The organism is Listeria cossartiae subsp. cayugensis, from assembly GCF_014229095.1.
GTDB lineage: Bacteria > Bacillota > Bacilli > Lactobacillales > Listeriaceae > Listeria > Listeria cayugensis.
Map to the genome: position 1 here is coordinate 1 of NZ_JAARZC010000004.1, position 57,671 is coordinate 57,671.

The 57,671-nt window shown below is 39.7% G+C and carries 52 protein-coding genes, 1 tRNA gene, 3 pseudogenes and 1 other annotated feature; of the genes and pseudogenes, 51 read left to right on the forward strand and 5 right to left on the reverse strand.

Features of this window, described 5'->3' with window-relative positions:
* The first annotated feature begins 97 nt into the window (after nucleotides 1–97).
* From HCB49_RS12115 to mdrT, 4 genes and pseudogenes are all read left to right on the forward strand, one after another.
* Nucleotides 98–170: transfer RNA gene (locus HCB49_RS12115), tRNA-Thr, on the forward strand.
* Between the two features lie 227 nt (nucleotides 171–397).
* Nucleotides 398–670: pseudogene (locus HCB49_RS12120) on the forward strand (hypothetical protein); the annotation flags it as partial.
* A gap of 103 nt (nucleotides 671–773) precedes the next feature.
* Complete coding sequence (brtA, locus tag HCB49_RS12125) at nucleotides 774–1,661, forward strand: bile-regulated transcriptional regulator BrtA (RefSeq protein WP_185481175.1); 888 nt, start codon at nucleotides 774–776, stop codon at nucleotides 1,659–1,661.
* A gap of 100 nt (nucleotides 1,662–1,761) precedes the next feature.
* Nucleotides 1,762–3,243, forward strand: coding sequence for a cholic acid efflux MFS transporter MdrT (gene mdrT, locus HCB49_RS12130; protein WP_185605093.1), 1,482 nt, complete (start codon nucleotides 1,762–1,764; stop codon nucleotides 3,241–3,243).
* 48 nt (nucleotides 3,244–3,291) lie between these two features.
* Here the strand turns inward: mdrT and HCB49_RS12135 are convergent, their stop codons facing one another.
* Nucleotides 3,292–4,134 carry an SAM hydrolase/SAM-dependent halogenase family protein gene (locus HCB49_RS12135; protein ID WP_185605094.1) on the reverse strand — a complete coding sequence of 281 codons (843 nt, stop codon included), beginning with the start codon at nucleotides 4,132–4,134 and terminating at the stop codon, nucleotides 3,292–3,294.
* Between the two features lie 69 nt (nucleotides 4,135–4,203).
* Nucleotides 4,204–4,452, reverse strand: a binding site (T-box leader).
* A 179-nt stretch (nucleotides 4,453–4,631) separates the two neighbouring features.
* Here HCB49_RS12135 and fdhF point away from each other — a divergent pair.
* The 10 genes and pseudogenes from fdhF to HCB49_RS12180 all read left to right on the forward strand — a co-directional run bounded on the left by fdhF (nucleotide 4,632) and on the right by HCB49_RS12180 (nucleotide 17,026).
* Complete coding sequence (fdhF, locus tag HCB49_RS12140) at nucleotides 4,632–7,619, forward strand: formate dehydrogenase subunit alpha (protein WP_185605095.1); 2,988 nt, start codon at nucleotides 4,632–4,634, stop codon at nucleotides 7,617–7,619.
* Nucleotides 7,619–8,095 (forward strand): helical membrane plugin domain-containing protein, encoded by a 477-nt coding sequence (locus HCB49_RS12145; protein WP_008948822.1) that lies wholly within the window; start codon nucleotides 7,619–7,621, stop codon nucleotides 8,093–8,095. The genes fdhF and HCB49_RS12145 overlap by 1 nt, the downstream gene beginning before the upstream one ends.
* 61 nt (nucleotides 8,096–8,156) lie before the next feature.
* Nucleotides 8,157–8,942 carry a formate dehydrogenase accessory sulfurtransferase FdhD gene (fdhD, locus tag HCB49_RS12150; RefSeq protein ID WP_185605096.1) on the forward strand — a complete coding sequence of 262 codons (786 nt, stop codon included), beginning with the start codon at nucleotides 8,157–8,159 and terminating at the stop codon, nucleotides 8,940–8,942.
* 46 nt (nucleotides 8,943–8,988) lie between these two features.
* Nucleotides 8,989–9,666 (forward strand): response regulator transcription factor, encoded by a 678-nt coding sequence (locus tag HCB49_RS12155; protein ID WP_185605097.1) that lies wholly within the window; start codon nucleotides 8,989–8,991, stop codon nucleotides 9,664–9,666.
* Entirely contained in the window at nucleotides 9,663–11,036 is a 1,374-nt protein-coding gene (locus HCB49_RS12160) for a sensor histidine kinase (protein WP_185605098.1), read from the forward strand. The genes HCB49_RS12155 and HCB49_RS12160 overlap by 4 nt, the downstream gene beginning before the upstream one ends.
* Nucleotides 11,037–11,114: 78 nt before the next feature.
* Nucleotides 11,115–12,203 (forward strand): ABC transporter permease, encoded by a 1,089-nt coding sequence (locus HCB49_RS12165; RefSeq protein WP_185605099.1) that lies wholly within the window; start codon nucleotides 11,115–11,117, stop codon nucleotides 12,201–12,203.
* Nucleotides 12,203–12,871 (forward strand): ABC transporter ATP-binding protein, encoded by a 669-nt coding sequence (locus HCB49_RS12170; RefSeq protein ID WP_185573823.1) that lies wholly within the window; start codon nucleotides 12,203–12,205, stop codon nucleotides 12,869–12,871. Before HCB49_RS12165 ends, HCB49_RS12170 begins: the two co-directional genes overlap by 1 nt.
* A gap of 481 nt (nucleotides 12,872–13,352) precedes the next feature.
* Nucleotides 13,353–14,195, forward strand: a pseudogene (locus tag HCB49_RS14435) (InlB B-repeat-containing protein); the annotation flags it as partial.
* A 117-nt stretch (nucleotides 14,196–14,312) separates the two neighbouring features.
* A pseudogene (locus HCB49_RS14465) lies at nucleotides 14,313–14,408 on the forward strand (LPXTG cell wall anchor domain-containing protein); the annotation flags it as partial.
* A 470-nt stretch (nucleotides 14,409–14,878) separates the two neighbouring features.
* The gene (locus HCB49_RS12180) at nucleotides 14,879–17,026 is read left to right on the forward strand and encodes a LapB repeat-containing protein (RefSeq protein ID WP_185605100.1); all 2,148 of its coding nucleotides are present in this window, start codon (nucleotides 14,879–14,881) and stop codon (nucleotides 17,024–17,026) included.
* Nucleotides 17,027–17,076: 50 nt separating this feature from the next.
* On the opposite strand, the gene HCB49_RS12185 is transcribed toward HCB49_RS12180, so the two are convergent.
* Nucleotides 17,077–17,358 (reverse strand): putative quinol monooxygenase, encoded by a 282-nt coding sequence (locus HCB49_RS12185; protein ID WP_185605101.1) that lies wholly within the window; start codon nucleotides 17,356–17,358, stop codon nucleotides 17,077–17,079.
* A gap of 12 nt (nucleotides 17,359–17,370) precedes the next feature.
* Entirely contained in the window at nucleotides 17,371–18,246 is an 876-nt protein-coding gene (locus HCB49_RS12190) for an alpha/beta hydrolase (protein ID WP_185557653.1), read from the reverse strand.
* A gap of 114 nt (nucleotides 18,247–18,360) precedes the next feature.
* Between HCB49_RS12190 and HCB49_RS12195 the strand changes: the two genes are divergently transcribed.
* From HCB49_RS12195 to HCB49_RS12250, 12 genes are all read left to right on the forward strand, one after another.
* A complete protein-coding gene (locus HCB49_RS12195) occupies nucleotides 18,361–19,188 on the forward strand; it encodes a Cof-type HAD-IIB family hydrolase (RefSeq protein WP_185605102.1) in 828 nt (275 codons plus the stop codon).
* 144 nt (nucleotides 19,189–19,332) lie between these two features.
* Nucleotides 19,333–20,244 (forward strand): cation diffusion facilitator family transporter, encoded by a 912-nt coding sequence (locus tag HCB49_RS12200; protein WP_185605103.1) that lies wholly within the window; start codon nucleotides 19,333–19,335, stop codon nucleotides 20,242–20,244.
* Between the two features lie 48 nt (nucleotides 20,245–20,292).
* Nucleotides 20,293–20,565, forward strand: coding sequence for a hypothetical protein (locus HCB49_RS12205; protein ID WP_185481160.1), 273 nt, complete (start codon nucleotides 20,293–20,295; stop codon nucleotides 20,563–20,565).
* Nucleotides 20,566–20,661: 96 nt separating this feature from the next.
* Nucleotides 20,662–21,660 carry a zinc-binding alcohol dehydrogenase family protein gene (locus HCB49_RS12210; protein WP_185605104.1) on the forward strand — a complete coding sequence of 333 codons (999 nt, stop codon included), beginning with the start codon at nucleotides 20,662–20,664 and terminating at the stop codon, nucleotides 21,658–21,660.
* A 2-nt stretch (nucleotides 21,661–21,662) separates the two neighbouring features.
* Nucleotides 21,663–22,187, forward strand: a complete 525-nt coding sequence (locus HCB49_RS12215; protein ID WP_185605105.1) for a dihydrofolate reductase family protein — start codon at nucleotides 21,663–21,665, stop codon at nucleotides 22,185–22,187.
* Complete coding sequence (locus HCB49_RS12220) at nucleotides 22,188–22,820, forward strand: nicotinamidase (RefSeq protein WP_008948806.1); 633 nt, start codon at nucleotides 22,188–22,190, stop codon at nucleotides 22,818–22,820.
* A gap of 23 nt (nucleotides 22,821–22,843) precedes the next feature.
* Nucleotides 22,844–23,458 (forward strand): DUF1648 domain-containing protein, encoded by a 615-nt coding sequence (locus tag HCB49_RS12225; RefSeq protein WP_185399405.1) that lies wholly within the window; start codon nucleotides 22,844–22,846, stop codon nucleotides 23,456–23,458.
* A 136-nt stretch (nucleotides 23,459–23,594) separates the two neighbouring features.
* Nucleotides 23,595–25,256 (forward strand): peptide ABC transporter substrate-binding protein, encoded by a 1,662-nt coding sequence (locus HCB49_RS12230; RefSeq protein ID WP_185605106.1) that lies wholly within the window; start codon nucleotides 23,595–23,597, stop codon nucleotides 25,254–25,256.
* A 154-nt stretch (nucleotides 25,257–25,410) separates the two neighbouring features.
* The gene (locus HCB49_RS12235; RefSeq protein ID WP_185481156.1) at nucleotides 25,411–25,734 is read left to right on the forward strand and encodes a YxeA family protein; all 324 of its coding nucleotides are present in this window, start codon (nucleotides 25,411–25,413) and stop codon (nucleotides 25,732–25,734) included.
* A gap of 23 nt (nucleotides 25,735–25,757) precedes the next feature.
* Nucleotides 25,758–25,958, forward strand: coding sequence for a hypothetical protein (locus HCB49_RS12240; RefSeq protein ID WP_185392392.1), 201 nt, complete (start codon nucleotides 25,758–25,760; stop codon nucleotides 25,956–25,958).
* 318 nt (nucleotides 25,959–26,276) lie between these two features.
* Nucleotides 26,277–27,113 carry a lipoyl-[GcvH]:protein N-lipoyltransferase gene (gene lipL / locus HCB49_RS12245; protein ID WP_185605107.1) on the forward strand — a complete coding sequence of 279 codons (837 nt, stop codon included), beginning with the start codon at nucleotides 26,277–26,279 and terminating at the stop codon, nucleotides 27,111–27,113.
* A gap of 24 nt (nucleotides 27,114–27,137) precedes the next feature.
* Nucleotides 27,138–28,460, forward strand: coding sequence for an HD domain-containing protein (locus HCB49_RS12250; RefSeq protein WP_185605108.1), 1,323 nt, complete (start codon nucleotides 27,138–27,140; stop codon nucleotides 28,458–28,460).
* A gap of 34 nt (nucleotides 28,461–28,494) precedes the next feature.
* On the opposite strand, the gene thmT is transcribed toward HCB49_RS12250, so the two are convergent.
* Nucleotides 28,495–28,680, reverse strand: a complete 186-nt coding sequence (gene thmT / locus HCB49_RS12255; RefSeq protein WP_003723612.1) for a 2-hydroxymuconate tautomerase — start codon at nucleotides 28,678–28,680, stop codon at nucleotides 28,495–28,497.
* A gap of 73 nt (nucleotides 28,681–28,753) precedes the next feature.
* Between thmT and HCB49_RS12260 the strand changes: the two genes are divergently transcribed.
* From HCB49_RS12260 to pyrG, 5 genes are all read left to right on the forward strand, one after another.
* Entirely contained in the window at nucleotides 28,754–29,407 is a 654-nt protein-coding gene (locus HCB49_RS12260) for a site-2 protease family protein (protein ID WP_185481153.1), read from the forward strand.
* Nucleotides 29,408–29,484: 77 nt separating this feature from the next.
* Nucleotides 29,485–29,934, forward strand: coding sequence for a YwiB family protein (locus tag HCB49_RS12265; protein ID WP_003723610.1), 450 nt, complete (start codon nucleotides 29,485–29,487; stop codon nucleotides 29,932–29,934).
* Nucleotides 29,931–31,601 carry an arginine--tRNA ligase gene (gene argS, locus HCB49_RS12270; RefSeq protein ID WP_185605109.1) on the forward strand — a complete coding sequence of 557 codons (1,671 nt, stop codon included), beginning with the start codon at nucleotides 29,931–29,933 and terminating at the stop codon, nucleotides 31,599–31,601. The genes HCB49_RS12265 and argS overlap by 4 nt, the downstream gene beginning before the upstream one ends.
* A 365-nt stretch (nucleotides 31,602–31,966) precedes the next feature.
* Nucleotides 31,967–32,503, forward strand: a complete 537-nt coding sequence (gene rpoE, locus HCB49_RS12275) for a DNA-directed RNA polymerase subunit delta (RefSeq protein ID WP_014601153.1) — start codon at nucleotides 31,967–31,969, stop codon at nucleotides 32,501–32,503.
* 367 nt (nucleotides 32,504–32,870) lie between these two features.
* Nucleotides 32,871–34,469: a CTP synthase gene (gene pyrG / locus HCB49_RS12280; RefSeq protein ID WP_185481151.1), complete on the forward strand. Its 1,599-nt coding sequence runs from the start codon at nucleotides 32,871–32,873 to the stop codon at nucleotides 34,467–34,469.
* A 42-nt stretch (nucleotides 34,470–34,511) separates the two neighbouring features.
* Here pyrG and HCB49_RS12285 read toward each other — a convergent pair whose 3' ends face one another.
* On the reverse strand, nucleotides 34,512–36,824 hold the full coding sequence (locus HCB49_RS12285; RefSeq protein WP_185605110.1) for a GW domain-containing glycosaminoglycan-binding protein: 2,313 nt from the start codon (nucleotides 36,822–36,824) through the stop codon (nucleotides 34,512–34,514).
* 313 nt (nucleotides 36,825–37,137) lie between these two features.
* Here HCB49_RS12285 and HCB49_RS12290 point away from each other — a divergent pair, with 313 nt between their 5' ends.
* The 20 genes from HCB49_RS12290 to wecB all read left to right on the forward strand — a co-directional run bounded on the left by HCB49_RS12290 (nucleotide 37,138) and on the right by wecB (nucleotide 57,558).
* The gene (locus tag HCB49_RS12290; RefSeq protein WP_185605111.1) at nucleotides 37,138–38,058 is read left to right on the forward strand and encodes a diacylglycerol kinase family lipid kinase; all 921 of its coding nucleotides are present in this window, start codon (nucleotides 37,138–37,140) and stop codon (nucleotides 38,056–38,058) included.
* Nucleotides 38,059–38,226: 168 nt separating this feature from the next.
* A complete protein-coding gene (gene fba, locus HCB49_RS12295) occupies nucleotides 38,227–39,081 on the forward strand; it encodes a class II fructose-1,6-bisphosphate aldolase (protein ID WP_185392384.1) in 855 nt (284 codons plus the stop codon).
* 323 nt (nucleotides 39,082–39,404) lie between these two features.
* Nucleotides 39,405–40,688: a glycosyltransferase family 4 protein gene (locus tag HCB49_RS12300; RefSeq protein WP_185481148.1), complete on the forward strand. Its 1,284-nt coding sequence runs from the start codon at nucleotides 39,405–39,407 to the stop codon at nucleotides 40,686–40,688.
* On the forward strand, nucleotides 40,681–41,706 hold the full coding sequence (locus HCB49_RS12305; protein ID WP_185481147.1) for a glycosyltransferase family 4 protein: 1,026 nt from the start codon (nucleotides 40,681–40,683) through the stop codon (nucleotides 41,704–41,706). The genes HCB49_RS12300 and HCB49_RS12305 overlap by 8 nt, the downstream gene beginning before the upstream one ends.
* Nucleotides 41,707–41,711: 5 nt before the next feature.
* Nucleotides 41,712–42,785 carry a lysylphosphatidylglycerol synthase transmembrane domain-containing protein gene (locus HCB49_RS12310; RefSeq protein WP_185605112.1) on the forward strand — a complete coding sequence of 358 codons (1,074 nt, stop codon included), beginning with the start codon at nucleotides 41,712–41,714 and terminating at the stop codon, nucleotides 42,783–42,785.
* Between the two features lie 117 nt (nucleotides 42,786–42,902).
* Nucleotides 42,903–44,174 (forward strand): UDP-N-acetylglucosamine 1-carboxyvinyltransferase, encoded by a 1,272-nt coding sequence (gene murA, locus HCB49_RS12315; protein ID WP_185605113.1) that lies wholly within the window; start codon nucleotides 42,903–42,905, stop codon nucleotides 44,172–44,174.
* Nucleotides 44,175–44,278: 104 nt separating this feature from the next.
* Nucleotides 44,279–45,550, forward strand: a complete 1,272-nt coding sequence (gene rho / locus HCB49_RS12320; protein WP_185397120.1) for a transcription termination factor Rho — start codon at nucleotides 44,279–44,281, stop codon at nucleotides 45,548–45,550.
* A gap of 27 nt (nucleotides 45,551–45,577) precedes the next feature.
* On the forward strand, nucleotides 45,578–46,015 hold the full coding sequence (gene gtcA / locus HCB49_RS12325) for a cell wall teichoic acid glycosylation protein GtcA (RefSeq protein ID WP_185605114.1): 438 nt from the start codon (nucleotides 45,578–45,580) through the stop codon (nucleotides 46,013–46,015).
* Between the two features lie 101 nt (nucleotides 46,016–46,116).
* A complete protein-coding gene (locus HCB49_RS12330) occupies nucleotides 46,117–46,362 on the forward strand; it encodes a type B 50S ribosomal protein L31 (RefSeq protein ID WP_003726356.1) in 246 nt (81 codons plus the stop codon).
* Nucleotides 46,363–46,583: 221 nt separating this feature from the next.
* Nucleotides 46,584–47,870 carry a homoserine dehydrogenase gene (locus HCB49_RS12335; protein ID WP_185392377.1) on the forward strand — a complete coding sequence of 429 codons (1,287 nt, stop codon included), beginning with the start codon at nucleotides 46,584–46,586 and terminating at the stop codon, nucleotides 47,868–47,870.
* Between the two features lie 2 nt (nucleotides 47,871–47,872).
* Entirely contained in the window at nucleotides 47,873–48,928 is a 1,056-nt protein-coding gene (gene thrC / locus HCB49_RS12340) for a threonine synthase (RefSeq protein WP_185605115.1), read from the forward strand.
* On the forward strand, nucleotides 48,928–49,794 hold the full coding sequence (gene thrB / locus HCB49_RS12345; protein WP_185605116.1) for a homoserine kinase: 867 nt from the start codon (nucleotides 48,928–48,930) through the stop codon (nucleotides 49,792–49,794). Before thrC ends, thrB begins: the two co-directional genes overlap by 1 nt.
* Nucleotides 49,795–49,905: 111 nt before the next feature.
* Complete coding sequence (locus HCB49_RS12350) at nucleotides 49,906–50,481, forward strand: thymidine kinase (RefSeq protein ID WP_185392374.1); 576 nt, start codon at nucleotides 49,906–49,908, stop codon at nucleotides 50,479–50,481.
* Nucleotides 50,482–50,503: 22 nt separating this feature from the next.
* A complete protein-coding gene (prfA, locus tag HCB49_RS12355; protein WP_185392373.1) occupies nucleotides 50,504–51,580 on the forward strand; it encodes a peptide chain release factor 1 in 1,077 nt (358 codons plus the stop codon).
* Nucleotides 51,567–52,418 carry a peptide chain release factor N(5)-glutamine methyltransferase gene (gene prmC / locus HCB49_RS12360; protein ID WP_185605117.1) on the forward strand — a complete coding sequence of 284 codons (852 nt, stop codon included), beginning with the start codon at nucleotides 51,567–51,569 and terminating at the stop codon, nucleotides 52,416–52,418. The genes prfA and prmC overlap by 14 nt, the downstream gene beginning before the upstream one ends.
* Before the next feature lie 300 nt (nucleotides 52,419–52,718).
* A complete protein-coding gene (locus HCB49_RS12365) occupies nucleotides 52,719–53,756 on the forward strand; it encodes an L-threonylcarbamoyladenylate synthase (RefSeq protein WP_185481138.1) in 1,038 nt (345 codons plus the stop codon).
* Nucleotides 53,753–54,160 carry a low molecular weight protein arginine phosphatase gene (locus HCB49_RS12370; protein WP_185605118.1) on the forward strand — a complete coding sequence of 136 codons (408 nt, stop codon included), beginning with the start codon at nucleotides 53,753–53,755 and terminating at the stop codon, nucleotides 54,158–54,160. The genes HCB49_RS12365 and HCB49_RS12370 overlap by 4 nt, the downstream gene beginning before the upstream one ends.
* A gap of 135 nt (nucleotides 54,161–54,295) precedes the next feature.
* Nucleotides 54,296–55,537, forward strand: coding sequence for a serine hydroxymethyltransferase (glyA, locus tag HCB49_RS12375; protein WP_185503247.1), 1,242 nt, complete (start codon nucleotides 54,296–54,298; stop codon nucleotides 55,535–55,537).
* Between the two features lie 135 nt (nucleotides 55,538–55,672).
* Nucleotides 55,673–56,302 (forward strand): uracil phosphoribosyltransferase, encoded by a 630-nt coding sequence (gene upp / locus HCB49_RS12380; protein ID WP_185605119.1) that lies wholly within the window; start codon nucleotides 55,673–55,675, stop codon nucleotides 56,300–56,302.
* Nucleotides 56,303–56,418: 116 nt separating this feature from the next.
* Nucleotides 56,419–57,558, forward strand: coding sequence for a non-hydrolyzing UDP-N-acetylglucosamine 2-epimerase (gene wecB / locus HCB49_RS12385; RefSeq protein WP_185605120.1), 1,140 nt, complete (start codon nucleotides 56,419–56,421; stop codon nucleotides 57,556–57,558).
* Nucleotides 57,559–57,671: the final 113 nt, after the last annotated feature.

The following is a 57,671-nucleotide window of genomic DNA, read 5'->3' on the forward strand; positions in this document are numbered from 1 at the left end:
ACAGTAGCTCAGTTGGTAGAGCAATCGGCTGTTAACCGATCGGTCGCAGGTTCGAGTCCTGCCTGTGGAGCCATTTTTTTATTTGAAAGGCTTTGCTGCCGCTTTAGCTCAGTTGGTAGAGCACTTCCATGGTAAGGAAGGGGTCGTCGGTTCAAATCCGACAAGTGGCTTAATATAATAGTTTATACTTTGGATGTTTCGCTAGTATGCGAAGCTTTTTTTATTTGCCTAAAAATATAAAACACCTTATCCAACACCTTATTTGCTAGATTTATCAAAATTTACGAATGTTTATGTTCATAAAGAATAATTATACGGTTTTATTCAATTTGTTTTTAGAATAAATGTTAAGTAATTCAATAAAATATTAGTTTGTGCTTGATTTAATATGGTTAAAGTGGAAAATGTAAGTGTTGATGGAGAAGAATATGACTTAACTATTGATGGTTATAAAAATATGAAGGAGGGAGAAGAATATACTCTTTTTATAAGGAAAAGTAGGTCGGGTGATAATTATGTATTAACCAATGCTGTATTGAGTAAGTATCCTGTTGAAAAAGTGAGTGATCGTGATTTGTTTCTTGAAGGGGATGAGAACATGGGAGGAACGGTTGATATGAAAGCTACGTATAAAGAGATTTATCAGGATGTTTTAAATGAATATAATTAAATTCTGGTTTCGGGTACTATAATGGGATAAAAGCCTTATCTTGAATCGGGAGTATAAATAGATTATACTAAGGGTATAATGATAGGACGGATGGGGTGTTTTTTTGAAGGAGAAGAAGCAGCGGATTATTAAGTCGGCTAAGGAAGTATTTCAAAAGCAAGGGTATTTGAAAACGTCTGTGCAGGATATGGTTGATGCAGCTGGGATTTCTAAAGGGACTTTTTATAATTATTTTACTTCGAAAGAGGAACTGGCAATTGTGATTTTTAAGCAGGAGTATTCGGTTTTGCATCAGCGTTTGGAGTATACGATGGCGCAGGATGGGACGAAGAAGGATAATTTTACGGAGTGTTTGAAGATTATTATTCATTTTTATACGGAGAATGGGGAGATATTGAATATTACTTTTTCCCAGACGATGATTGATGATGATTTTAATGCGTTTTTGCAGAATGTGCGACTGAAAAATATGGAATGGGTCAAAAATCAGTTATTAGAGGTTTATGGGAAGGAAACGGAACCGTATATAAATGATATTACGATGTTGCTTAGTGGCATGGCGGCGATGTATGTCTTTGCTAGTGGTAGCAAGAATGTTAACTCGGGATTAATTGAGCGGGCGATTCCTTATGTTGTAAGAAGGCTTGATGCGCTTGTTAAGGATATTTTGGAGAGTGGCGAGATTGTGTTTACGGAAGCGGACACAGAAAATCTAGTGCCGGACCAAACGATGATCCGAAATAAGCGTTTAGCTAAACTAAGAGAAGCGCTTGAGGAACTTAATGTTGGGATTGAAAATGCGGATATTGCTGATTCGGACAAATGGCAGTATAAGGAATCGATGAATGCGCTTGTTGGTGAGATTAATAATAATGAGGCGCCTAGAGATTTTATGGTACAAGGGACATTGTTATATTTAAAGCAGCATGTGCCAGCAAGTTTAACGAAAGAAGTAAATAAATTAGAAGCTTGTGTGAACGGGCTTTTATAATAATTAGACCGGCTAGTCACTTTTTGTTGACTTGTCGGTATTTTTTTATTATACTTCTATTATTCATCTGGAAATTTCCACATGGGAAGGGGTATTAATTTTGAATAGTACAGCAGTAGAACGGCCCGTTGATGTTAATGGGAAGTCGTATAGTAGAAGTTTATTAGTAGTAACAATGATTATTGGGGCATTTGTAGCGATTTTGAATCAGACGTTACTTGCAACAGCGCTTCCAATGATTATGGATGATTTGCATATTACAGCAGCAACTGGGCAATGGTTAACGACAGCTTTCTTGCTGACAAATGGGATTATGATTCCGATTACAGCACTTTTAATTGAAAAAATTAGTTCGAAAACGTTATTTATTACGGCGATGACTGTATTTACAATTGGTACAATTATTGCGTCAGTGGCGGGGTCTTTCCCGGTATTACTTACAGGTCGTATTGTTCAGGCGGCTGGTGCGGGGATTATGATGCCATTACTGCAAACAATCTTCTTGCTGATTTTCCCTCGTGAAAAACGTGGGGCAGCAATGGGGCTGATGGGACTCGTTATTGCGTTTGCTCCAGCAATTGGGCCGACTTTGTCTGGTTGGATTGTGGATTCGTATGACTGGCGTGTGTTATTCCTTATTTTAATTCCAATCGCGGTTATTGATATTATTTTAGCGTTCTTTGGAATGAAAAAAGTAGTGAAATTAACTGATACAAAAATTGATTTTCTTTCGATTGTAATGTCTTCAATTGGTTTTGGGTCACTTCTTTATGGATTTAGCTCAGCGGGGAATGATGGCTGGGGAGATGCGACGGTTATTACGATGTTGATTATTGGTGTCGTTGTTATTGGCCTATTTGTATGGCGTCAACTAGTTATTGATAATCCGATGCTTGAGCTGCATGTGTTTAAATATCCAGTATTTTCATTGTCAGTTGTTCTTGGTTCGATTGTAACAATGGCGATGATTGGTGCGGAGATTGTGTTACCACTTTATATTCAAACAATTCGCGGGGAGTCGGCGCTTCAATCAGGTCTGTTATTACTTCCGGGTGCGATTATTATGGGGATAATGAGTCCGATTACGGGTATTATTTTCGATAAAATTGGGGCAAAATGGCTGACGATTACCGGGGTTACTATTTTGACTATCGGTACAATTCCATTTATGTTCTTAACGATGGATACGCCACTTTGGTATATCGTTGTGTTTTATGCAGTGAGGTTCTTCGGGATTTCGATGGCGATGATGCCGGTTTCGACTGCGGGTATGAATGCACTTCCTAACCACTTGATTAATCACGGTTCGGCAGTGAATAATACGATTCGTCAAATTGCTGGTTCGATTGGGACTGCGGTACTTATTACTGTTTTAACGAATGTGACGAAAGATAATATGCCAGGTAAGGCGCTTATGGCGACGGACCCAGCTAGTTTTGCTCAAAAGGCACAAGATGCTAGTTTGGACGGAATGCGTGCGGCGTTTATGGTTGCAGCAATTTTCGCGGCTATTGGGATGATTTTAAGTCTATTCCTTAAAAATAAAAAACAAGAACCAATCGTTAAAGAATATACGAAATAAAAAATGAAACAGGGTCAAAAATCCAATTTGGACGATTGACCCTGTTTTTTATGCTTTTTTAAGGGTGACTTTCCAGCTGGTGCCGGTGCCGACTGAATAAGCATCTACGAACGAACCTTGATTGATGCCGAGGCCAAGGTTGTCGAGTGAGTTGACATAGATGAGTGGTTCACCGATGCGCAGGTCTGCGAATGAACGACTGTAGGTAACGAAATTTTTATAAACGATGCGGTCGTGGTGTTTGATTAGGACTTCAATCGAATCGCCGTAGTTGGCGCCGAGCTCAAGGAAATCGGTCCGACGAATATTTGTCCAAAGGTTGCCAAATGGGCGGTCGATAATATCAATCGTGCCAAAAGCTTGCTCGCCTTCTAAATAGGAATCGCTTAAACTCAGCGAGACAATGGATTCTGGTGTGGCTGCGGGGCCAATATCTTCAAAGTTAATCACGCCAGCAGCAAGTCTGGCCGCCGTATAGGCAAAAATATCACGACCATGAAAGGTATGAGACGCGCCAGATTTTGGAAGCCGATTTTTTTCTTCATCGATCAGACGAACTTCTTTAATCGTTCCGTAATGTGCGATATGAGTTAAAGTGCCGTTGTCGGGTGTGATAATATAATGCCCCTCCTCTGTTAAAACGGCTACACTACGGCGCTTCGAACCCACGCCAGGATCGACAATCGAGACAAAAATCGTATTTTCAGGCCAGTAAGTCACGGTTTGTAGTAAACGATAAGATGCCTCCCAAATATTATATTGAGGAATTCGATGTGTTAAATCGTATATTTGCAAATCAATACTAACACTGTTAATCACGCCATACATTGCACTAACTGCACCATCGCTAATACCAAAATCGGACTGTAAAACAAGTAGCTGTTTTGTCATTTTAAATTCCTCCATTTTCAACAATTTAGGGTAAAATAAAACTCGCCCTTTTCCAAAAAAATATCTTGGAATAAGGGCGAGAAAATTTCACGCGGTACCACCTTAATTTATTTCCAGTTCATACTGAAAACCTCAAATGAGCATTTATGTACAATACTCACGGCGTTTGATAACGGACGCCAAATCCGTTGCAGCTTACTTATTTTCAGCGGCACAACTCAGAGGCCATTTTCGGACATAGTTCTTTGTTCCTTTTCAGCAATCGGAACTCTCTTTTGGAAAAAACGAATGTCGTACTTTTCTCGTCGTAGCTTTGTAATAAAGAATACAGAAAAATTGGATAAGTGTCAATGAATTCAATATCCTTGTGAGGAAAATCGCATAGTGGCGCTGTTTGAGAACGATTATCATCTGCCGTATTACTGTGATTTTTAGGGAAGAACTGTTATAATATAAGCGAAAAATGGAAACGCTTTCTCTATATAGGAGGTAATGTGATGGGCGCAAAAGTATCGGTGCAAATTAATGGCGTGGCGCGGGATGTGGTGGAAGGAACGCGAATACTGGACTATTTAAATGCAGAAGGAATACAGCATCCGCATATTTGTTATAGTGAGCAAATTGGGCCAATTCAATCTTGTGATACGTGTATGTGCGAGGTTGACGGGGAACTTGTGCGGGCGTGCAGCACGAATCTGACAGACGGGATGGAAATTAAAACTAATTCAGAACTGGCGAAAGATGCGCAATTAGAAGCGATGGACCGGATTTTGGAGAATCATTTACTGTATTGTACGGTTTGTGATAATAATAATGGCAACTGCAAAGTACATAATACGACGGAATTGCTTGGTGTGGAAAAACAAGAACGACCTTACCGTGAAAAAGGGTATCTGAATGATTTTTCGCATCCGTTTTACCGTTATGATCCGGATCAGTGTATTCTTTGTGGGCGCTGTGTGGAGGCGTGTCAGCAAGTGCAGGTGAATGAGACGCTTTCGATTGATTGGGAGCGTAGTCAGCCGCGGGTTATTTGGGATGATGATCGTCCGGCGAATTTATCGTCATGTGTTTCTTGTGGACTTTGTGCAACAGTGTGTCCTTGTAATGCGTTGATGGAAAAATCAATGCTCGGCCAAGCCGGCTTTATGACGGGGTTAGATGAAGATATGCTAGAACCGATGATTGATATGGTGAAAAAAGTGGAGCCGAATTATCAAACCGTTTTTGCTGTGTCGGAAATGGAAGCGGCGATGCGGGAAACGCGGACGAAAAAAACGAAGACGGTTTGTACTTTCTGCGGGGTTGGTTGTACGTTTGAGGTGTGGACGAAGGACCGTAAAATTTTGAAAGTCGAGCCAACTGGGGAAGGTCCGGTGAACAAATTTGCGACGTGTGTGAAAGGGAAATTTGGTTGGGATTTTGTTAATAGTGAAAAACGGATTACGACGCCGCTCATTCGTGAGGGTGATGAGTTTGTGCCGGCGAGTTGGGAAGATGCGATTCAGTTAGTTGCAACTAAACTACGGGAAATTCAGGCTAAGTATGGTAATGATGCGCTTGGATTTATTAGTTCGTCTAAAACAACCAATGAAGAGAATTATTTGATGCAAAAATTGGCGCGGCAGGTTTTTGAAACGAATAACATTGATAATTGTTCGCGTTATTGTCAGGCGCCAGCTTCGGATGGGCTGACTCGGACGGTTGGGATTGGTGCGGATTCGGGGACGGTGGAAGATATTGAATCAGCGGGACTTGTGATTATTGTTGGTGCATCTCCGGCTGATGGGCATCCGGTACTTGCTAGCAGAATCAAACGAGCACAGAAGACTCGCGGTCAAAAGCTGATTGTTTCTGATTTGCGAAAACATGAAATGGCGGAACGTTCGGATTTGTTTATTCATCCAAAACAAGGAACTGACTTTGTTTGGTTGACAGCAGTTACTAAATATATGATTGATCAGGGATGGCATGATGAGGTCTTTATGGAAAATCGGATTAGCAATGTAGCGGATTATCTAGCATTTTTAGAACCATTTACACTTGCTTATGCAGAAAGCGAAACGGGGCTACCTGTTGAAACGTTGAAATTAGTGGCGCAGATGATTCATGAAGCGGATGGAACGGCGGTTTGTTGGGGAATGGGTGTTACGCAAAATATTGCTGGATCGCACACATCATCGGCGATTGCGAATTTGCTTCTTGTCACTGGGAACTTCGGAAGACACGGTGCGGGCGCTTATCCGCTTAGAGGGCATAATAATGTGCAAGGTGCTTGCGATATGGGGTCACTACCTAACGTTCTCCCAGGAATTCAGCCGCTTGGAAATGATGAAGTTCGCGCACGTTTTGAAGAAGCTTATGGGGTATCAATTTCACCAGAACCAGGTCTGAAAAATAATGAAATGCTCGATGCGATTGAGGCGGGAACGCTCCATTCTATGTATGTAATTGGTGAGGAAATGGCTTGGGTAGACTCTAACTCGAATCATGTCCAAGAAATTCTCGCCAGTCTTGATTTCTTTGTTGTTCAAGATGTATTTTTGTCGAAAACAGCGCAGTTTGCGGATGTTGTTTTCCCGGCTGCTCCTTCTCTTGAAAAAGAAGGGACGTTTACGAATACAGAGCGTCGCGTGCAACGACTTTATGAGGTGTTAGAGCCGCTTGGAGATTCGAAGCCAGACTGGTGGATTATTCAAGAAGTGGCGAGAGCGTGTGGAAGAACGGACTGGAATTATGATCATCCAAGCGAAATAATGGATGAAATTGCTAGCTTGGCGCCATTTTTCGCAGGGGTTCGTTATGACCGGATGCAAGGTTTTAATAGCCTTGTATGGCCAGTGAGCGCGGATGGCAAAGATATGCCATTGCTTTATGAAGAACGATTTAATTTTCCAGATGGCAAAGCGCAATTTTCGACGTTGCCGTATATCGCGCCGATTACTTTCCCGGAAGAATATAATTTAACACTGAATAACGGGCGGTTGTTGGAGCAGTTCCATGAGGGGAATTTGACGGATAAATCGAAAGGCTTGGATTATAAATTGCCGGAAGTGTTTGTGGAAGTGTCGCATGAATTAGCGAAAGAACGTGATATCGAAAGTGGTTCACTCGTCCGTTTGAGTTCACCGTATGGACGTATTAAGTTGCGGGCGGTTGTGACTGAGCGGATGAAAGGGCATGAGGTATACGTGCCGATGCATTCTGTGAGTAGCGAAACTGCGGTCAATTTGCTGACTTCAAGTGCTGGAGATGTTCGGACGAAAACGCCGGCCTATAAACAAACTAAAGTGAACCTAACTGTGCTTGAAAAAACTGGGAAAAACCCGCTTCCTGATCACAACCCACGCAATCGTAAAAGGTTCCCGCAAAATGGGGCCGAGGTGGAGCGCAAGTGGTCGAGAGAAGATTACCAGCCAATTTCTAAAGTGAACTGCGCTTGTGGTGGTAACTGTGGCTGCGGCGGGAAAGGGAGGAATCACTGATGGCAGAACCAATTTCAACGATTCGTGATACAAAAAAGACCCCAGAAGAACTGGAACAAGAACGTTTAGAACAAATGAAAGCGGATATTGCTGAACAAGATTCTGGTTTTATGGAAATTTTAGAAACGGTAAAATTGCTGCAAGAGTCGGGTGCGCTTGAGGCTTTGAATAGCGCGATAAAGGCTCGCGGGGATATTACGAAAACATTTTTGAATGAGTGGCGTAAGGAACCGATGACGAATGCGATTAATAATATGATGATTTCGAGCAAGCTGTTGACCGATACGAAACCAGAGCAAACCGAAGAAATGATAGCCAATTTAAAAAATGCGGCGAAAAAAGCAGAGGAAAGCGCGAAAAACGATGAAATCATGGGAATGTTAGCAATGATGAAGGCGCTGAAAGACCCTGATATCAATCGCGCGCTCCGGTATGGCATGACCTTTTTAAAAGAAGTTGGGCAAACGTTAAAATAAGTAGACGAAACAGCGAGACTTTATGGTATCGCTGTTTCGGTTTAGAGAGGAGAGGGTTTTGATGGATATTGTATCGCGCCAAAAAATCCGCCGTTTTGAAGCTGGCATTTTCCAAGAAATCGAATCAAGCGTGGCGACCGAGTATCCGCTAACTATCTACGTCAACGACCAAGAACTCGTGACCATCGTTTGCACGCCAGAATATCTGGGAGATTTAGTTGTAGGCTTTCTGACCTCGGAAGGCATCATTCGCGGTCCGGAAGACATCGAATCCGTGGATATCATCGAAGCAACTGGACACGCCAAGGTTAGCGCCAATTTTGTCAATAAATTCAACGCCAAGTATCGCGGTAAGCGTTACATCACCTCATGTTGCGGCAAATCGCGCGAGAATTTCTATTTTCAATCAGATGCCTCACTCGTCAACGTAAAGCAAAACTCGAGTTTAAAACTGACAACCAACCAGATTTTCCAATTAATGGACAAATTCGAACAAAATTCCGCAACATTTCATCAAACTGGCGGCGTTCATAATGCGGCGCTTTGCAGTTCAGCGGAAATTATTTATAGCCGAATGGACATCGGGCGGCATAACGCACTTGATAAAATATACGGTCGCGCCTTGCAAGATGGGACAGCGACCGAAGATAAAGCAATTATTTTTAGCGGGCGAATCTCGTCGGAAATCCTCGTTAAAACAGCCAAATTAGGTTGCGGAATTATTTTATCCCGTTCCGCCCCAACCGAACTAGCGATTAATATGGCCGAAGAACTCAACATCACAACAGTTGGCTTCATTCGCGGCGATCGATTAAACGTCTATTCCGGATTTGAACGAATCACGTAACTTTGATATGATGCAGTAAAATAGGATAAGTAAGGTGAGTAGAAAGATGAAACAAATTTTAGTAGTAGATGATGATCGACACATATTGAAACTCGTGGGACACTATCTCCGCGCAGAAGGATTTCGCGTCCTAGAGGCAAATGATGGCGTGGAAGCCGAGCAAATAGTCGAAACCGAGCAAGTTCATTTGGCGGTGATTGATGTGATGATGCCGAATATGGACGGCTTCGAGCTTTGCCAAAAAATGCGCGCAAGCTATCCGGATATCCCGGTAATTATGCTAACTGCCAAGGACGCACTGGCAGATAAATCGCGCGGTTTTGAAGTGGGAACTGATGATTATGTCACCAAACCCTTCGAACCACAAGAGCTAGTTTTCCGAATTCGCGCCTTGCTCAGACGTTCCAACCAAGCAAGTGAAGTGAAAATCCATATCGGAAACATTACCATCGACCAAAAAAGCTATGGCATAAAAATCGGCAACCAAGAACGGATGATTCCCGTGAAAGAATTTGAGCTATTATATCAACTAGCGAGCTACCCCGGACGCATTTTCACTCGTGAAGAATTAATTGAACGGATTTGGCAACGCGACTATGACGGCAGTGACCGGACAGTGGATGTACATATTAAACGTTTGCGCGATCATTTTGACGAGGCAAAGGACGGGATTCGGATTGTTACCGTGCGAGGCGTTGGTTATAAATTGGAGGAGACAACATGAAATCGCTATACAGTCGAATCGTTATCACGATGCTCGTCGTCATTCTTTCCAGCAGCCTGCTCGGATTTTTCTTTGCCAACATTTATTACCAAATACAATTAAAGCCCTTCAATGACGAAAAAACTACTAAAATAGCGAAAGAAGTCCAACAATTTTATCAATCCAATGCAACGATTTCTCTGGACGAATATTTGGATAATGTGGGAGAACTCGGATACGAACTATACCTCACCGACGGAGCAGCAAACGCAACTTATTTCGGCGGAGAATTTCGTAAAAAAGATTTACCCGACAAAACCATCCAACAAGTGCTGAACGGCGAAACTTACCACGGCATCGACACGTTCAATACCGGCATTTTTATTACGGGATTTTTTGATAATGATATCCGCAATACTATTGGTGTTCCGGTCGAAACAGACGGCAAACAACTGGCACTTTTCATACGGCAAGACCCAGAACAGCAATTTGGTGAACTCCGCATCTTTTTCGCAATGATCTTGATTTTCACATCCATCATCAGTATTCTGTTTGTCCTCATTAGTGGCAGATATATTGTTCAACCAGTCGTGAAACTGACTAATGCAACTCGGAAAATTCGTAAAGGCAATTACGATGTAGCGCTCGAAGTTCGTCGTAAAGATGAGATTGGTCAGCTGGCAGCCTCATTTGCGAAAATGGCAAGTGAACTCGAAAAATCAGAAGCCGCCCGCCAAGAATTTGTCGCCAACGTCTCTCATGAACTGCAATCACCGCTAACATCAATGCAAGGTTTTGCAAGACTCCTAGGCTCAGGAACGCTAACAGAAAAAGAACAAGCAGAGTATTTGACCGTGTTATCCGAAGAAACAACACGTTTATCCTCCCTGACGAAACAATTGCTCACGCTAGCCTCACTCGACCAAGAATCGGAATTACGAAAAAAAGAACCAGTCCGCTTAGCCGAACAATGGCGCCAATTAATTCAAATGACCGAATGGAGTTGGCGGGAAAAAGAACTAACAATAAACCTAGACTTAGCAGATGTAAACTACACTGGTGATGCCGAACTACTCTATCAAGTATGGTCCAATTTATTAACCAACGCGATTAAATTTACACCACCTGGCGGGAATATCCAAATTCGGCTTCACGAAGATACAACGAACATTCTTGTAGAAGTGCAAGACAGCGGAATAGGTATTAGCAAACCAGAACTTGCGAAGATTTTTGACCGTTTTTACAAAGCGAACCAAAGCCGCACTCGTGAAGAAGGTTCCAGTGGTTTAGGTTTATCAATTTGCCAAAAAATCATCACATTACACCACGGCGAAATCTCAGTTGAGAGTAATCATGGCACAACTTTCATCGTCAAACTACCAAAAAACTAAATTTGTAAAATCCGATTCACATTCCGTTTACAAAACTTCTTTAAACTAAGTGTAAGATCTTAGAAGGAGTTGAACGGAATGTTTTTGGCATTAAGAGAATTAAAACACGCAAAATTACGCTATATTTTAATCGGATTAATTATGGTACTAATCGCATGGCTCGTTTTGTTTGTAACAGGTCTGGCAAATGGACTGGCAAACGACAACGGAGCAGCGATTTCATCAAACAAAGCGACTTATTATGTACTGCAGAAAGACTCAGATAATCGGCTAACGAGATCCAATTTAACCGCTGCAGAAACAGAAAAAGTAGCGAAACAACTGAAAAAATCAGAAAGCACCAACCTAGGCGTGCAAATGGGGACAATTACCCCACCAAATAAAGACAAAAAAACAGACATTACCTATTTTGGCATAGATAAAACGGGCTTCATGAAACCGACCATCTCAGAAGGGACAGCGCCACAACAAACAAAAGAAGTAGTCGCTGATATTTCTTTGAAAGAGTCTGGCTATAAATTAGGAAGCAAGCTGAAAGACAGCGCAACCGGAGAAACATTCACGATTACTGCTTTTACAAAAAATAATACATTCAGCCATTCACCAGTTATTTTCGTTGGTTGGAATGCGTGGAAACTAGTTCACCAAACAAACCAGGCCACAGAAGGCGAATATAACGCGGTCGCACTAAATGTATCGCAAAGCACCGCCGAAAACTTATCACTTGGCTCGCTGGAACTTTCATCCAGTAAAGAAGTGCTGCAAGGTATTCCCGGCTATTCAGAAGAACAAGGCTCCTTACTTATGATGATTGCCTTTTTATTTGTAATCGCCGCATTTGTTTTAGCTGCATTTTTCTACGTTATTACGATTCAAAAAATCAACCAATTTGGCATTTTAAAAGCAGTGGGCGCACGAACAGCCTATTTAGCGCGAAGCATCGTCACCCAAGTTGTTTTCCTATCCGTCGTAAGCTTACTCATTGGTAATGGCTTAACATTTGGTCTTGCGGCAATTTTACCAGCGAGCATGCCATTCACACTTAGCCCAATACTCGCAGTCGGCTGCTCCGCCTTATTCCTTGTTGTAGCAGTCATCGGATCAATGTTATCACTCTACCGTGTAGCCAAAGTGGACGCGCTAGAAGCAATTGGGAGGGCAAACTAATGACATTAATGATGAAAAATATATCTAAAAATTATCAAGATGGCGAGCAAGTCATCGAAGTATTGAAAAACGTATCTTTAGAAGTGGCACAAGGTGAATTCGTTGCTATCGTCGGCCCATCCGGCGCAGGGAAAAGTACTTTTTTATCCATCGCAGGTGCTTTATTATCCCCGACAGAAGGCGAAATTGCGATTGGCGGAAAAACGCTAAACAACCTTACAAGCAAAGACCTAACAAAAGTCCGGCTCGATAAAATTGGCTTTATTTTCCAAGGTGCCAACTTAATCCCGTATTTAAACGTCCGCGATCAATTACTCGTGATTGCAGAACTATCCGGCGAAAAAGGGCGAGTTGCGAAAGACAAAGCAGATAAATTACTTCAAGAATTAGGCTTAAGCGCCCGCCAAAACAATTATCCAGAAAGTTTATCAGGAGGCGAAAAACAACGCGTTGCCATTGCTAGAGCATTGATGAATGACCCTGACATTATTTTAGCAGACGAACCAACCGCAAGCCTTGACGCAAACCGAGGCCATAAAGTAGTCCAAATGATTGCAGACGAAGTAAAACGCAAAAACAAAGCAGCTATTATGGTTACGCACGATGAACGAGTTTTAGACTTAGTTGACCGCGTGATTCGGATTGAGGATGGCTATTTGAAGGATTAAAAAAAGTTTGGCCCCGCGCACGAGGGCCAAACTTTTTTATTGTTTTTTAAGCGGCGAAGAAGAAATAATCAGCTATTTTTCAAACAAAGTAATAAAATAGTACGCAAAAATATGCCGTATTAAGCCATTTTCCACAAAATAGCTTATTTTGTCATAAAATAGACACAAAAAACCTCTATTTAAGTCTAATCTTATCACTCGCGAATAGGTGCTTTAAGGATATAATCTTATTTGTGATTAAATGAGGGACATCTTTTACATAAATGGTAGGTGTTTTTTTATTTTAAGCGATTAATGCACATAAAATATAATTTTTTATACATCTAGGAGGAAAATCGTGAAAAGAAAAATAAGTTTAATTATTGTAGCAGGGGTCATTCTTTTTCAAGCTTTAAATGTATCTCCCTTGAATATATGGGCTGTTGAAGGTGAGGAAAGTACGGGGAATGAAGAAACAGTTAGCAATATGCAAAATGTGATTATGCATTCTAATGGGCGAGTTACAGTCTATCCCCGTGAAGTAGGTTCTTCAATTCCTGTACCAGCAAGACCAGACAAAGAAGGGCACACTTTTGTCGGGTGGTTTGAAGAGCCAACTGGTGGAAACCCGTGGAATTTTGACACTCCAATGCCAGCAACCGAAGTGAATCTATACGCTCAATTTAGAATTAATAGCTACATAGCTACATTAATCTCAGAAGAAAGAACAGCCACGCAAAATGTGGTCTACCAAGAAACTGTAAATGAGCCAACGAAGCCAAAGAAAGAAGGCTATACGTTTACAGGTTGGTATGACGCAGAAACAGGCGGCCAAAAATGGGATTTCGCAACAGATAAAATGCCTGGAAAGAATATGACTTTATATGCCCAGTTTAGAGCTAATGCTTTCCCTGTCAACTTTACAACAGAAGGCACAGCTACTACGCAAATAGTGGATTACCCAGGTGTCATTAAAGAACCAACTGCTCCAACCAAAGTAGGCTATAAGTTTATGGGTTGGTATGATGCAGAAACAGGTGGAAATAAATGGGATTTCCAAAGCCCAATGCAAGCAAACGAAGTAACCTTATATGCTCAGTTTAGCCTTGCTAGCTATACTGCTACATTAAACGTAGAAGATACAACTACTACGCAAACAGCTAATTACGAAGGTCTATTAGAAGAACCAGCTGCACCAACCAAAGATGGCTACACCTTTACAGGTTGGTATGACGCAAAAACAGGTGGCCAAAAATGGGACTTCCAAACAAATAAAATGCCAGCAAAAGATGTAACATTATATGCTCAATTCAGTAAAAATGCAGAGAATAATGTTGGAAATCCAGCACAACCAGCACAGCCGATTCAACCAATTGCTGGCGCGGCGGCTGCTCCAGCAAATACAACAGCAGATCCTAAAGCAGATCCTGCAAAAGCAAACCAACTAAGTAAAAAGCTACCATTAACAGGTAACCAAGAAAACGTCTTATATTTATTAAGCGGATTGTTACTTATTGGAGGAGCATTACTAATTTTCAAGAAGAATACTGCTAAATAATACGTAGAACATTAAAAGCTGAGTTTGGCCATTATGGACATGCTCGGCTTTTTGTTTATATTTTGATGCAATGTGCCAAGAGATATAAGACTATTTTTCTTGTTTTGGTACTTAATGTATCAAGCGGGAATTTTTTTGAGAAAGCAGGAAAAGGTGATTTAAATACAATTATAGCTATACCACTTAGTTATAAACCTTTTGATAGTAAAGGGTTTCGACCTATACGAGAGGATTTCCCTTTTTATAAAGAACCGTAAATCATTTAAAACCTCAAAACTTTACATTCACAAATAAGACACAATTAGAATGAATATAGTTTATTTAGGTCTATTTTTAGTATTTGCAAAAAAGGTTTTACAGATATAATACTAATGTGAGTTCATGTGCGTACCTTCAATTGAATTTAATTAGGTACGCTTTTTTATGGAAACTTATATATTTAATTAGCAACTTTGATAAGGAGGACAATCGTGAAAAGAAAAGTAGGATTTATTATTGCAGCAGGAATGATTCTTTTCCAATCATTTAATGCGTATCCTTTAGCAGCCTTGGCTTCGGAAAACGAAGAAAAGCCTAAAGAAGCAACACCCCAAAAAGTAGGTAATTTAAAAGCGACTCTACCACAAGGGAGCACGTACCAATCATTGTTCCCTGATGAAGCTTTAGCTCTAGCTGTTGTAAAAGCAGCAACTGGTTCTGAAAACACTTCATTAGTAGTAACGCAAGCAGACTTGAATAAAGTTACAACGTTAACAGCTGTATCTAAAGGTATTACTAATTTGGCAGGTATTGAGTATCTGACTCAATTAACTAGCCTAGACTTAAGGTTGAATCAAATTACTAATTTCACTTTAAAAGGTACAAACGTTTTACCGGAATTAACAAGCATTAATTTAACTGGTAATGATTTAACGAAAATTGATATTCAAGATCAACCTAAACTAACTAAAGTTGCTACTGATACACAAGGTTCAGCAGAGTTAACAGAGGTAGTTTTAAAAAATCTTCCAGCGTTGAAACAAGCGGGAACTTTTGCTGATGGTGGATTAGATATTATTAATTTCGCCACAACGCCTACATTAACTAAAGTTACTTTAGAGAACTTACCAGCGATGACGGATATAATCGAACTAAATGGCTGTGGAATCACAGAACTTAGCGTGAAAAATTTGGCAGAAGCTAAAAGTGTAAACCTATTTGGTAACAAAGTGACTACGTTAGCAGGTCTGGAAAACTTACCAAACCTGACAAATATTTATGCTAGTAAAAATGAATTAACTGAATTAGAATCGTTGAAATCTTTCCCGAATATGACTGGTATTTCTGTAAATAACAACCATATCAGCGTATTGCCAGAGAACTTAACAACAAAAGCGCCTCTATTGGATGTTATTAATGCAACAAATCAAACAGTTACATTGTCTGAAAAAGCAGGAGCAGGTAAAATAGTTTTTGACAACGAAATCAAAAACTTTGGACAATCTGCTACACCGAAGAACATTTCCAATCAAGGAGTTTACACTAACAACCAATTTAAGTGGAATGCAGAAAATCTTGAAGGTGTAACTACTGTAGATTTTGAGTTTGATGATTATGTCACCAATCCAGCAATTCAAGGAACTTTCTCCGGTAAAGTAACTGTACCAGTGAAAATTGTTGATTTGCCAGTAATTACAGCAAATGCTGAAATGAGCTATGATAAAAATGCGAGTGTAACAGAAGCTCAATTTTTAGCAAGTGTTTCTGCAACTGCAACAGAAGGAGCAACAATCACTTCTGATTTCAGAACTGCAGTAGATTTCACAAAAGCTGGAAGTTATGAAGTAACATTAAATGCTAAAAATACTGCTGGCTATGAAGCTGAACCAGTGAAAGTAACAGTTCGTGTTGCTAAATCACCAGCTCCTGTAATTACAGCTAATGCAGAAATTAGTTACATGCAGTTTGCTAACATCACTGCTGCAAATTTCCTAAGTAGCATACAAGCTACAACAAATGATAGTTCAGTAATTACAACTAATTTAGATACAGTTGTAGACTGGAATGTAGTAGGAGATTATGTAGTAACATTGAACTCTACAAATGGAGATGGCGTTGCCGCAACTCCGGTAACCGTAACTGTTCGCGTTACTCAAGCTCCAGCACCACAAATGGCTAACGTTACTTTTGATATTGATGATGTACAAACAACAGAAGCTATTGTAGTAGAAGGATTAATCACTGAACCAGCGGCACCAACAAAAGAAGGTTACACTTTCGAAGGTTGGTTTGATGCGAAAACAGGCGGAAACAAATGGAACTTCGCAACGAGCAAAATGCCTGCAGCAGGAGTAACTTTATACGCACAATTTAGCGAAGATGCAGCGGAAGATCCGAATGATGATGACGGTAATGACGATGGTACAGATGTAAATGTTGTACCTGTTGTAACTGAAAACAATGGTGATCCAACTGATCCAACAGCATCAAATGACTGTAACGGTACTGATGATGACAGCAATAAAACTACTGGTAAACAACCAGCAACAGGAGACAGCCAAAACATGCTGTTCTTACTAGCAGGACTATTACTTGTAGGTGTGTCATTCCGTATCTTTAAAAAAGCTTATAGCAAATAATACAATAAAAAAGATGGCCTCTATTTTATAGAAGCCATCTTTTTTTGCATTTAATTTTTTAGTAAAGCTACTTCAATTGGTATCGCTAAAAATCCAGGCACGTTCATTTTAAACCGTTTATAATGCGCTGTCGCATTATGTAGTTGAATAGCAGTTTCATCCGCCCACTTTTCTAAAAGATAGAAGGTGGATGGGTTACTCACCGAGCGAACCAATTCGTAGCCGTGATTTCCAGTTTCTTTTAGCGACCCTTGGACAACTAAGTCCACTTCTGTTAAAAATACTTCTATTAAATCGGGCTTTACTTGGATTTTCGCTTCAATGTGTAACAACTGCCATTCCTCCTATTTATAGTCTAATTTGATAAGTGTTTCGTCTGTTTTGAATTCTTCTAAAAACCAGTGAGTCTTCTCAATACTTTTCGTTGTTTCATGTAACGTTTGGTGAACTGCGCCTTTTCCAACTTGAACATCTTCAATGTAGGCTTTTGCGTTCCCTGGCATAAAGAGTCTTGTTGCGAGTGAGCTGTTTGTTGGAACAACGCCATCAGTTGGATTATCGTCGCTGAGTGCGCCTGCGATAGCAAGTACTTCGAGATTGGGATTAATATCATGTTGCTTTTCCATAAAGTAATCTAATTGCGCAGTACTATTAGGCAATTGTTTAAATGTTAAATCTTTCCCATTATCGTTAGGATCTAAATCGTTAAAAGGTGACCCGATTGCGACTATTTTACGTAAAGTAGGTACAGTTTCGTCTTTGCCATAATCTTCAGCAAAGTAAGTTAGTGCTAAACCGCCGTTTGAGTGACCAACCCCGTCCATTTGCGTGAAGCCGTAGCGGTCTTTTAAATCAACCATCGCGATTTTTAACCACTGGGACCAATCGTCTGGCGTTGCTTGGTTTTGGTCGAAAGCAAATTTGATAATTGGACGTTTAGCATCTTTCGTCAATTCACCTTGGTAGGTAATATCGCCGTCCGCGCTAATCGACATCGACATCGCTTCGTTTGAACTTTTATATTCGTTCATCAGTTGGTCTGCCATTTCGTCAAGGGAATGTGTGTCGCCACCGCTCCCATGAATTAAAATAATCGGTATTTGATCTTTTAAATCTACCTTAGGAGGCGAAGAGTTTTCAGCCTCTTTGTCATTTTGGCAAGCACTAAGTAGTAGCGTACCAAAAAGCAAAATCATGATCGTAATAAAATATTTCTTCACTAACTATCTTCCTCCATTCCAAATTATTATACCAAAAATCGGCGTGACAATCATATAAATTTCGTCTATAATCGAGATACATAATGACGGAATTTTAGAAGGGTGCGAAAACTATTGGCAAATCTAGCAATTGACACAGTTATTACAGACATGGACGGAACATTACTTGTAAAAAAAGGAGACCAAATTCATCCGCTAAACAAAGAAGTTTTAATGGATTGGCAAGCGGCTGGCAAGAAACTTTTCCTAGCGACGGGCCGATTGGACTTAGCGATATTACCGTTTATCAACGAACTAAAAATTAAAACACCGGTTATTTCCTGTAATGGCGGTTTAGTACGTGATTTTACGACCGGAGAAATTTTATATAAAAGCAACATCGAGCTGGATTTGGTACATACAATTTTAAATACGCTTGAACCACTTGGCGTAAATTACCATATTTATACAACTGAACGAATTATCGGACCAACTAATACTGGCAAAATTGCCTTTTTCAATGAATTAAATAAAACATTACCGGAAAATGAACAAGTTCCGATTACATTAACTACTGACCCATTCAGCTTACTGCGTGAAGGTGAATTCCCGCTGAAAGTGCTAGTTATTGAATCCGACTTAGACAAACGAGCAGAAATCAAAGCTGCATTACAAGGTCTTCCGCTTTCCGTTCTAGCGTCTGCCTCGAATTTAATTGATATTATGAACGAAGGCATTGATAAGGCAAAAGGGCTGGCGTATCTTGCTGAAAATGGCTATATCAATCTCGACACAACGATTGCTTTTGGTGATAATGAAAATGATGTCGGCATGATTGAATTAGCAAAAATCGGCGTAGCGATGGAAAATGGGATTCCGCTTGCTCTAGAAAAAGCAGACAAAATTGCTAAACATCACGATATCGGCGGACTAGGATTATTTATGCAAGAAGAAATTTTATAAAAAACAGACCCCTTTAGATGCTGAACTAAAGGGGTTTTCTTTGTGGATTTGAAAGTTTTTCAGAAGATGGGTTGCACTCAAAATGTATATATGCTAATATATGCATATAAAGAAAATAGGTATTCACAGAGGGGAAGTAATCATATGGCACATAACCACGATCACGCACATGGGCACAATCATAATCATGCGCATAATGCCAACAAAAAATCATTATTTATTAGTTTTATCTTAATCGCTACATTTATGGTAGTGGAAGTTATTGGCGGAATTATGACCAATAGTTTGGCATTACTTTCTGATGCAGGACATATGCTTTCAGATGCTGTTGCGCTGGGATTAAGTTTAGCTGCATTTAAATTCGGGGAAAAAGCAGCAAGTTCTGATAAAACATACGGCTATAAACGTTTTGAAATTTTAGCTGCATTTTTAAACGGGTTGACGCTCGTTGGGATTTCTGTTTTCATTTTCTACGAAGCAATCGGTCGTTTCTTTGATCCACCGCAAGTAATCGGAGCGGGAATGATGACTATTTCAGTTATCGGGTTGCTTATTAATATTTTAGTTGCTTGGATTTTAATGAAAGGTGATACAAGCGAAAATTTAAATATGCGGAGTGCTTTCTTGCATGTGCTTGGTGATTTGCTTGGTTCTGTTGGTGCGATTATTGCGGCCTTACTAATCATCTTCCTAGGATGGTACATCGCTGATCCGATTGCCAGTGTTATCGTTGCGGCGCTAATTCTAGTTAGTGGCTGGCGCGTGTTGAAAGATGCCATTCATATTTTGATGGAAGGTAAACCAGCTAACGTGGATACAGAAGAAATAAAAACTTTCTTCCAAGAGCAAGACGGTGTAAAAGAAGTACATGATTTACACGTGTGGGCAATCACTTCTGATTTTAACGCTCTTACAGCTCATTTGACCGTAAGTGAAGATGCTGACCGGGATAAAATTTTAGCGGATATTGAGCATTATTTGCAAGAAAATTTCTCTTTAGAACATAGTACGATTCAGCTTGAAGGAAATCATGCTCACCATCATCACTGCAATTAATGCCGCTTCATGATATGATGAATGTATCAATTAGAGGAGTTGGTTTAGATGGAAGAACAAGTTGATTTAGGTCATTTTTTGAAAAAAGCTTTTATCGCTATAGTTGCTCTAACCTTAGTATTTATCGGGGTTCTAGCAATGTTCACAATCATCGGTGTTATTATTGCTATCCCACTACTAAAAAAAGCGGCCAACATGCTGCTGACTAAAAAAGAAGATAGCGACCATACTCATTCCCACGGTGGTAAATTAAAAATAAAATGTCCAGCCTGTCATGCGAAAATGAAATTCAAAGACAGCGAATTGCTCGACGAAAAATAAGTTTTAAAGCCTTCTCGGTAAAATGGAGAAGGCTTTTTTATTTAAATGTGCATTATTTTAAGAAATTCGGGAAAAGGAAACGAGAGGTGTTGTCAAATGAAAGCAGTAGGATTAACGAAAGCATCAACTGACTTTATGGATATAGAAATCGCTCAGCCGGAACCTGGAAGTCATGATTTATTAGTGGAAATCAAAGCAATTTCGATTAATCCAGTCGATACAAAACAACGCGAAGCAACTAAAATTAGCGGAGATGAAGTGCGAATTTTAGGTTGGGACGCAGTTGGAGAAGTAGTGGAGATTGGTTCAGACGTGACTTTATTTAAAACTGGGCAAGAGGTTTATTTCGCTGGTGACGTCACAAGGCCTGGAGCGTATGCTGAATTCACTTTAATTGATGAACGGCTAGTTGGTGTGAAACCACGTAGTTTAAGCGTAGAAGAGGCTGCTGCGATGCCACTGACAACTATCACGGCATGGGAAGCGCTTTTTGAACGTTTGGGGATTGTGGAAGAGGATAGCGGGAAATCGATTTTAATTATTAATGGGGCTGGTGGCGTTGGTTCGATTGCCACACAACTAGCCGCAAACATCGGTCTCGAAGTCATCGCCACAGCGTCACGCCCGGAAACGATAGAATGGACGAAGAGGCACGGTGCGCACCATGTCATTAATCACCGTGAAAATCTAACAAAACAACTGAAAAAGCTTGGTTACGAAAAAGGTGTCGATTTTATTTTATGTTTGCATAATACAAATGCTCACTGGGATGATATGCAAGAATCAATTTGCCCGCAAGGAAAAATTTGCTCGATTGTCGAACTTGCGGAACCTGTGAAAATGTCCCTTTTAAAAGATAAGAGTGCTACGTTCAGCTATGAATTTATGTTTACTCGCTCGAAATATAATACAGATGATAAAGTAAAACAACATGAAATTCTAACGAAGGCCGCGCATATGCTAGATGGAGGCACGTTGCAGACGACATTAAATAAGGTTTTGTCCCCAATTAATGCGGCAACGATAGAAGAAGCTCACCAAATGATCTCATCCGGAAAAATGATTGGTAAATTAGTAGTGAAAGGATTTGAGTGATTATGAGTGGAAAACAAGTTGCGCTATATATCGCTGTTAGCTTGGATGGTTATATTGCCGATGAAAATGGTAGTGTGGAATGGCTAGAGTCAATTGATAGCGAAGGCGACGCGGGTTATGAAGCTTTCTTTGATAACGTGGATACAGTTGTGATGGGCCGAACCACGTATCAACAAATTTTCTCGCTCACTGACACATTCCCTTATAGCAAAAAAGATGTCTACGTTTTTTCCAACACAAAAGCTGGCACAAAAGACGAATACGCGGACTTTGTAGCCGGAACCGTAGACACTTGGCTAAATAACATCGACGGCGAAAAAATTTGGCTTGTAGGCGGCGCGCAGTTAGTGAAGCAATTTTTAAAAGAAAGGGCGATTGATCGATTCGTCATAACGATTGCGCCAATTATTTTAGGAAAAGGTATTCCGTTGTTCGAGGAAGACAGGGAGCATGCGTTAGAACTAGAAGAAGTAACACGTTTCGGCCAGTTTGCCCAATTAACTTATAGAAACTTGGAGGAAAGCTAAATGAAAATTGCAGCTTTTGATATTGACGCGCAAAAGGGCTTTACGCCACTTTGTCCGGATGAATTGCCGGTTCCGGGTGGGGATAAAATCGTTCCAGAGCTAAATTTTATGGCGAGTCTTGCGTCACTTCGAATTGGAAGCAAAGACGCGCACCCGCAAAATGCCGTTTGGGTAGTTGACTCAAAAGATGAAATGTTAGCTGAACTTAAGTATCCCAATGCGGACCTTACTTGGGTGAGGCACTGCGAACCTGGGACGAAAGGCTTTGAATTACTAGACGGTTTGCCAGTTGTGACGGATTATGATTACTTTATTTGGAAAGGCATGGAGCCAGATATTCATCCGTATGGCGCCTGTTATCATGATATCGTTGAACAGCTTTCGACCGGAGTACTCGAATATTTGCGGGAACAAAAAGTAGATTTAGTGCTTGTTGGAGGTTTAGCATTTGATTTTTGCGTGAAAACTACAGTTACACAGTTAAGTAGGGCAGGCTTTTCTGTATTAGTTTATTTACCAGCGACACGTGCATTATCTGAACAAGGTTTTGATGAAACGAAAGAGCAATTAGCGAATACGGAGAAAGTGCAACTTATCGAAACAAGGGAGGAACTTGTCGCCTACTGCCAGTAATTATATTGGAAGAGGTGAGGGGAATGAGGAAAGTTGGTATATTTCCTAGTATGATAATTCTTTTCACAGTAGGAATTTCTGCTGTGTTATATCCGCTACTACCTTCTGAAGTGGCGGTGCATTTCGGTACGGACTTCTCCCCAGATATGTTTATGCAAAAGTGGCTCGGCTTAATTCTGATTCCTTTTTTAATGATTATGTTTACAGGAACAGAATACTACGGGAAAGAAAAAGTGAACCAAGAGAGTTTGCTGGAATTTGAATATTGTTTTAGGTTGTTGTTAGTGCTGTTAACCATTATTCAGATGAGTATTATTGTCTACGCACTAGGTTACGATATTCCGACAGGTAGATTGTCGTTAGTGACAGCAGGGGCATTTATGTTTGTTGTAGCGGCCTACATTCAATACTCGAAAAAACTTTTTAAATTTTTAACGATGATTGGTTTTAAAAAGATAGATGCATGGTCAAGAAATCTACTTAGAAAAATTACAACTGTTACACTTAATATAGCTGGTACAATCTGTTTTATCCTCGCTTTGTTTATGCGTAATGATCCCAGTTACTTAATGCTAGCAATGCTAATGACGATGTGTGTGATTGTTGTTGGTTCAGGAGTTTACCTTAACAAGAAATAAAAATATAACAGTTTATATTTACAATTGATACAGTTTCGGTTTATAATGGTGGCGGAAGTTCTGCGCGCATGTGGCAGGAAGTCCGTCATTTTTTTGCGTAATCAAAAAGCGCTTACAAAAAAGAGGAGGAGAAATATTGCATAAAACAGCCAGAAAAATAGTAGTGGCACTCAGTTTGCTATGTTTACTAGTACTTACAGCATGTCAGTCTGGCGGTAAAGGGGAAAGCGAAAAAGTAACATCCGACAAGAAAACAAAAGTTGTGAACATCATGGAAACGAGTGGGATTCCAAATGCAAGTCCAACACTCGCAGACAATAGCGTAAGTTTCCGAGTAATCAATCAGATTTTTGAAGGATTATATCGATTAGATAAAAACGGGAAACCGGCACTAGCTCTAGCTGCCAGCGAACCCGAAGAAAAAGATGGCGGGAAAACACTTATTTTCAAAATTCGCGAAGATGCTAATTGGTCCAACGGTGATCCAGTGACAGCGCATGATTTCGAGTACGCATGGAAAAAAGTGGTGGATCCAAAAACAGCCGCTGCATACGGACCACAAATGGAAGAAATCGTCAAAAATGCTACCCAAATTCTCAAAGGTGAAATGTCACCGGACGAACTGGGTATTAAAGCGTTAGACGACAAAACACTGCAAATTCAACTAGAAAACCCAGTGCCAATTTTTAAAGAACTCCTAACAACTGGAACATTCTTCCCGCAAAACCAAGCATTCGTAGAAAAACAAGGTGATCGTTACGGAACGAAAAGCGACACACTTATTTCCAACGGCCCATTCAAACTAGAAAACTGGAATGGCACAAATATGACGTGGGATTACGTTAAAAACCCGACTTACTGGGATGAAAGAAATGTTCCTACTGAGAAAATTCATGTAACAGTCGTAAAAGATACCAATGCGGCCTTAAATTTATACAATACTAATAAATTAGATCGTGTCGAGCTTGACGGCGAATTTGTTAAGCAATATAAAGACGATAAAAATTTCCATAAAGAAGCAACTGGTCGCTCTGTCTATATGAAAATGAACCAAGGCAAAGACGGCGTGAAAACAGATTTGGCGAACTTGAACTTGCGCCGTGGTTTAGCGATGGCGATTGATAAAACTGGCATGGTCAACACGTTACTCGCTAACGGTTCGAAAGCATTAAATGGCGACGTGCCAGGCGGTATCATGTTTGATCCAGAAACAAAAGAAGATTTCCGCAAACAAAATGGCGACCTACTTAAATTCGATCAACAAGAAGCTATAAACGCATGGAAACAAGGTTTAAAAGAAATCGGTAAATCTGAATTAACGCTTACTTTAACGAGCGGTGATACGTCTTTACAACGCAAACAAACTGAATTTATCCAAAATCAACTAGAAGAAAATTTGCCCGGCCTAACAATCAAATTAAAAAACATTACAAATCAAGCGAGTTTCCAAGCAGACGTTACACAAGATTTTGAACTGCTACTAGGTGGCTGGGGCGGTGATTACCAAGACCCACTCACATATTTAAACTTATTCCTAACAAACAGCCCAGGTAACCACACAGGCTTCTCAAACGCCAAATACGACGAGCTAGTCCTTGGCGCCAAAGGTAAACTTTCGGCAGATCCGGAAAAAAGATGGCAAGCATTACTAGAAGCAGAACAAATTTTGCTAAAAGATAATGCCGTACTTATTCCGCTGTACCAAGGTGGCCGCGCCTACTTGCAAAAAAGCAACCTAAAAAATTACACAACGTATCCAATAGGTTCAGAAAACTATAAATGGATCGAAAAAAATTAATATGAAATGAGTCTAGTTAACTAAGCTAGGCTCTTTTTTTATACCCGAATGAAAATAAGACCTAGGATGTACCAATTTTCAGCCTAGAGCCGTTCGTCCCTTTTTTAAATCTCCCCTATAATTAACCTATCAACAAAAAAGGACGGTAAAAACAATGAAAAAGGGACTTTTCGGTTTACTGGCTGCAATTTTTGTATTAACAATGGTTGTAATTGAGTTTTCAGCACCAGTAGGATCAGCAGCAAATACATATTACGTTACAATCAAAAACGATGGGAAAGAAGTTACTAAGTCAAAGTTCAAAGGCTATTCTTTCCGCGAGTCGTGTCTAGATAATCAAGGAAACAGTCGTAAAGTTAACTTCATGTCAACTACACAACTTAAAAAGAATAAACAGTATAAAATCGTCGTTCAAGACAACGAATTACTCGTTCAAGCCAAGGAAATAAACAATGTTCCACTTGCAAGTAGTAAATAAAAATTAGAAATGAGGAAATAATCATGAACAGTTTTTGGAAAATATTTTTTACCATTATTTTAGGATTTATTGCACTTAATATCGTACTTGATATCGTCGGAATCACGCTACACTTCTTATTCCCAGTTATTATATTAGGTGGTATTGGATATGTGCTTTATCGCATGTGGGGCAATTCCCCGAAACGCTCAAGTCGCGACAATGAAGATCGCTACAACTGGTAATATACTCGCTAAAAAAGCTCCCTAGGCTTTTAGATATAAAGAACCTAATTTCTTTTATAGAAGTTAGGTTTTTTTGTATGGTAAGTTTGTTATAATAAGATAAAGGAAATGAGGCGATAGAAATGAAAAAAGATATAATCCTAAAATCTGTTGTTATATCAATCATTACAGCCCTAGTTTTCAACATTAAACGCAAAAAAGTTAAATAACCGTCCAAAAAATATAATTCGCGATTAAATGGCTATTTTAAGCCATTTGCATCTAATTTTGGTGTTGGTATGCTATAATAACAAAAAGAAAATCATGGAGGACATAGAGATGAATATTGAAAACACCTTACTAAAACAAGATGTATGGCGCTTCATTGATAATACAACTATTAATCCAGCTTTTGATGCGATTCAATCATTTGCTACAGATGATACGCTATGTCGTTCAGTTGGAGCGAGATTGGCGCCGTCCACCGTTCGCGGCTGGGTGCATGAAAAAACTGTTTCGCTTGGGATACAAGATTCTAAGTTGCCTGATATAGATAAAGGAATTGCATTTTTGCAAGAACAAGGTTACCGCGTCGTTGTCCGGAATTCTGGTGGATTAGCTGTAGTGCTTGATTCCGGCGTGCTTAATTTGTCGATGGTGTTACCAGATGCAGAACGAGGAATTGCGATTGAGCGAGGCTATGAAACAATGTTTACACTGATTAAAGATATGTTCGTAGACTGTAATGAAGTAATTGAAGCGAAAGAAATCGGAAATTCTTATTGCCCTGGAAGTTATGATCTTAGCATTCGTGGGAAAAAGTTTGCTGGTATTTCTCAGCGTAGGATGGCTAAAGGCGTAGCAGTCCAAATTTATTTAGCAATTGAAGGAGACCAAACAGCTCGCTCGGAACTAATTCGGGATTTCTACGCGATTAGTGGCAAAGACAAGCAAACAAAATATACTTTCCCGGATGTGGATTCTACTGTTATGGGGTCGCTTTCAGACTTAATGAAGAATGATATAAGCATAAATGAAACATTGGTGCGACTATTCAATAGCTTGCGGTACTATGCTGGTGAACTGGTATCGGGTACGCTCACACCAGAAGAATTGGATCTTTTTCCAGCTTATTACGAACGCTTAATTGCAAGGAATGATAAAGTGCTTGCGTGAACTTACTTGAGAGGAGAGGGCTGCATGAGTTACTTAACAGAGAAACTACTTGAAGAAAAAGTATTTAAAGATCCAGTGCACGGATATGTACATGTTTCTGATAAATTAATTTGGGATTTAATTGCTACAAAAGAGTTTCAGCGTTTGCGGCGGATACACCAATTGGGGACAACCTCGCTCACTTTTCACGGGGCGGAACACAGCCGTTTTAATCATTCATTAGGTGTTTACGAAATTGTTCGGCAAATCATTGATGTGACGTTTGCGAATGAGCCACAACTTGATTCGGAAGAGCGTATGGTTGCTTTGTGCGCTGCGCTTTTACATGATTTAGGACACGGCCCATTTTCACACGCTTTTGAAAAGGTTTTTGGGACAGATCATGAAGCTTATACACAGGAGATTATTATTGGTGATACCGAAGTCAGTGAAGTCTTGATGCGGGTCGGAGAAGAATTCCCGCTAAAAGTTGCCGCTATTATTAAGAAAAATTATCCTAATCAAACACTCGTGAAGTTGATTTCTAGTCAGATTGATGCGGATCGAATGGATTATTTACTACGGGATGCTTATTATACCGGGGTTAGTTACGGGAAGTTTGATCTCGAGCGGATTTTGCGGGTGTTAAGACCTAGTCCAGATGGCAATGGGGTCATCGTAAAATATTCTGGGATGCATGCGGTAGAAGATTACATTATGAGTCGCTACCAAATGTACCAACAAGTCTATTTTCACCCAGTTAGTCGAAGCGGTGAAGTATTATTATGGAAAATTCTCGAGCGTGCCAAAAAGTTATATTGCGCTGGCTATGAATTTCAAGTTACGCCGATTCAAGTACTACCATTCTTTTTGAATGAAGTAAGTTTAAAAGAGTATATCGTACTGGATGACATTGTGCTGATGTACTACTTCTCTATTTGGCAAGAAGAAGCTGATCCGATTTTAAGTGATTTGTGTAGCCGATTTTTGAATAGGAGATTGCTTAGATACACCAACTACGATCCAAAAGAAGATGCGGAATTTTATGCGGAACTAAAAGGGCTTCTTGAAAAAGCAGATATTGACCCGTCGTATTATTTAGTGATTGATTCTTCCAGCGATTTGCCATACGATTACTATCTTCCAGGAGTTGGTAGCGGGAAAGACCCGATTAAACTTTTGATGGGAAACGGGGAGTTGCGCGAATTATCGACCGAATCGCCAGTTGTTGAAGCGATTGGCCGAGAGCGGAGGACGGATATAAAGTTGTATTACCCGCTTGATTTTATCGAAAGTGGGCGGGTTGAACAAGAAATTGCGGAAAGAATGATTTCGATTATTCATGCGCATTCCCTGAAAGAAAAATAAAAAAGCAAGGCGATAAACCTTGCTTCTAGTGCGCTTAAATATCCGATTTTCTTACGCCGCCAACACCGTAATCCGTTTTTTTCATTTCTTCTAAAATTACATGAATGTTTTCTTTCGGCGCTTTTAGGTTTTTGGAAACAACTTCAGTTACTTCGCTCACTAAAGCTTTCTTTTGATCGTCTGTACGACCTTCTAAAAATTGAATGGTAACAAATGGCATTTTCTCACCTCGATCAACGTTTTTTTCATTATAGCATATAAAAATTACTCAATAAAAGATAAAGGAGGCACTTATGCCTAGTTTTCTCGCTTACCCACTAGAAATGATACCTTATGTTGTAGTTACATTATTAATTGCGTTTACAATCCACGAATGGGCTCATGCCTTGGTTGCGCTCGCTTTTGGAGACGACACAGCCAAAAATCAAGGAAGATTGTCCTTGAACCCAATTGTACATGTCGATTTATTCGGTTTACTGATGATCTTAATTGCTGGTTTTGGTTGGGCTAAACCGACCCCAGTCAATCGATTTAAATTAAAGAAACGCCGACTTGGCAGTATTCTCGTTTCGCTTGCTGGTCCAATCAGTAATTTATTCCTTGCGATGGTTGGTGTGGGCTTTTATGCATTATTTTTAAATTTTTCTTTCTTTACATATGGCTCGGTTACAGAAACATTTTTAATGATTTTTATAGACTTAAATCTAGTATTATTTGTATTTAACTTAATTCCACTTCCGCCACTGGATGGCTACCAAATTTTAGTGGAATTTTTACCAATGTCTGCTAGAGCCAAACTTGAACCGCTAGAACGATATGCGATACTTATTTTCCTAGTAGTTGCGGTAACGCCTATCTCTGAATTTACCATTCAACCGATTTTTGACACGGTGATTCCGTTTGTTCTAAATATGATTTTAGCAGTATTTGGTCTGACGTCATATTAAGCTGTTGCTTTTCATGCTATTTTTCACTATAATATAATGCGTCTATTCTTCTGACCGGAAAGGGGTAAATAAGCGATATGACAGCCAATCAAATGGAACGAAAAAAAGTAACTATTCATATCACCAATGTCATCCGTCAGATGGATGCAGAAGAGAAATCCGATATGTCTGTTTCTGGTGTTTTTTACCGAGATAAAGGCAATCGGTATCTGCATTATGAGGAAAAACAATTAGCTGGAACAATTCGTACGGTTCTTAAAATTGCTGACAACGAGCTGCTTTTAATGAGAAGTGGTGCCGTAAATATGAGAATGCACTTTTTCCGAGATAATCGGAGAAGTACTGCGTCTGTTGATTCAGGAGCAGGGAAATTACAATTAGAATCAGAATTAGTATCAATGGAAGAACTATATGAAAATAAGCCTGATGTGCTAAGTGAAGTCGCATTTCAATATGATTTGCTAAGTCACGGCGAATACATCGGCTCATATACTGTTTTAATGAAAATAGAGGAGGACGCAGAATGAATGTCATGCAAGAGAACCAAATCAAACTAGTTGAACATATCAAACAAGCAGTTGTTCAAGCGGTTGGTTTAGAAGAAGCGGAAGTACCAGAAATTTTACTAGAAGTACCAAAAGATAAAAAGCATGGAGATTATTCGACTAATATTGCGATGCAACTTGCTAGAGTAGCTAAGAAAGCCCCTCGTCAAATTGCCGAAAGTATCGTTCCAGAACTTAAAAAAGATAACAAATTAATTAAAGAAGTAGAAATTGCTGGACCTGGTTTTATCAACTTCTACCTAGATAATGCTTATTTAACTGACTTAGTTCCAGTTATTTTAACTGAAGATAAAAAATACGGAGAGTCTGATTTTGGTAAAGGAGAAAAATTCCAAATTGAATTTGTTTCCGCGAACCCAACTGGCGACTTACATTTAGGACATGCCCGTGGTGCTGCAATCGGAGACTCCCTTGCTAACATTATGAACATGGCCGGATTCGATGTTTCAAGAGAATATTATATTAATGATGCCGGCAATCAAATCAATAATTTAGTTCTTTCAGCAGAAGCGCGTTATTTTGAAGCGTTAGGCTTAGAATCTGAATTCCCAGAAGATGGCTACCGCGGTGCGGATATTATCTCCCTTGGGAAAGATTTGGCAGCTAAATACGGCGATAAATACGTGAATGCCAGTGAAGAAGAGCGTCGTTCCGTTTTCCGTGTTGATGCACTAGCATTTGAAACTGGAAAATTACGTGCGGACTTAGAAGAATTCCGTGTTTCTTTTGATGAGTGGTTTTCAGAAACATCTCTATATGAAGAAAACAAAGTGTTGCCAGCGTTAGAACGTTTGCGCGAAAATGGTTATATTTATGAACAAGATGGCGCGACTTGGTTAAGAACAACGGATTTTGAAGATGATAAAGACCGTGTTTTAATCAAAACGGACGGTAGCTACACATATTTCTTACCAGATATCGCTTATCATTTAAATAAATTAGAGCGTGGCTTTGATGTGTTAATTGATATTTGGGGAGCGGATCACCACGGTTATATTCCGCGGATGCGTGCTGCAATTGAAGCACTTGGTTACTCACCAAATCAACTAGAAGTAGAAATAATTCAACTCGTTCACTTATTTGAAGACGGCGTTCAAGTTAAAATGAGTAAACGTACTGGTAAATCTGTTACGATGCGCGACTTAATTGAAGAAGTTGGCCTTGATGCGACAAGATATTTCTTTGCAATGCGTAGCTTTGATACACATATGAACTTCGATATGAGTTTAGCAAAATCAACGTCTAATGATAATCCAGTTTATTATGTACAATATGCACACGCCAGAATTTCTAGCATTCTACGCTCAGGTAAAGAACAAGGTTTGGAAGTTACAAAAGAAGCGGAGATGAGCTTGTTACAAACCGAAGCAGAATATGATTTATTAAAAGTATTAGGTGAATTCGCGGATGTTGTTGCGGAGGCTGCTGCCAAAAGAGCGCCACATCGTATCGTTCGTTACTTAAATGATTTAGCGACTGCGTTCCACCGTTTTTACAATAGCAATAAAGTACTTGATATGGATAATTTAGAAGTAACAAAAGCAAGACTAGCGCTTATTAAAACAGCACAAATTACTCTTAGAAATGGTTTGACGCTGCTTGGTGTATCAGCACCAGAAAAAATGTGATATCCTAAATTTATAGGTTACTCGTTGACGTCATAACCAAAATGTACTAAAGTTAATAGAAACATAGGTAATTGAAAAAACGGGGAGAGCATATGATGAAGCGATTAATAATTTTGGCGCTGCTTTTCGTGTTTCTGTGCGTCGCAATCTATATTCTCTACGACTTTCAACTTGGATCGATCCCAATTCTTTTAATGGCCATCCTTTTCTTTTACATCGGATATAAAATAGTCAAGAAGAATTGATGTAATTAAGAAAATTTAGGTTGTACTTGCCAGAAATAACATGTAAAATAGTGAAGTTGGGCTGAACGAAAAAATAACAGCTAAATAAATTGGAATTACGATAGAAAGGGCGTGCCAGTTTTGGATTTAAAGAACTTAACGCAAGAAGAACGTAGTGAACTATCTTTAATTGATGTTGCACATTTTATTTTGGAACAACGAAAAGAAACTATTCTTTTCCCTGAATTAGTGAAAGAGATTCAAGCGTTCCTAGGTTTGAAAGATGCAGAAATAAGGGAGCGTCTTGTTCAATTTTATACAGATATGAATATTGATGGTAACTTTATTTCGCTAGGAAACAACACGTGGGGACTTCGTGCATGGTATCCAATGGATGCAATTGATGAAGAAGTTCAAACACAAACGACTCCTAAGAAAAAACGTAAATCAGACGATGATGACGACGAAGATGAAGAAATCTTGGATGATGACGTGGACTACGATGATGAAGAAATCGTGGAAGAGCTTGGTGAAGAAGAAATCTCTCTTGCTGACGTTTTACTTGACGAAGAGGAAGATGACGATGATCACTTACCAGACGGAATCGAAGGCGATTTAGCTACTGTAGAAGATGACTATTCTGATGGCGATTATACAGAAGACCCAGAAGATAAATAATAACTAAATTTTAATCAGATAGACACACCCATTTTTATGGAAAAGTGTCTATCTGATTTTTTTTAGCGTACTTAATGGATTGATGGCGGTTTCATAAAATAAAGACTTGACTTCTATCGCTATCATTAGTAGTATTTTATTTGGGCTCCCTTTTATAGGGACGGATATTTATGAGAATCGACGCTCCCTTACTTTTATGAAGTAGGCGGAGTGTTTTTTATTTTGGTTTACAAAATACTTGAAATTGTGATGGATACGTTAGAAAGATAATCACAATATTGTTTTATCTGGCAATTTCCCACCCCAGCAGGAAAATCGTCAGAACCCTGCAAGTTTTTCATTTCAGGAAGGAGTAGATTTTTTTAACATGACAAAGTATATTTTCGTTACAGGTGGCGTAGTTTCGTCAATCGGAAAAGGAATCACAGCAGCATCACTAGGACGTTTGCTGAAAAATCGTGGACTTAGTGTGACCATTCAAAAGTTTGATCCATACATCAACGTGGATCCAGGAACTATGAGTCCATACCAACACGGGGAAGTTTATGTGACGGATGACGGCGCGGAAACAGACCTAGACCTTGGCCATTACGAACGTTTTATCGATATTAACTTAAATAAATACAGCAACGTAACAACTGGTAAAGTTTACTCGGAAGTTATTAAAAAAGAACGTCGCGGGGATTACTTAGGTGGAACTGTGCAAGTTATTCCACACATTACAAACGAATTAAAAGATCGTGTTTTCCGTGCAGCGCGCATGACCAATTCAGATATTATCATCACTGAAATTGGTGGAACGGTTGGGGATATCGAATCTTTACCATTCTTAGAAGCAATTCGTCAAATTAAAAGTGATGTTGGTGCGGAAAACGTACTTTATATTCACACAACTTTAATTCCTTACATCAAAGCTGCAGGCGAAATGAAAACAAAACCAACACAACATAGTGTAAAAGAACTTCGCAGCCTAGGAATTCAACCAAACATTATCGTTGTTCGTACAGAGCAACCAGTTTCACAAGAAATGAAAGATAAGATTGCGCTATTTTGTGATATTAAAGCTTCTGAGGTTATTGAATCTCGTGATGAAGAAACACTTTATAACGTACCACTTTCTTTACAAAAACAAAAAATGGATGATATCGTCCTAGAACACTTGCAATTAGAAGCACCACAAGCTGAAATGACTGATTGGAAAAACCTAGTACACCGCGTGAAAAACCTTTCCAAAAAAGTTCGTATCGGCTTAGTTGGTAAATATGTTTCCTTGCAAGATGCTTACCTTTCTGTAGCAGAAGCACTTCGTCATGCCGGATATGACCATGATGCAGAAATCGAAATCGACTGGATTGATTCCGAAAAAGTAACAAAAGAAAATGTTGCTGAAATCATGAAAGACGTTGATGGTATCTTAGTTCCTGGTGGTTTCGGCGATCGTGCTATTGAAGGTAAAATTGCTGCTATCGAGTATGCACGCGTAAATAAAGTGCCTTATTTCGGTATTTGTTTAGGTATGCAACTGGCAACTGTTGAATTTGCTCGCAATGTTCTTGGTCTTGAAGGAGCGCATTCCGCAGAAATCGAACCAGAAACAAACCATAACATCATTGATTTACTACCAGAACAAAAAAATATCGAAAACATGGGTGGAACGCTTCGTTTAGGTCTTTATCCAGCGCGTATTAAGCAAGGAACTAAAGCGGAGGCTGCTTATGGTACAACACTTGTAGAAGAGCGTCACCGTCATCGTTATGAGTTTAATAACGAATATAGAGAGCAAATGGAAGAAGCTGGCATGATTGTTTCTGCAACAAGCCCAGATGGCCGCTTAGTTGAAGTAGTGGAACTAGTTGATCATCCTTGGTTTGTCGCTTGTCAATATCACCCAGAATTCATTTCTCGTCCAAATCGTCCGCAAAGCTTGTTTAAAGATTTTGTTGGCGCAGCACTTAACAATAAATAAGATGATAAAAAAATCCCAGCCGAATGTGGCTGGGATTTTTTGCTATTTAGTAGCACTAAGGTTAGATGCTTTCGTCCAACCGATAAATGTAGTGCTTGTTCTTATACGATACCAAAGCTGTCCTTCGACGGTTGCTTGGCTATCGACAGTTAATTTTTCATTTTTGTATGTTGCTAAAGTGCCCCATTTAACATCGGCATCCACTACAGGAACCTTGTAGTACGCCTCGCCTGTTTTGCTTGGGATGACGTAACGTGTTAAATTAGTCGGTGTTTCCATGCTTTGCTTGTAGAACGTATCAAGTGGACGCGTGTCAACCCACCCAATTACTTTGCCATCAATACTAAATTGATACCAAGTAGTGATTGGTGTTTTAGCTTCACGCAAGATACGCATGTTTTTACCAGCATAGACAGAAAGCTGATTAACTAAATTAGCGCCTTCTGTTTTATATGGTTTTGTCCAAACGGCATTACCCGGCGCAGTTTTTACTCGTGCATAAGCGGTTACGCCTTTATCATATTCGATTGGATCAAATGGTGACGTAGCTGTTAAGTTGGAAGCTTTTGTCCAACCAATAAAAGTAGATCCTGCGCTCACGCGATACCAAAGTTCTCCTTCGATAGTTGCTTGTTTGTCGACGGTTAATTTTTCATTTTTATAAGTGGCTAAAGTGCCCCATTTAACATCGGCATCCACGACAGGAACTTTGTAGTAAGCTTCATTCGCTTTGTTTGCTACGATATAACGCGTCAAATTAGCAGGAGTTTCCATACTTTGTTTGTAGAATGTATCAAGCGCACGTGTGTCAACCCAACCAATCGTTTTGCCATCAATACTAAATTGGTACCAAGTAGTGATTGGCGTTTTGGCTTCGCGCAAGATGCGCATATTTTTACCCTCATAGACAGAAAGTTGATTGACTAAGTTAGCACCTTCTGTTTTGTAAGGTTTTGTCCAAACGGCGTTGTAAGGTGCAGTTTTCACTCGTGCATAAGCAGTTACGCCTTTATCGTATTCAATTTTATCGAAAGGAGAAGTAGCTGTTAAGTTTGCAGCTTTCGTCCAACCAATAAAGGTAGATCCTGCGCTCACGCGATACCAAAGTTGTCCTTCAACAGTTGCTTGTTTATCAACGGTTAATTTTTCATTTTTGTATGTTGCTAAAGTGCCCCATTTAACATCGGCATCCACTACTGGCACCTTGTAGTACGCTTCGTTCGCTTTATTTGCAACGACATAACGCGTCAAATTAGCAGATGTTTCCATGCTTTGTTTGTAGAATGTATCAAGTGCGCGTGTATCAACCCAACCAATGGTCTTGCCGTCGATGCTAAATTGGTACCAAGTGGTGATTGGTGTTTTAGCTTCGCGCAAGATACGCATGTTTTTACCAACATACGATGATAGTGGGTTCACAAGTTTTGCGCCTTCTGTTTTGTATGGTCTTGTCCAAACCGCATTGTAAGGTGCAGTTTTTACGCGAGCATAAGCAGTTACGCCTTTATCATATTCGATTTTGTCGTAAGTGACTTTGCTTGCTTGAATAGCGTTATATTTTTCGTTGATCAACGTCACAAAACTATTGAAGTTATAGCCCCATTGATTGAAATAAGAAACGGGATCTGTGTGCGTTGTTCCACCAAGATAACGTGTAACAGAATCGTGAGACCAAACTGTTCCTTTACCGTCATTATGCGCACTATCAACTGGAAGATTATATTGATCCAGCAGGTAAGCCGCGTAATAGGCATAGTTATTAATAGAACGAGCAAATTCGTCAAAGGTTTTTGAACGAACTAATTCGACTTGGATAAAGCGAGCATTGGCATATTGGCCGGCTCCCCATACCCCATTTTCGGTAGGGTGAATTTGGATAATACGAGATTTATCTACAAATGAATGAACAAAGGCATTATTGTAGTTTCTACTCATGTAACTAATTTCACCTGTGATAGTAGAAGAATTATTTGCTGTTTCGTGAATGACAATTCCTTCTGGTTTCCCATAACCATTACGGTAATTAAACTTAGGAAATTGACTTTGCAATTGCTTTTCAATGGATGCGCTTGAAAATTTATTTGATTTAATATAGGAATTAACGTCAGGATATCCTGCTGTTGCGCGAAGTAAAGGTACAGACTTCAGTACGCTATTAGTTCCATCTTCAAAGCCGTCATGTTCTTCCGTAGCAGTCCCGTCCCTAACTCCTTGGGGAATATAGATGGATTGATCATCTACATTTTGCACTGTTTCCGTAGAAGCTGCACTTGCTTTCTCTGTAATCATGGTAGCGGACACGCCAATAAAAGCAAGGCTTGTAAAAACAACCGCCGATTTTACTAATTTTTTCAAAGTTTAAATCCTCTCCTAACTGCACTACTTTCAATAAGAAATAAAATTATTCTACACTAATTATGACAATACGTGAAGTCGTAGTCAATGGCTATAAGCAACAATGAACCTAATTGCACATGTTTTTTAATGTAAAAGTAATATAATTTCAAAATGGTACACAAAATGTAATTTTAACGAAGTAGAGGTATGTGTTTTGTAATAGGTAAAAAGACTCTAGTTAAATGATTTTTTCTTTTTCGGTCAAACAAGTTGACATCAAGAAGCCAAAATAGGAAACTAACACTATCTATAGGAAAGAGGGAGCGGCAATTTGCAGAAGAAAGCGATGATAGTATACAATCCGGCAGCAGGGAAAAATAAATTTCAAAAATTACTTCCAGACGCAGAGAAAATTTTAATAGAAGCAGATTTTGAAGTAACTTTAGTCCCGTCAACTAAAGCACCAAAGAGCACGACAAAAATTGCGCGACAAGCGGCGGAATCAGGTTATGATGTTGTGATTGCGGCAGGCGGCGATGGGACGGTCAATGAAGTCGTCAATGGTTTAATGCAAGTCGAAAAAAGACCGAAGCTAGGAATTTTACCAGTAGGCACAACGAATGACTATGCGCGGGCATTAAATGTTGCTAAAGATCCGCTCGAAGCACTCCAAATTATCGCCAAACAAGAAACAATTCGCGTAGACATCGGGAAAGCGAATGAAACCGAATTTTTCATTAATAATGCAGCAGGCGGAAAAATTACGGAAATAACCTACGCCGTAAAAGAATCGATGAAATCCAAATGGGGCAGATTAGCCTATCTATTCAGTGGGCTCGCTGTTCTCCCAAAATTATCACCAGTGAGTGTGGAAATTGCCTACAATGATGAAATTTTCAACGGCGAAATCCTACTGTTTTTCGTCAATAAATCGAATTCAGTTGGCGGAATGGAAACACTTTGCCCACCAGCGGAATTAAACAGCGGCATGTTTGAACTTTTAATTTTAAAGAAGGTATCTCCTAAAAAATTATTTCAATTGTTCGCTTCTATAAAAAAAGGCACTCATTTAACTAGTCCGCACGTAATTCATGTGCGCACCAATAAAGTTGTAATCAAAAGTGAGGCAGATTTAAATGTCAGTTATGACGGTGTATATGGCGGAAAAGCCCCGTACACATTAGAGGTTATTCCAGAAGCACTAGAAGTATTCGCTGATGAAAAAAGAATTTCAGACCGTCTTAGAGGCTAAAGCGTTTACACCAGAAAAATTTCTAGTTTTTATGGTAAATTCATCACAAATCTGTTATTATATGTTTGTTAGGGGAAAATAGCTGCCACTATTTTTCACGGCGGAAATTCAAATCTTAGGGGAAATCAAAAATGGTTTTCCTAAATTCCTGAGGGAGGAAATTGTATTATGCCTATCGTTAACATGACAGACATGCTGAAAAAAGCATTAGCTGGAAAATATGCTGTTGGTCAATTCAACATCAACAACCTTGAATGGACTCAAGCTATTTTGAAAGCTGCAGAAGCAGAAAAAGCACCAGTTATTTTAGGAGTTTCTGAAGGAGCTGCTAAATACATGGGAGGATTCAAAACAGTTGTAAAAATGACTGAAGGACTTGTAGAAGACCTGAAAATCACTGTACCTGTTGCGATTCACCTTGATCATGGTTCAAGCTTTGATTCTTGTAAAGCGGCTATCGATGCAGGATTTTCTTCTGTAATGATCGACGGTTCTCACCACCCAATCGACGAAAACATCGAAATGACTAAAAAAGTTGTTGATTACGCGCACGCTAAAGGCGTATCTGTTGAAGCTGAAATTGGAACTGTTGGTGGAGACGAAGACGGAGTTACTGGTGGAATCAACTATGCTGATCCACAAGAATGTTTACGTGTAGTTAAAGAAGCTAACATTGATGCACTTGCTGCAGCATTAGGTTCTGTACACGGTCCTTACCACGGCGAACCTGTTCTTGGTTTTGACGAAATGAAAGAAATCTCCGAACTTACAGGTGCTCCACTTGTACTTCACGGTGGTTCTGGAATTCCTGAACACCAAATCAAAAAAGCAATTGAACTAGGTCACAGCAAAATCAACGTTAACACTGAATGCCAAATCGTTTGGACTGCAGCTGTTCGCGAAAAATTAGCTACTGATGACAAAGTTTATGATCCACGTAAAGTAATCGGCCCTGGTGTGGACGCGATTATCAAAACTGTTTCAGAAAAAATTCAAGAGTTTGGTTCTAACGGTAAAGCGTAAGACAAACTTTATGATGATATAAAAAATAACTGGTAGGATCACTTGTTGATTTTGCCAGTTATTTTTTATGTGTATCTTAGGGCCTTTTATAGAAGGAATTTAATTATCGTTATGAGAGCGAATATGGTATGATAACTATAGCTTTCATTTAATAGAAGTAAACACTCCAAATTTCCCGATTAAAAATCATGCTTCAGGCGCATGTTTTATCAAAATAAATGAGTCATAATGTAGTTAGTTATGTAATACGACTTACTATAGTTATGTTATAATAATATATTAAATGATGAATGAACCAACGAGGAAGAGAGTAGGCGATAGTAATGAATATAGGGATTTTTACGGATACCTACAGTCCGCAAATTAGCGGTGTAGCTACATCGATAATGATTATGGAAAACGAACTAAGAAAACAAGGGCACACTGTGTATATATTTACGACAACCGATCCAAACGCTGATAGAGAAAGCGAAGAGGGGCGTGTATTTCGTTTACCAAGTATTCCGTTTGTCTTTTTTCCAGAACGTCGTGTAGCAATTGCTGGAATGAATAAATTTATCAAGCTAGTAGGTCGCTTAGATTTAGATGTTATCCATACACATACGGAGTTCTCATTAGGTCTTTTGGGTAAGCGAATTGCGAAAAAATATCATATTCCTTCTATCCACACTTACCACACAATGTATGTCGATTACTTGCATTATATTGCGAAAGGTAAAATTTTAACGCCGTCTATGGTGGGGAAAATGACCAAATCATTTTGTGATAGTTATGATGCGATAATTACGCCAACAGCAAAAGTAAGACATCACTTAGAAGAGCAAGGTATCCACAAATTAATGTATACAGTTCCAACAGGTACAGATATTTCGTCGTTCGCGCCGGTGGAGAAAGAACGAATTTTAGATTTGAAAAAATCACTTGGTATTGGAGCAGATGATCCAGTGATACTTTCGCTTGGAAGAATTGCACACGAGAAAAATATCGATGCCATTATTAACGCGATGCCAGAAGTCCTACAAACGAAACCAACAGCCAAACTAGTTATTGTTGGTGATGGGCCGGTACGTAAAGACTTGGAAAAATTAGTAGAAGAAAAACAATTAGAAGCACATGTTATTTTCACTGGTGCAGTAGACTGGGAAAATATTAGTTTATATTACCAATTAGGCGACCTTTTTGTGAGTGCATCAACGACAGAAACGCAAGGCTTAACTTATGCAGAGGCAATGGCGGCATCTTTACCAGTTGTGGCTAAGCGTGATGAAAGTATTGAAGGTTTTTTAAGCGATAGAGAAACAGCCTTTTTATTCGATGAAGATTACGAGCTTGCCAGTCTGTTAATCAAAATACTTTCAGATAAAAATACCGCAACATTAGTAGCATCAAATGGTAGAGTCAAAGTGGAATCGATTTCTGCGGATCAATTTGGAATCAACATTGAATCTACATACAATGAAGTTCGAGAAATCTACCGAGCTAAGCGACAAAATGGGACGATTAAAGTAAAACCGACATTAATAAAAAGTAAAATTGCTTCACAAGTATTTTCACTTTCATCTTCTACGCATGTTCAAAGGAAAGAGAGGTCATCGCGGCGTGATTAAGTTGACAATGCTATCTTCGGCAGAAAAAGTAAAAGGACAAGGTGTAGCATCGGCTTACCGCGAACTTGTGAACTTGCTAGAAGAAAGATATATAAACGAAATTGATATGAAGATTAATAGTTTTGAGAAATCGGATATCACGCATTACCATACCGTTGATTTCCGTTTTTTTCTTTCGACTTTTTTTAAGAAGAAACGCGGCGTTCGGGTCGGATATGTTCATTTTATACCGGAAACAATGGAAGGTAGTTTGAAATTACCATGGATCGCTCGGGTCGTTTTTTACAAATATTTGATTGGCTTTTATAAGCGCATGGATGAGATTGTTGTAGTTAATCCTTCGTTTATACCGAAACTAACTGCATATGATATTCCTGAAGAAAAAATCCATTATATCCCGAATTTTGTTTCTAAAAAGAGCTTTTTCCCACTTCCAAAGGCGGAAAAACAACTTGCGCGGGAAAAATATGGAATTCCAGCTGATACATTTACGGTGATTGGGATTGGGCAAGTGCAGCATCGTAAAGGTGTGCTTGATTTTATTGAGGTAGCGAAACAACTACCTGATGTTCAATTTGTCTGGGCTGGCGGCTTTTCTTTTGGGAAGATTACTTCTGGCTACGAAGAATTGAAAAAAATCTATGATAATCCACCGAATAACGTGAAATTTATCGGGATTGTTGATCGTTCGGAAATGAATGCTTGTATCAATATGGCGGATGTGTTTTTTATGCCTTCCTACAACGAGTTGTTCCCAATGGCGATTTTGGAGGCGATGAGCTCAGATATTCCGATAGTATTACGAAATTTGGATTTATATGAAGAAATTTTAGATGGTTACTATGTCAAAGAGGTTGATAATCCAGGTTTTATCCGTGCTATTGAGCGTTTACAAAATGACTCGGAGTACTATAATGAAATGCTACAAGCGGCCAAACGAGGCGCGGCTTATTATTCTGAAGACCGACTGGCGCAAATTTGGTTGGACTTTTATCAAGGTTTATTAACGAAGGAGTGAAAATTATGAGTGGAGCTGCGAAGAAAAATCTATTTAATATTGCGCTTGTATTAACGATTAGTATCGGCTTTATTATTTGGCAATTTCAAGGCGTAGATATCTCCACTTTTTTTGCTTCGATGTTAAAAGTGAACCCTTGGTGGCTGCTGGCGGCATTTGCTGCGATGTTCCTTTATTGGTTTTTAGAAGCGGTCGTTTTACAAACAGCATCTAAACCGGCTAATAAAGAGCAACGATTCTTTTCCTCTTTTCGGATTACGATGATTGGCCAATTTTTCAATACGATTACTCCGATGTCGACTGGCGGACAACCGGCACAGCTCGTGATGTTAACGAAGCAAGGCATGGATGCGGGTCGAGGAAGCTCGGTTTTACTCGTGAAATTCATTATTTATCAGGCGATGGTCGTACTGAACTTTTTAGTTATTTTGATTTTTGGAATTCATTATTTAATGACTGGCGTGACGCAACTGAAATTTCTCGTTTTACTAGGGTTTGGTGTACATGTCATCGTTATTGCCGCACTTATTTTAGTAGGTAGAAGTCAAAAATTCACGACAAAATTAGTCCATGTCTTACTTATACCAACGCGACTATTTATGAAAAAAGAAAAAGTAGCTAATTTAAGAAATATGCTCGATGAAAAAATTGTTACTTTCCACGAAGAGAGTAGCCGAATTGGGAAAGACTGGAAATTAATTGTGCGCTGTTGTTTTTATACAACACTACAACTGTGGATTTATTTCTCGATTCCATTTTTCATTTTACAAGCAATTGGTGTTACGGGAATCGGGCTTTATATGGCGATTACGTATCATGCGTTTATTATTATGTTTGCGACGGTTATGCCAACGCCGGGCGGGGCTGGCGGGGCTGAGTATACTTTCACCTTGCTATTCGGGATGTTGCTTGGTCCAGCGAAACTGCTCATGGCACTAGTTTTATGGCGGATTATTACTTATTATAGCTGCATCGTTTTTGGCGCAGGAGCTTTGTTAATAAAAGATACAGCATCCAAGAAAATCAAGCCGCATATTGAAGCACTCGCAAAAGCACCAGTCAAAAATATACCACAATAATGAAAAGCTTGGGGGCGAATAGTTCCGGGCTTTTTTTAAAGAAAGTATCTTGCAAAGTAAATCAAATTAATGGATAATGAAAAAGTATGACAAGCTTCAGGAAAGAAGGGTACATTTGTGACGGATAAACTGATTATTCAAGGCGGTAAAAAATTAGCTGGCACTTTGCAAGTAGATGGTGCGAAAAATAGCGCGGTGGCCTTGATTCCAGCTGCAATTTTGGCGGAGTCTGAAGTAGTTTTAGAAGGGTTACCAGATATTTCGGATGTATATACACTTTATGATATTTTAGAAGAACTTGGCGGCACAGTTCGCTATGATAATAAAACAGCAGTTATTGATCCAACAGATATGATTTCGATGCCACTTCCATCAGGCAATGTGAAGAAATTACGCGCATCTTATTATTTAATGGGTGCGATGTTAGGGCGTTTCAAAAAAGCCGTTATTGGTCTACCGGGTGGTTGTTATTTAGGTCCACGCCCAATCGACCAACATATTAAAGGCTTTGAAGCTCTAGGCGCAAAAGTAACTAATGAACAAGGAGCCATTTATTTACGTGCTGATGAACTAAAAGGCGCGCGAATTTACCTTGATGTTGTAAGTGTTGGCGCTACAATTAATATCATGCTAGCAGCTGTTCGTGCAAAAGGAAAAACAATCATCGAAAATGCAGCTAAAGAACCGGAAATCATTGATGTTGCAACCCTTTTAACTAATATGGGTGCAATTATCAAAGGAGCAGGTACAGATACTATTCGTATCACTGGTGTGGAGCATCTGCATGGTTGCCATCATACGATTATTCCAGATCGAATCGAAGCAGGAACGTTCATGGTACTTGCGGCGGCTTCTGGTAAAGGTGTGCGAATCGAAAATGTTATTCCGACTCATTTAGAAGGAATCATTGCTAAGCTTACAGAAATGGGCGTTCCGATGGATATTGAGGAAGATGCTATTTTTGTAGGAGAAGTAGAAAAAGTTAAAAAAGTAGATATTAAAACCTATGCGTATCCAGGTTTCCCAACCGATTTGCAGCAACCACTAACCGCACTTTTAACACGCGCGGAAGGTAGTAGCGTTATTACGGACACGATTTATCCAAGCCGTTTTAAACATATTGCTGAAATTGAGCGAATGGGCGGGAAATTCAAACTAGAAGGCAGATCGGCTGTCATAAGCGGACCTGTAAAGCTGCAAGGGTCCAAAGTTACCGCGACAGATTTACGTGCCGGTGCCGCGCTAGTCATTGCTGGTCTTTTAGCTGACGGGCAAACAGAAATCCACGGGGTGGAACATATCGAACGTGGTTACAGCAAAATTATTGAAAAACTTTCTGCTATCGGAGCTGACATTAGCCGTAGCAGTGCAGCAGAAACACAATTGTAAAAATCTGAGGCTGGACGAGTCAAGTCGTTTCAGCCTTCCCTCTAATTCCCTCCATTATCATTTATTCCTATTACTATTTATTAACTCAAAAAGGTGGTACATACATGGCTAAACTGTCCATTGCATACTTAGAAAGTTTAACGATTAAAGAAATCTATGCTTTAGCAAAAGAGCATAAAATTGCTTATTACAGCAAACTCACAAAACGAGAATTAATTTTTGCTTTATTAAAATCAAACGCGGAAAAAGAAGGATTTTTCTTCATGGAAGGTGTATTAGAAATTATTCCGAATGAAGGTTTCGGTTTCTTGCGTCCTATCAATTATTCTTCTAGTTCAGAAGACATTTACATTTCAGCGTCCCAAATCAGACGTTTTGAGTTAAGAACTGGGGATAAAGTTTCTGGAAAGGTTCGTCCTCCGAAAGAAAATGAACGTTATTTTGGCTTGCTTCACGTCGAAGCAGTTAATGGAGAAAATCCGGAAGTTGCGAAAGAAAGAGTACATTTTCCGGGACTAACACCACTTTACCCAGATCGGCAAATTCATTTGGAAACGGGGAAAAATCCGATTTCTACTAGAACAATTGATTTGATTTCACCAATTGGGTTTGGGCAACGGGGACTGATTGTAGCGCCACCAAAAGCAGGGAAAACAGTCTTACTTAAAGAAATTGCCAATGCGATTACAACGAATCACCCGGATTCCGAATTGATTGTCTTGTTAATTGATGAGCGTCCAGAAGAAGTAACGGATATTGAACGTTCTGTCAAAGCTGATGTGGTTAGTTCTACATTTGATGAAGTACCAGAAAACCATATTAAAGTGGCGGAACTAGTACTTGAACGTGCGATGCGTTTAGTTGAACAAAAACGAGATGTCGTTATTTTAATGGATAGTATTACGCGACTAGCGAGAGCTTACAATTTAGTCATTCCGCCAAGTGGTCGTACGCTTTCCGGCGGTATTGATCCAGCGGCTTTCCATCGCCCTAAGCGTTTCTTCGGAGCTGCTCGTAATATTGAAGAAGGTGGAAGTTTAACAATTCTTGCAACTGCCTTAGTTGATACGGGTTCGCGGATGGACGATGTTATTTACGAGGAATTCAAAGGAACTGGAAACATGGAATTACATCTTGACCGTCAACTTGCAGAACGCCGCGTCTTCCCAGCGATTGATATGCGCCGCTCAGGAACACGAAAAGAAGAATTGCTACTATCCAAAGAGCGCCTAGAACAACTTTGGAAAATCCGTAAAGCAATGCCAAAACAAAGCGACGGACTTGAGATTTCAGAACGCTTCGTGCGCTATTTGAAGAAAACAGAGAATAACGAGGCTTTTTATGAATTGTTGCAGGAAGAGATGTTTAAAAAATAAAAATCATGCAGAGAAAGAAGTTATTTTATGAGTAAAATAAGACAATTATTAAATAAAATCCCGTGGTATACAGATCAAGTGCACAGTATTTTCATGTATCTAATCATGGGTGGGTTCACTACACTTATTAATATTGTGACATTTTGGTTGTGTACATATGTGTTGAATTGGGATTACCGTATTGCAAACACCATTGCTTTTATTGTATCGGTTCTTTTCGCTTACTTTTCTAATAAGAGATTTGTGTTTGATAGTTATACACCTACTTGGAAAGATCGTCTTCGTGAAGCGAGTTCTTTCTTTGGATTCCGCTGTTTAACCTATATAATAGATATTTTAGTTATGATTCTATTAATCAGCGTCCTATCCGTAGATGAATTATGGGCGAAGATCTGGACAAACATTATTGTCCTTGTGCTGAACTATGTGTTTAGCAAATGGATAATCTTCAAAGTGAAAAAATAATCTTGCTTGTTTGCTTTAACATTGTTATAATGTTTATACTGTGTGTAAAAGCACTTAATTACTCTGTTTCAGATGATTCAGGGCGAAGGAGTTGAAAAGAAATGAAAACTGGAATTCATCCTGAGTACCGTCCAGTGGTATTTGTTGATACTAGTACTGATTTCAAATTTTTGTCAGGTTCTACTAAGAGCTCAAGCGAAACAATTAAATGGGAAGATGGCAACGAGTATCCGTTACTACGTGTCGAAATCTCTTCTGATTCGCACCCGTTCTATACTGGTAAACAAAAACATGCGACTGCAGACGGCCGTGTGGACCGCTTCAACAAAAAATACGGTCTCAAATAAGACTGTATGTAACGAACGAAATAATTTGCGCACTCAGCTTTTGCTGGGTGTGTTTTTTTATGGAAACATTTTCCGGAACTACTAAAAATAAAAACTTTCCTTTCAAGGGTTTACTTTTGCCTGTGAAGTTGCGTATAATATCACTAATTACTTTTTTTATGAGTAGGTAATAAAAAAGTTAAATTTTCTGTTTTGTTAAACAATAATAAGGAGGTTTTCAAGTGGAAGCAAAGTTACAAGTAGGTGTGTTAGGATTTGGAACGGTAGGTAGCGGTGTGATTCATATTTTAGAAGAGCATCAAGAAAAAATTAGTCAAGTAACTGGATATCATATTTCTGTAAAGAAAGTGCTAGTTCGTGACTTAGAAAAAAATCGCCGTTATGAAACAAAAGGTTTTGAACTAACCACCAATCCGTCTGATGTACTGGATGATCCAGAAATTGCTGTTGTTGTCGAGGTTATGGGCAGCATCACAACTGCGCGGGAATACATTTTGCAGGCCTTGAAAGCTGGAAAACATGTAGTAACTGCGAACAAGGATTTGATTGCGCTACACGGCGACGAATTAGTGGCAGTTGCACAAGCTAATCAATGTGATTTATTTTATGAAGCAAGTGTTGCGGGTGGAATCCCGATTTTACGTACTATTGTAAATAGCCTTGCAGCAGATAAAATTCAAAAAGTTATGGGTATCGTCAACGGGACGACCAATTTCATGCTAACAAAAATGACGTCAGAGAAAAAGTCATATGAAGAAGTTTTAGCAGAAGCGCAAGCACTAGGTTTTGCTGAGTCCGACCCAACGAACGATGTGGACGGAATAGATGCAGCTAGAAAAATGGTTATTATGACAAGACTCGCATTTGGTATGAATGTGAATTTAGATAATGTAGAAACAAATGGTATTCGCGGAATTTCTCCTGAAGATATCGATGTAGCTTACCAATTAGGTTATAAAATTAAACTAGTAGGTACTGCCGAAGAAACAAATGGCACAGTGAATGTTAATGTCGGACCAGTGTTATTACCGAAAGCACATCCGCTTGCTGGCGTTAACTATGAAAATAATGCCGTATTTGTAACTGGTGCAGCTGTCGGAGAAACAATGTTTTACGGCCCCGGTGCTGGCGAACTACCAACAGCGACCAGTGTAGTTAGTGATTTAATTACCGTTGCCAAAAATAGCCGTCTAGGCACGAACGGCAATGCGTTTAACAGCTACAAACACGAAACAAAACATACACCGAAAGAACAAGTTTTCTCTAAATACTATCTTCGTCTAACAATGGACGATAAAACAGGAACCTTCCTCAAGTTGACGCAAATTTTTGCAGAAGCTGGCGTTGGTTTTGATAAAATTTTACAACAACCGTATGATGATTTTACGGCGACTGTTGTTATCGTGACACACTCAACAAGCCAAGCGCAATTAGAACAAGCAATCGCTCGGGTGAAAAATGAGCCAGAAATGCAAATGCTCGCAAAATATTCCGTTGTGGAGGGTTAAATATGTATAAAGGTTTACTAGAAAAATATAAAGAATATCTACCAGTAACTAACAAAACGCCAATGATTTCACTTGCGGAAGGAAATACACCACTTATTCCATTACCGAATTTGTCCAAAGAACTTGGTGTTACTTTATACGGAAAATATGAAGGCTTAAATCCAACAGGTTCTTTTAAAGATCGCGGAATGGTTATGGCTGTTGCTAAAGCGAAAGAAGAAGGCGCCGAGGCTGTTATTTGTGCATCAACTGGGAATACTTCCGCAGCCGCAGCCGCATACGCAACACGTGCTGGATTGAAAGCTTACATCGTTATTCCAGAAGGCAAAGTCGCTCTTGGAAAATTAGCGCAAGCAGTTATGTATGGCGCCGATATTATCTCGATTCAAGGTAATTTTGACGAAGCCTTAAAATCTGTACGTGAACTTGCTGAAACCGAAGCAGTAACACTTGTAAACTCTGTTAACCCATACCGTTTAGAAGGACAAAAAACTGCTGCGTTCGAAATCTGTGAGCAATTAGGTTCCGCGCCAGATGTCCTTGCAATCCCAGTTGGTAATGCCGGAAATATTTCTGCATACTGGAAAGGGTTTAAGGAATGGAACGAGGCTAAAGCTTCTGGACTGCCGCGGATGCACGGTTTTGAAGCAGAAGGAGCCGCTGCGATTGTTCAAGGAAAACCAATTGATAATCCGGAAACAATTGCAACAGCGATTCGTATCGGAAATCCAGCTAGTTGGGGGCTTGCAGAAGCGGCTCGCGATGAATCTGGTGGCTACATTCATTCTGTAACAGACGACGAAATTGTGAATGCGTATAAAAAAATTGCCGCACAAGATGGTGTCTTCATCGAGCCAGGTTCTGCCGCATCTTTAGCTGGTGTTATCCAACATGTAGCAAATGGAACGATTAAAAAAGGCGAAACAGTCGTTTGCGTATTCACTGGAAACGGCTTAAAAGATCCAGATACTGCGATGAGCGTGCATGAAATTCCGATTTCTCATGTGGATGATATCGAAGCCATGCGCACACATTTACGTTCAGGAGTGAATGCTTAATGCGTATTCGTGTCCCAGCAACAACGGCCAATCTTGGTCCCGGTTTTGATTCTTGCGGTTTAGCTCTAACGTTATATTTAACGCTCGATATTTGCGAAGAAACGGAATCTTGGTATATCGAACATAATATTGGCGGTGGGATTCCGCATGATGAAACCAATGTGATTATTGAAACGGCACTTAATTTAGCACCTAATTTAACGCCGCACCATTTAGTGATGACCTGTGATATTCCGCCGGCTCGCGGACTTGGGAGTAGCTCTGCCGCAGTTGTTGCGGGAATTGAATTAGCTAACACGCTTGCAGAACTTCATCTTTCCAAAGAAGAAAAAGTTCGGATTGCGGCTGAAATAGAAGGTCACCCAGATAATGTAGCGCCTGCTGTTCTAGGAAATTGGGTCGTAGGAGCAAAACTAGACGGAGAAGATTTTTATGTGCGCCACCTTTTCCCAGACTGTGCTTTAATTGCTTTTATCCCAAAAACCGAATTACTTACTTCGGAAAGTCGCGGTGTGCTTCCTGATACGCTTCCGTTCAAAGAAGCAGTTCAAGCGAGCAGTATTGCCAATGTGATGATTGCAGCCATTTTGCGCAATGATATGACGCTAGCCGGTGAAATGATGGAACGTGATTTATGGCATGAAAAATATCGCAGTAAATTAGTACCACATTTAACCCAAATTCGCGACATTGCCAAAAGTGAGGGAGCATACGCTGCGTGTTTAAGTGGCGCTGGTCCGACAGTCTTAGTATTTGCTCCGCGTGATGTAGCAAATACACTACAAACATCTTTACAAACACTGGAAATTGATGCGGACGTTCTTCTTCTTGATGTCGAAGGAAGCGGCGCAGAAGTTTTTCGTTAAAATTAAGCTATGCCCATATGTGGCGTAGCTTTTTTTAACTATATGTCCCAATTTGTGCCGCTCTATGATAAAATAGGAAAAGAGTTTATAAAGTTAAAGGGAGCGGTCTTAATGGCACAATTATTTTTCCGTTATGGTTCCATGAATAGTGGGAAAACCATTGAAATTCTTAAAGTCGCACATAATTATGAAGAACAAAATAAAACAGTAGCTATCTTTACTTCAGGTATTGACGATAGAGACCAAGTTGGCTTCATTTCAAGTCGAATTGGACTGAAACGAGAAGCAACCCCCATTTTTAGCGACACGAATATTTTTGAAATCGTAGCAAATATTAACCCGAAACCAAATTGTGTTCTTTTAGATGAATCACAATTTCTAGAAAAAGAACATGTATTTCAGTTAGCGAAAATTGTCGATAGTTTAAATATCCCGGTAATTGCTTATGGGCTAAAAAATGATTTTCGAAACGAATTATTCGAAGGCTCGAAATACTTGCTGCTATATGCGGACAAATTAGAAGAAATGAAAACAATTTGCTGGTTCTGTGCCAAAAAAGCGACGATGGTTTTACGCGTTGATGATAAAGGAAAACCAGTTTATACAGGCGAACAAATTATGATTGGCGGAAATGACCACTATTATCCAGTGTGCCGCAAATGCCATGCCAATCCACCAATAAAATAAGTTAAAGAGGTGTTGGAATACAATGTATGATCGATTACAGGCGGTGGAAGACCGTTACGACGAACTAAATGAGCTATTAAGTGATCCAGATGTAGTATCTGATCCTAAGCGACTGCGCGACCTTTCCAAAGAACAGTCCGGCATTACAGCGACAGTGGAAACGTACCGCGAATACAAAAATGTAAACGAACAAATCAACGAAACAAAAGAACTTCTAAGTGAAAAACTAGACGATGAAATGCGTGAAATGGCGAAAGAAGAATTCGCGGAACTTCAAAAAGAAAAAACAGATTTGGAAGAACGTCTAAAACTTTTACTTGTTCCAAAAGATCCAAATGATGATAAAAACGTTATTTTAGAAATTCGCGGAGCAGCTGGAGGAGATGAAGCGGCTTTATTTGCGGGCGATTTATTCCGGATGTACAGCAAATACGCTGAATCACGCGGCTGGAAAGTAGAAATCATGGACGCTAACCCTACTGGTATTGGCGGCTATAAAGAAATTATTGCAATGATGAACGGAAATGATGCTTTTTCTCGAATGAAATATGAAAACGGGGCGCACCGTGTACAACGTGTTCCGGAAACCGAGTCAGGTGGCCGAATTCATACATCTACAGCAACAGTTGCCATTTTGCCAGAAGCGGAAGAAGTGGAAATCGAGTTGCATGACAAAGATATCCGTACAGATACATTCGCATCCACTGGTGCCGGCGGACAAAGTGTCAATACAACGATGTCAGCTGTACGTTTAACGCATATTCCAACTGGGATTGTCGTTTCGATGCAAGATGAGCGTTCTCAGTTGAAAAACAAAGATAAAGCGATGAAAGTATTGCGCGCACGTGTTTATGATAAATTTGAGCGTGAGGCTCGCGAGGAATACGATGCCAACCGTAAATCGGCTGTTGGAACGGGTGACCGCTCCGAACGTATCCGGACTTACAACTATCCGCAAAACCGCGTAACCGACCACCGTATCGGCCTTACCATCCAAAAATTAGATCAAATCATGGAAGGCAAACTCGATGAAATCATTGATGCGCTAATCCTAGAAGATCAAACAAGTAAACTGGAGCATTTAAATGACGCAAATTAGTCAATTGCTAAAAAACGCAGAAGCCATTCTTCTTGAAAAAGGTTTGGACCAAAATGCGGCGGAAATTTTACTAGAAACCAGAATGGGACTTTCGCGTTCTGAGCTTTGGATGGAAATAAACCGCGAACTTGAACCGAATCATGAAAAACAATTTGAGGAAGATTTTGCCAGATATTTGGCGGGAGAGCCAGTGCAATACATTTTAAAAACAGCGCCTTTTTATGGATATGATTTCTTAGTGACGGAAGATGTACTTATTCCGCGTCCAGAAACCGAGGAACTTGTCGCTTGTGCGGAAGCCTTTTTGAAAAAACATCCTTTGAACAATGTGCTGGATGTTTGCACTGGGAGCGGAATTATTGCCATTGCGCTAAAAAAAGCATTTCCTGATATTGCAGTGACTGCTTCGGACATTTCAGCTCCAGCACTTGCGGTCGCGAAAAAGAACGCTCGATTGTTGAACGCCGATGTGCGCTTTGTAGAAACGGATTTACTGGAAGCTTTCAAGCAAAAGGAAGAACGTTTCGATATGATTGTTGCAAATCCACCATACATTGCAGAAGCCGAAAAAGCGGAGATGTCGGATTATGTTTTGAAAAACGAGCCAGCTCTAGCATTATTTGCAGAAAATGATGGGCTTGCTATCTATGAGCGATTTGTGGATAACTTAAAATATGTCCTAAAACCATCCTTTTGGGTCGGCGTGGAGATAGGTTATACACAAGGAGATCGAGTAAAGCGACTATTCGAAAAAAGTTATCCACATTCTACTGTTCTTATCCACAAAGATATAAATTCAAAAGATCGTTACGTAACATGCACTAATATATTGGTATAAAGACGTTTCTGGAAAAGAGGCGTCTTTTTCTTATCAAAGTTATCCACAAAACTGTGGATAAAATGTTGTGCAAAAAATTTTTTTAATCAAATCTTAATAAAGAAAATGGCTTTTTTACTTAGCTTTACGAATTATCCACATTTCACAATAAGTTATCCCCATTGACAAAGTTATTATCCACAGTTTGGGGATAACTTTTGTTCGAAAAGAGCGATTTCTAGAATTTAAAAAACAATACTGTAAAAATAAGGTAGAAAACGTTAAAATATAATAGAAGTTATGTAAAGGGGACCGGAATTCATGCAAACCAACCATTGGAAAATAACAAAACAATCATCAAACCAAGCCATCTACCAAGCAGCAGCCAAACTATTGCAAAATGGTGAATGCGTGGCTTTTCCAACCGAAACAGTTTATGGACTCGGAGCAGATGCGACAAATCAAACAGCTATTCAAAAAATATACGCTGCAAAAGGTCGCCCATCAGATAACCCGCTAATTGTCCACATCGCCCGTCGCGAACAAATGGATCAGTTTGTAGCGAGTTATCCACCGAAAGCAATCCAACTCATGGAAGAATTTTGGCCAGGCCCGTTAACGGTGATTCTCCCTTTGAAAAAAGATAGTTTAGCAGCCAATGTTTCTGCTGGCTTATCCACAGTCGGCGTCCGCATGCCAGAACACCCAGTAAGTCTCGAATTAATAAAAGCAGCCAATATTCCAGTGGCAGCTCCGAGTGCAAATCGCTCTGGAAAACCAAGCCCGACGACTGCTAACCATGTAATAGAAGATTTAGATGGAAAAATTGCCGGAATTATTGATGGTGGTCCGACTGGTGTTGGCTTAGAATCAACCGTGATTGATTGCTCACTGGAAATACCAATCATCTTGCGCCCGGGTGGCATTACGAAAGAACAAATCGAACGAGTTATCGGACCAGTTGACTCATCTTCAAACAGCACTACCGAAACAGAAAAACCAAAAGCGCCAGGCATGAAATATACGCACTACGCACCAAAAGCCCCTGTTTACCTGATTGAAGGTTCTACTGAATTTTGGCAAAGTGAAATAAATAAAGCAGAAGCTGCGCACAAAAAAATCGGCATTTTAGCAACAGAAGAGCTGACAAATAAACTAACGACAAATGCAGTTATTCAAACAACAGGTAGTATTGACGCGTTGGATGAGGTTGCCACTAATCTTTATAACGGGTTGCGCGCATTTAATCACGCAGATGTGGAGCTGATTTATGCGGAAGTTTACCCAGAAACGGAACTTGGGGCTGCGATTATGAACCGACTAGAAAAAGCTGCTGGAAATAGGAGGATTAGCGAATGAATGTATTATTTGTTTGTACAGGAAACACTTGCCGAAGCCCTTTAGCTGAGAAAATTTTGCAAAACTTGCGCCCGGATTTAGAGGTTCGTTCAGCTGGGACGCGTGCTTTGGACGGGGATGCTATCTCTGAAAACTCGCGCCAAATTCTCGCGCAAATGAATTTACCAACAACACATCAAGCCAAAAAAATCACACAAGCGGATATCGATTGGGCAGATCAAATTTATGTAATGACCCAAAGCCATCAAGCGGAACTCAAAAACATTTTTCCAAAAGCAAATGATAAAATACAATTGATTTCCGAAGATGAAACGGATATTCCGGATCCATACGGTGGACCAATTGAACAATACGAAATCACCTATTACGAACTAAAAAGTGCAATTTCCGAACGTTTTCTATAAGTGAAGCGCTTCACTATCGGAAATTGCGTTTTTTTATTCCAAAATGCTTGCTTTTCTACCCGATTTAAGTAATTATTAAAGATAATACATAACAGTTCACTTGAAAAATTTATCAGAAAAGGATGGGGTCCACAGATGGTCTATTTACAAAAGCAAGATAAGGAAGTTTTTGATGCAATTAAGTTAGAGCTTGGTAGACAACGTGCGAATATCGAATTAATCGCATCTGAGAATTTTGTTAGTGAGCAAGTAATGGAAGCAATGGGTTCTGTATTAACGAATAAATATGCAGAAGGCTATCCAGGAAAACGTTACTACGGTGGATGTGAATTCGTGGATATTGTGGAAGATTTGGCTCGCGACCGTGCGAAAAAATTATTTGGCGCTGAATATGCGAACGTTCAACCTCACTCAGGCGCTCAAGCGAATATGGCAGTCTACCATACAGTGCTTGAACCAGGTGACACAGTGCTTGGTATGAACCTTTCACATGGTGGTCATTTAACACATGGTAGCCCAGTTAATTTCAGTGGCGTTTTATACAATTTTGTTGAATACGGCGTGCGCGAAGATACAAAAGAAATTGATTATGATATCGTCCGTGAAGCTGCTTTAAAACATAAACCAAAAATGATCGTAGCAGGCGCAAGTGCTTACCCGCGTAAAATCGATTTTGCTAAATTCCGTGAAATTGCTGATGAAGTTGGCGCGTACTTAATGGTTGATATGGCGCATATCGCTGGTCTTGTTGCTGCTGGTTTACATCAAAATCCAGTTCCTTATGCTGATTTTACAACGACAACTACACATAAAACCCTTCGTGGACCTCGTGGCGGAATGATTTTAGCTAAAGCAGAATGGGAACAAAAATTGAATAAATCAATTTTCCCAGGAATCCAAGGTGGCCCGTTAATGCACGTTATCGCAGCGAAAGCAGTGGCTTTTGGCGAAGCTTTACAACCAGAATTCAAGACGTACTGTGAACAAATTATTCGCAACTCTAAAAAATTAGCAGAAACACTTCAAGCAAATGATGTTGCTGTTTTAACAGGTGGCTCGGATAATCATTTACTATTAATTGATTTAAAACCACTTGGCTTAACAGGGAAGGCTGCTGAAAAAGTATTAGATGAAGTTGGTATTACCGTGAACAAAAATACCATCCCATTTGAAACAGAAAGCCCATTTGTAACAAGTGGTATCCGTGTAGGTGTTGCTGCAGTGACAACTCGTGGATTCGATGAAGTTGCGATTGAAAAAGTTGGTGTACTCATTTCAGAAGTGCTGCATAACTTAGAAAATGAAGAAGTTTTAGCAGATGTTAAAGCACGTGTTGCAACTTTAACAAATGAATATCCGCTTTATCCAAGTTTATAAAATAATGATTCCGGTTTTTTCTAATATAGAGAAAACCGGTTTTTTTCATGTATAGCAAATTAATCCTTGCACTTGTGTCTTGTTCTGATACAATAAGAGAAGGAAATTTTCAATATCAAAGGAGCGAACTAATCGATGGCAAATGTACACGTAATTGATCACCCACTAGTACAACACAAATTAACAATCATTCGAGATAAAAATACGGGAACAAAAGCATTCCGCGAACTTGTAGATGAAGTCGCTACATTAATGGCGTACGAAATTACACGTGATATGGAACTAGAAGACATCCAAGTAGAAACACCACTACAAACAACAACTGCTAAAACACTTACTGGTAAAAAATTAGGTATTGTACCTATTTTAAGAGCTGGCCTAGGTATGCAAGACGGTATTTTAAAACTTATCCCTGCTGCTAAAGTAGGTCACGTAGGTCTATACCGCGACCATGATACACTTGAACCAGTAGAATATTTTGTAAAACTACCTTCTGACGTGGAAGAACGTCTTTTCATCGTTGTAGATCCAATGCTTGCAACTGGCGGCTCCGCAATTATGGCTATCGATTGCTTGAAAAAACGCGGTGCTCGCAACATGAAATTCATGTGTCTAGTAGCGGCTCCAGAAGGCGTTAAAGTGCTTCAAGACGCGCATCCAGACGTAGAAATCTACGTAGCAGGCTTAGACGAGAAGTTAGACGAAAATGGTTATATCCGTCCAGGCTTAGGAGATGCTGGCGATAGATTATTCGGAACTAAATAATTAACATTCTCCTCGATTTAGTGAGATAAGGAATTATAAACAGTGCTGCTTCTGGCAAACTGGAAAATTTTTTGTCGAGCTATTTCTGAGGAGTTTTTTTATAAGGAGGTTCGAAATTGGCTAAAATCAAAGTAATGAGTATCTTTGGGACAAGACCAGAGGCAATAAAAATGGCGCCGCTCGTTTTGGCGTTAGAAAAAGAATCAGAAACATTTGAATCAACGGTAGTTATTACAGCTCAACACCGCGAAATGTTGGATCAAGTGTTAGAAATTTTTGAGATAAAACCAGATATTGATTTAGATATTATGAAAAAAGGCCAAACCTTAGCGGACATAACTTCACGCGTAATGAACGGAATCAATGAAGTTATCGCTGCGGAAAACCCAGACATCGTTTTAGTGCATGGTGATACAACAACGAGTTTTGCTGCCGGACTTGCGACCTTCTATCAACAAAAAATGCTAGGGCATGTCGAAGCTGGACTTAGAACATGGAACAAATACTCGCCGTTCCCAGAAGAAATGAATCGCCAATTAACTGGTGTGATGGCAGACATGCACTTTTCCCCAACGAAACAGGCTAAAGAAAACTTACTTGCAGAAGGTAAAGATCCAGCTACGATTTTTGTAACTGGTAATACAGCAATCGATGCACTTAAAACAACGGTTCAAAAAGATTATCATCATCCTATTTTGGAAAATCTTGGCAACAATCGCTTAATATTAATGACCGCCCATCGTCGGGAAAATCTCGGGGAACCGATGCAAGGTATGTTTGAAGCAGTTCGCGAAATCGTGGAAAGTCGCGAGGACGTGGAACTCGTTTATCCAATGCATTTAAATCCAGCAGTTAGAGAAAAAGCGACGGCCATTTTAGGTGGACACGAACGAATTCATTTAATCGAGCCATTAGATGCGATTGATTTTCATAATTTCTTACGGAAAGCTTATCTTGTATTTACAGACTCAGGTGGCGTGCAAGAAGAAGCTCCAGGCATGGGTGTGCCAGTCTTAGTTCTGCGCGATACGACCGAGCGCCCAGAAGGAATCGAAGCCGGAACGTTGAAATTAATTGGAACGAATAAAGAAAATCTGATCAAAGAAGCATTAGATTTACTTGATAATAAAGAAAATCATGATAAAATGGCGCACGCGGCTAATCCATATGGCGACGGGGATGCAGCTACTCGAATTTTAGCAGCAATCAAAAGCCAGTTTGATGGAACAGAACGACCAGAAGATTTTATCGTGTAAAACACAGCGGGAAACTAGGCGTTAAAAGTCTAGTTTTTCTCTTTATTTGGAATGAAAGCGCCTTATTGTTACAGATATGTTACACGCTCGATTTTCACTAGTTCTTTTATGTT

Excerpts from the sequence above, each read along its gene's own strand:
- HCB49_RS12330 (WP_003726356.1), top strand. The coding sequence starts at position 46,117 with ATGAAAACTGGAATTCATCCTGAGTACCGTCCAGTGGTATTTGTTGAT.
- HCB49_RS12235 (WP_185481156.1), top strand. The coding sequence starts at position 25,411 with ATGAAAAAGGGACTTTTCGGTTTACTGGCTGCAATTTTTGTATTAACA.
- HCB49_RS12160 (WP_185605098.1), top strand. The coding sequence starts at position 9,663 with ATGAAATCGCTATACAGTCGAATCGTTATCACGATGCTCGTCGTCATT.
- thmT (WP_003723612.1), bottom strand. The coding sequence starts at position 28,680 with ATGCCATTTGTTACCATTCAATTTTTAGAAGGTCGTACAGACGATCAA.
- thrC (WP_185605115.1), top strand. The coding sequence starts at position 47,873 with ATGTATAAAGGTTTACTAGAAAAATATAAAGAATATCTACCAGTAACT.
- HCB49_RS12135 (WP_185605094.1), bottom strand. The coding sequence starts at position 4,134 with ATGACAAAACAGCTACTTGTTTTACAGTCCGATTTTGGTATTAGCGAT.
- prfA (WP_185392373.1), top strand. The coding sequence starts at position 50,504 with ATGTATGATCGATTACAGGCGGTGGAAGACCGTTACGACGAACTAAAT.
- glyA (WP_185503247.1), top strand. The coding sequence starts at position 54,296 with ATGGTCTATTTACAAAAGCAAGATAAGGAAGTTTTTGATGCAATTAAG.
- fdhF (WP_185605095.1), top strand. The coding sequence starts at position 4,632 with ATGGGCGCAAAAGTATCGGTGCAAATTAATGGCGTGGCGCGGGATGTG.
- HCB49_RS12170 (WP_185573823.1), top strand. The coding sequence starts at position 12,203 with ATGACATTAATGATGAAAAATATATCTAAAAATTATCAAGATGGCGAG.
- lipL (WP_185605107.1), top strand. The coding sequence starts at position 26,277 with ATGAATATTGAAAACACCTTACTAAAACAAGATGTATGGCGCTTCATT.
- thrB (WP_185605116.1), top strand. The coding sequence starts at position 48,928 with ATGCGTATTCGTGTCCCAGCAACAACGGCCAATCTTGGTCCCGGTTTT.
- HCB49_RS12310 (WP_185605112.1), top strand. The coding sequence starts at position 41,712 with ATGAGTGGAGCTGCGAAGAAAAATCTATTTAATATTGCGCTTGTATTA.
- pyrG (WP_185481151.1), top strand. The coding sequence starts at position 32,871 with ATGACAAAGTATATTTTCGTTACAGGTGGCGTAGTTTCGTCAATCGGA.
- HCB49_RS12200 (WP_185605103.1), top strand. The coding sequence starts at position 19,333 with ATGGCACATAACCACGATCACGCACATGGGCACAATCATAATCATGCG.
- argS (WP_185605109.1), top strand. The coding sequence starts at position 29,931 with ATGAATGTCATGCAAGAGAACCAAATCAAACTAGTTGAACATATCAAA.
- rho (WP_185397120.1), top strand. The coding sequence starts at position 44,279 with ATGGCTAAACTGTCCATTGCATACTTAGAAAGTTTAACGATTAAAGAA.
- HCB49_RS12240 (WP_185392392.1), top strand. The coding sequence starts at position 25,758 with ATGAACAGTTTTTGGAAAATATTTTTTACCATTATTTTAGGATTTATT.
- HCB49_RS12210 (WP_185605104.1), top strand. The coding sequence starts at position 20,662 with ATGAAAGCAGTAGGATTAACGAAAGCATCAACTGACTTTATGGATATA.
- fba (WP_185392384.1), top strand. The coding sequence starts at position 38,227 with ATGCCTATCGTTAACATGACAGACATGCTGAAAAAAGCATTAGCTGGA.
- HCB49_RS12215 (WP_185605105.1), top strand. The coding sequence starts at position 21,663 with ATGAGTGGAAAACAAGTTGCGCTATATATCGCTGTTAGCTTGGATGGT.
- upp (WP_185605119.1), top strand. The coding sequence starts at position 55,673 with ATGGCAAATGTACACGTAATTGATCACCCACTAGTACAACACAAATTA.
- HCB49_RS12145 (WP_008948822.1), top strand. The coding sequence starts at position 7,619 with ATGGCAGAACCAATTTCAACGATTCGTGATACAAAAAAGACCCCAGAA.
- HCB49_RS12205 (WP_185481160.1), top strand. The coding sequence starts at position 20,293 with ATGGAAGAACAAGTTGATTTAGGTCATTTTTTGAAAAAAGCTTTTATC.
- HCB49_RS12365 (WP_185481138.1), top strand. The coding sequence starts at position 52,719 with ATGCAAACCAACCATTGGAAAATAACAAAACAATCATCAAACCAAGCC.
- HCB49_RS12350 (WP_185392374.1), top strand. The coding sequence starts at position 49,906 with ATGGCACAATTATTTTTCCGTTATGGTTCCATGAATAGTGGGAAAACC.
- HCB49_RS12300 (WP_185481148.1), top strand. The coding sequence starts at position 39,405 with ATGAATATAGGGATTTTTACGGATACCTACAGTCCGCAAATTAGCGGT.
- fdhD (WP_185605096.1), top strand. The coding sequence starts at position 8,157 with ATGGATATTGTATCGCGCCAAAAAATCCGCCGTTTTGAAGCTGGCATT.
- HCB49_RS12265 (WP_003723610.1), top strand. The coding sequence starts at position 29,485 with ATGACAGCCAATCAAATGGAACGAAAAAAAGTAACTATTCATATCACC.
- gtcA (WP_185605114.1), top strand. The coding sequence starts at position 45,578 with ATGAGTAAAATAAGACAATTATTAAATAAAATCCCGTGGTATACAGAT.
- HCB49_RS12250 (WP_185605108.1), top strand. The coding sequence starts at position 27,138 with ATGAGTTACTTAACAGAGAAACTACTTGAAGAAAAAGTATTTAAAGAT.
- HCB49_RS12370 (WP_185605118.1), top strand. The coding sequence starts at position 53,753 with ATGAATGTATTATTTGTTTGTACAGGAAACACTTGCCGAAGCCCTTTA.
- HCB49_RS12260 (WP_185481153.1), top strand. The coding sequence starts at position 28,754 with ATGCCTAGTTTTCTCGCTTACCCACTAGAAATGATACCTTATGTTGTA.
- HCB49_RS12225 (WP_185399405.1), top strand. The coding sequence starts at position 22,844 with ATGAGGAAAGTTGGTATATTTCCTAGTATGATAATTCTTTTCACAGTA.
- HCB49_RS12220 (WP_008948806.1), top strand. The coding sequence starts at position 22,188 with ATGAAAATTGCAGCTTTTGATATTGACGCGCAAAAGGGCTTTACGCCA.
- HCB49_RS12165 (WP_185605099.1), top strand. The coding sequence starts at position 11,115 with ATGTTTTTGGCATTAAGAGAATTAAAACACGCAAAATTACGCTATATT.
- prmC (WP_185605117.1), top strand. The coding sequence starts at position 51,567 with ATGACGCAAATTAGTCAATTGCTAAAAAACGCAGAAGCCATTCTTCTT.
- HCB49_RS12155 (WP_185605097.1), top strand. The coding sequence starts at position 8,989 with ATGAAACAAATTTTAGTAGTAGATGATGATCGACACATATTGAAACTC.